57 protein-coding genes and 1 tRNA gene (1 of these 58 only partly in view) are annotated in these 55,458 nt (G+C 66.8%); 20 read left to right on the top strand and 38 right to left on the bottom strand.

Annotation, left to right across the window (positions count from 1 at the left end; genetic code table 11):
• From C457_RS14115 to C457_RS14125, 3 genes are all read right to left on the bottom strand, one after another.
• The coding region (locus tag C457_RS14115; RefSeq protein ID WP_008095633.1) for a hypothetical protein at nt 1–1,250 on the bottom strand (1,250 nt) is incomplete at its 3' end.
• 1 nt (nt 1,251) lies between these two features.
• Complete coding sequence (gene pstC, locus C457_RS14120) at nt 1,252–2,211, bottom strand: phosphate ABC transporter permease subunit PstC (RefSeq protein ID WP_008095634.1); 960 nt, start codon at nt 2,209–2,211, stop codon at nt 1,252–1,254.
• A 63-nt stretch (nt 2,212–2,274) separates the two neighbouring features.
• Entirely contained in the window at nt 2,275–3,312 is a 1,038-nt protein-coding gene (locus C457_RS14125; RefSeq protein WP_008095635.1) for a PstS family phosphate ABC transporter substrate-binding protein, read from the bottom strand.
• A 346-nt stretch (nt 3,313–3,658) separates the two neighbouring features.
• Between C457_RS14125 and C457_RS14130 the strand changes: the two genes are divergently transcribed.
• Nucleotides 3,659–4,660, top strand: coding sequence for a phosphate uptake regulator PhoU (locus C457_RS14130; protein ID WP_008095637.1), 1,002 nt, complete (start codon nt 3,659–3,661; stop codon nt 4,658–4,660).
• A gap of 153 nt (nt 4,661–4,813) precedes the next feature.
• Here C457_RS14130 and C457_RS14135 read toward each other — a convergent pair whose 3' ends face one another.
• Nucleotides 4,814–5,191, bottom strand: a complete 378-nt coding sequence (locus C457_RS14135; RefSeq protein ID WP_008095639.1) for a 30S ribosomal protein S8e — start codon at nt 5,189–5,191, stop codon at nt 4,814–4,816.
• 129 nt (nt 5,192–5,320) lie between these two features.
• Here C457_RS14135 and C457_RS14140 point away from each other — a divergent pair, with 129 nt between their 5' ends.
• A complete protein-coding gene (locus tag C457_RS14140) occupies nt 5,321–5,767 on the top strand; it encodes a DUF2240 family protein (RefSeq protein WP_004975365.1) in 447 nt (148 codons plus the stop codon).
• Between the two features lie 80 nt (nt 5,768–5,847).
• Nucleotides 5,848–6,243 (top strand): hypothetical protein, encoded by a 396-nt coding sequence (locus tag C457_RS14145; RefSeq protein WP_008095642.1) that lies wholly within the window; start codon nt 5,848–5,850, stop codon nt 6,241–6,243.
• A gap of 23 nt (nt 6,244–6,266) precedes the next feature.
• Here C457_RS14145 and C457_RS14150 read toward each other — a convergent pair whose 3' ends face one another.
• On the bottom strand, nt 6,267–6,926 hold the full coding sequence (locus C457_RS14150) for an HAD family hydrolase (RefSeq protein ID WP_004975368.1): 660 nt from the start codon (nt 6,924–6,926) through the stop codon (nt 6,267–6,269).
• Nucleotides 6,927–7,076: 150 nt separating this feature from the next.
• On the opposite strand from C457_RS14150, the gene C457_RS14155 reads away from it, so the two are divergent.
• Nucleotides 7,077–8,351: a DNA double-strand break repair nuclease NurA gene (locus C457_RS14155; protein ID WP_008095643.1), complete on the top strand. Its 1,275-nt coding sequence runs from the start codon at nt 7,077–7,079 to the stop codon at nt 8,349–8,351.
• A gap of 42 nt (nt 8,352–8,393) precedes the next feature.
• Here C457_RS14155 and C457_RS14160 read toward each other — a convergent pair whose 3' ends face one another.
• Complete coding sequence (locus tag C457_RS14160) at nt 8,394–8,807, bottom strand: DUF7113 family protein (RefSeq protein ID WP_008095645.1); 414 nt, start codon at nt 8,805–8,807, stop codon at nt 8,394–8,396.
• Between the two features lie 134 nt (nt 8,808–8,941).
• Between C457_RS14160 and C457_RS14165 the strand changes: the two genes are divergently transcribed.
• The 3 genes from C457_RS14165 (at nt 8,942) to C457_RS14175 (ending at nt 12,276) form a co-directional block, all read left to right on the top strand.
• Nucleotides 8,942–10,903 carry an ATP-binding protein gene (locus C457_RS14165; protein ID WP_049913610.1) on the top strand — a complete coding sequence of 654 codons (1,962 nt, stop codon included), beginning with the start codon at nt 8,942–8,944 and terminating at the stop codon, nt 10,901–10,903.
• 105 nt (nt 10,904–11,008) lie between these two features.
• Complete coding sequence (locus C457_RS14170) at nt 11,009–11,443, top strand: universal stress protein (protein ID WP_008095648.1); 435 nt, start codon at nt 11,009–11,011, stop codon at nt 11,441–11,443.
• 161 nt (nt 11,444–11,604) lie between these two features.
• The gene (locus tag C457_RS14175) at nt 11,605–12,276 is read left to right on the top strand and encodes a nitroreductase family protein (protein ID WP_008095651.1); all 672 of its coding nucleotides are present in this window, start codon (nt 11,605–11,607) and stop codon (nt 12,274–12,276) included.
• 94 nt (nt 12,277–12,370) lie between these two features.
• On the opposite strand, the gene C457_RS14180 is transcribed toward C457_RS14175, so the two are convergent.
• On the bottom strand, nt 12,371–13,492 hold the full coding sequence (locus C457_RS14180; protein WP_008095653.1) for a KaiC domain-containing protein: 1,122 nt from the start codon (nt 13,490–13,492) through the stop codon (nt 12,371–12,373).
• Nucleotides 13,493–13,666: 174 nt separating this feature from the next.
• Between C457_RS14180 and C457_RS14185 the strand changes: the two genes are divergently transcribed.
• Complete coding sequence (locus C457_RS14185) at nt 13,667–14,488, top strand: NAD(+)/NADH kinase (RefSeq protein ID WP_008095656.1); 822 nt, start codon at nt 13,667–13,669, stop codon at nt 14,486–14,488.
• An 18-nt stretch (nt 14,489–14,506) separates the two neighbouring features.
• On the opposite strand, the gene C457_RS14190 is transcribed toward C457_RS14185, so the two are convergent.
• Both C457_RS14190 and carB read right to left on the bottom strand, forming a co-directional pair.
• The gene (locus tag C457_RS14190) at nt 14,507–15,259 is read right to left on the bottom strand and encodes an SDR family oxidoreductase (RefSeq protein WP_008095661.1); all 753 of its coding nucleotides are present in this window, start codon (nt 15,257–15,259) and stop codon (nt 14,507–14,509) included.
• Nucleotides 15,260–15,404: 145 nt separating this feature from the next.
• Nucleotides 15,405–18,653 (bottom strand): carbamoyl-phosphate synthase large subunit, encoded by a 3,249-nt coding sequence (carB, locus tag C457_RS14195; protein ID WP_008095662.1) that lies wholly within the window; start codon nt 18,651–18,653, stop codon nt 15,405–15,407.
• A gap of 144 nt (nt 18,654–18,797) precedes the next feature.
• Here carB and C457_RS14200 point away from each other — a divergent pair, with 144 nt between their 5' ends.
• Nucleotides 18,798–19,820: a S66 family peptidase gene (locus C457_RS14200; protein ID WP_008095663.1), complete on the top strand. Its 1,023-nt coding sequence runs from the start codon at nt 18,798–18,800 to the stop codon at nt 19,818–19,820.
• A 23-nt stretch (nt 19,821–19,843) separates the two neighbouring features.
• Here C457_RS14200 and C457_RS14205 read toward each other — a convergent pair whose 3' ends face one another.
• From C457_RS14205 to C457_RS14215, 3 genes are all read right to left on the bottom strand, one after another.
• Nucleotides 19,844–20,374, bottom strand: a complete 531-nt coding sequence (locus tag C457_RS14205; RefSeq protein ID WP_008095664.1) for a DUF5815 family protein — start codon at nt 20,372–20,374, stop codon at nt 19,844–19,846.
• Nucleotides 20,375–20,530: 156 nt separating this feature from the next.
• A complete protein-coding gene (locus C457_RS14210) occupies nt 20,531–20,782 on the bottom strand; it encodes a hypothetical protein (protein WP_008095666.1) in 252 nt (83 codons plus the stop codon).
• 163 nt (nt 20,783–20,945) lie between these two features.
• Nucleotides 20,946–21,167 (bottom strand): hypothetical protein, encoded by a 222-nt coding sequence (locus C457_RS14215; RefSeq protein ID WP_008095667.1) that lies wholly within the window; start codon nt 21,165–21,167, stop codon nt 20,946–20,948.
• A 169-nt stretch (nt 21,168–21,336) separates the two neighbouring features.
• On the opposite strand from C457_RS14215, the gene C457_RS14220 reads away from it, so the two are divergent.
• Nucleotides 21,337–22,560: a GNAT family N-acetyltransferase gene (locus tag C457_RS14220; protein ID WP_008095670.1), complete on the top strand. Its 1,224-nt coding sequence runs from the start codon at nt 21,337–21,339 to the stop codon at nt 22,558–22,560.
• A 76-nt stretch (nt 22,561–22,636) separates the two neighbouring features.
• On the top strand, nt 22,637–23,659 hold the full coding sequence (locus tag C457_RS14225; protein WP_008095672.1) for a sodium:calcium antiporter: 1,023 nt from the start codon (nt 22,637–22,639) through the stop codon (nt 23,657–23,659).
• A 42-nt stretch (nt 23,660–23,701) separates the two neighbouring features.
• Here the strand turns inward: C457_RS14225 and C457_RS14230 are convergent, their stop codons facing one another.
• The 5 genes from C457_RS14230 to C457_RS14245 all read right to left on the bottom strand — a co-directional run bounded on the left by C457_RS14230 (nt 23,702) and on the right by C457_RS14245 (nt 27,248).
• Nucleotides 23,702–25,384: a DUF3604 domain-containing protein gene (locus C457_RS14230; protein ID WP_008095674.1), complete on the bottom strand. Its 1,683-nt coding sequence runs from the start codon at nt 25,382–25,384 to the stop codon at nt 23,702–23,704.
• Between the two features lie 183 nt (nt 25,385–25,567).
• Entirely contained in the window at nt 25,568–25,696 is a 129-nt protein-coding gene (locus C457_RS21065; RefSeq protein WP_004042243.1) for a hypothetical protein, read from the bottom strand.
• 182 nt (nt 25,697–25,878) lie between these two features.
• A complete protein-coding gene (locus C457_RS14235; protein ID WP_004975400.1) occupies nt 25,879–26,067 on the bottom strand; it encodes a hypothetical protein in 189 nt (62 codons plus the stop codon).
• Between the two features lie 326 nt (nt 26,068–26,393).
• Nucleotides 26,394–26,467: transfer RNA gene (locus tag C457_RS14240), tRNA-Ile, on the bottom strand.
• Nucleotides 26,468–26,672: 205 nt separating this feature from the next.
• Entirely contained in the window at nt 26,673–27,248 is a 576-nt protein-coding gene (locus C457_RS14245) for an FxsA family protein (RefSeq protein ID WP_008095681.1), read from the bottom strand.
• A gap of 170 nt (nt 27,249–27,418) precedes the next feature.
• On the opposite strand from C457_RS14245, the gene C457_RS14250 reads away from it, so the two are divergent.
• Nucleotides 27,419–29,077: a DUF255 domain-containing protein gene (locus tag C457_RS14250; protein ID WP_008095682.1), complete on the top strand. Its 1,659-nt coding sequence runs from the start codon at nt 27,419–27,421 to the stop codon at nt 29,075–29,077.
• A 74-nt stretch (nt 29,078–29,151) separates the two neighbouring features.
• The gene (locus tag C457_RS14255) at nt 29,152–29,955 is read left to right on the top strand and encodes a TrmB family transcriptional regulator (RefSeq protein WP_008095684.1); all 804 of its coding nucleotides are present in this window, start codon (nt 29,152–29,154) and stop codon (nt 29,953–29,955) included.
• Nucleotides 29,956–29,999: 44 nt separating this feature from the next.
• Here C457_RS14255 and mptA read toward each other — a convergent pair whose 3' ends face one another.
• From mptA to C457_RS14285, 6 genes are all read right to left on the bottom strand, one after another.
• Nucleotides 30,000–30,926: a GTP cyclohydrolase MptA gene (gene mptA, locus C457_RS14260; RefSeq protein ID WP_008095685.1), complete on the bottom strand. Its 927-nt coding sequence runs from the start codon at nt 30,924–30,926 to the stop codon at nt 30,000–30,002.
• Between the two features lie 81 nt (nt 30,927–31,007).
• Nucleotides 31,008–31,403 carry a DUF7124 domain-containing protein gene (locus C457_RS14265; RefSeq protein WP_004975410.1) on the bottom strand — a complete coding sequence of 132 codons (396 nt, stop codon included), beginning with the start codon at nt 31,401–31,403 and terminating at the stop codon, nt 31,008–31,010.
• 153 nt (nt 31,404–31,556) lie between these two features.
• A complete protein-coding gene (locus tag C457_RS20445; RefSeq protein ID WP_013035539.1) occupies nt 31,557–31,796 on the bottom strand; it encodes a hypothetical protein in 240 nt (79 codons plus the stop codon).
• Between the two features lie 243 nt (nt 31,797–32,039).
• Complete coding sequence (locus C457_RS14275) at nt 32,040–33,281, bottom strand: NAD(P)/FAD-dependent oxidoreductase (RefSeq protein WP_008095689.1); 1,242 nt, start codon at nt 33,279–33,281, stop codon at nt 32,040–32,042.
• A 107-nt stretch (nt 33,282–33,388) separates the two neighbouring features.
• Nucleotides 33,389–33,775 (bottom strand): hypothetical protein, encoded by a 387-nt coding sequence (locus tag C457_RS14280; RefSeq protein ID WP_008095691.1) that lies wholly within the window; start codon nt 33,773–33,775, stop codon nt 33,389–33,391.
• An 88-nt stretch (nt 33,776–33,863) separates the two neighbouring features.
• On the bottom strand, nt 33,864–34,772 hold the full coding sequence (locus C457_RS14285; protein WP_008095694.1) for a winged helix-turn-helix domain-containing protein: 909 nt from the start codon (nt 34,770–34,772) through the stop codon (nt 33,864–33,866).
• Nucleotides 34,773–34,909: 137 nt separating this feature from the next.
• Here C457_RS14285 and C457_RS14290 point away from each other — a divergent pair, with 137 nt between their 5' ends.
• Complete coding sequence (locus tag C457_RS14290; protein WP_008095696.1) at nt 34,910–35,551, top strand: DUF6149 family protein; 642 nt, start codon at nt 34,910–34,912, stop codon at nt 35,549–35,551.
• A gap of 27 nt (nt 35,552–35,578) precedes the next feature.
• Here C457_RS14290 and C457_RS14295 read toward each other — a convergent pair whose 3' ends face one another.
• The 3 genes from C457_RS14295 to C457_RS14305 all read right to left on the bottom strand — a co-directional run bounded on the left by C457_RS14295 (nt 35,579) and on the right by C457_RS14305 (nt 39,192).
• The gene (locus C457_RS14295; protein ID WP_008095697.1) at nt 35,579–37,063 is read right to left on the bottom strand and encodes an MATE family efflux transporter; all 1,485 of its coding nucleotides are present in this window, start codon (nt 37,061–37,063) and stop codon (nt 35,579–35,581) included.
• Nucleotides 37,060–37,719 carry a TetR/AcrR family transcriptional regulator gene (locus C457_RS14300; RefSeq protein ID WP_004975423.1) on the bottom strand — a complete coding sequence of 220 codons (660 nt, stop codon included), beginning with the start codon at nt 37,717–37,719 and terminating at the stop codon, nt 37,060–37,062. Before C457_RS14300 ends, C457_RS14295 begins: the two co-directional genes overlap by 4 nt.
• A gap of 159 nt (nt 37,720–37,878) precedes the next feature.
• A complete protein-coding gene (locus C457_RS14305; protein WP_008095698.1) occupies nt 37,879–39,192 on the bottom strand; it encodes an NAD(P)/FAD-dependent oxidoreductase in 1,314 nt (437 codons plus the stop codon).
• A 96-nt stretch (nt 39,193–39,288) separates the two neighbouring features.
• Between C457_RS14305 and C457_RS14310 the strand changes: the two genes are divergently transcribed.
• From C457_RS14310 to C457_RS14320, 3 genes are all read left to right on the top strand, one after another.
• Entirely contained in the window at nt 39,289–41,067 is a 1,779-nt protein-coding gene (locus tag C457_RS14310) for a histidine kinase N-terminal 7TM domain-containing protein (protein WP_008095699.1), read from the top strand.
• 66 nt (nt 41,068–41,133) lie between these two features.
• Nucleotides 41,134–42,015 (top strand): homoserine kinase, encoded by an 882-nt coding sequence (locus C457_RS14315; RefSeq protein ID WP_008095700.1) that lies wholly within the window; start codon nt 41,134–41,136, stop codon nt 42,013–42,015.
• A 132-nt stretch (nt 42,016–42,147) separates the two neighbouring features.
• Nucleotides 42,148–42,639, top strand: coding sequence for a universal stress protein (locus C457_RS14320; protein WP_008095701.1), 492 nt, complete (start codon nt 42,148–42,150; stop codon nt 42,637–42,639).
• A gap of 76 nt (nt 42,640–42,715) precedes the next feature.
• Here the strand turns inward: C457_RS14320 and pdxS are convergent, their stop codons facing one another.
• Nucleotides 42,716–43,624 carry a pyridoxal 5'-phosphate synthase lyase subunit PdxS gene (gene pdxS, locus C457_RS14325; protein ID WP_008095702.1) on the bottom strand — a complete coding sequence of 303 codons (909 nt, stop codon included), beginning with the start codon at nt 43,622–43,624 and terminating at the stop codon, nt 42,716–42,718.
• 149 nt (nt 43,625–43,773) lie between these two features.
• Here pdxS and C457_RS14330 point away from each other — a divergent pair, with 149 nt between their 5' ends.
• A complete protein-coding gene (locus tag C457_RS14330; protein ID WP_008095703.1) occupies nt 43,774–44,493 on the top strand; it encodes a DUF1405 domain-containing protein in 720 nt (239 codons plus the stop codon).
• Nucleotides 44,494–44,562: 69 nt separating this feature from the next.
• The gene (locus C457_RS14335) at nt 44,563–45,618 is read left to right on the top strand and encodes a hypothetical protein (RefSeq protein ID WP_008095704.1); all 1,056 of its coding nucleotides are present in this window, start codon (nt 44,563–44,565) and stop codon (nt 45,616–45,618) included.
• A 53-nt stretch (nt 45,619–45,671) separates the two neighbouring features.
• Here the strand turns inward: C457_RS14335 and C457_RS14340 are convergent, their stop codons facing one another.
• Nucleotides 45,672–45,920, bottom strand: coding sequence for a DUF4242 domain-containing protein (locus tag C457_RS14340; RefSeq protein WP_147298781.1), 249 nt, complete (start codon nt 45,918–45,920; stop codon nt 45,672–45,674).
• A gap of 220 nt (nt 45,921–46,140) precedes the next feature.
• A complete protein-coding gene (locus C457_RS14345) occupies nt 46,141–47,067 on the bottom strand; it encodes an HFX_2341 family transcriptional regulator (protein ID WP_004975440.1) in 927 nt (308 codons plus the stop codon).
• 247 nt (nt 47,068–47,314) lie between these two features.
• On the opposite strand from C457_RS14345, the gene C457_RS14350 reads away from it, so the two are divergent.
• On the top strand, nt 47,315–48,019 hold the full coding sequence (locus C457_RS14350) for a hypothetical protein (protein ID WP_161611450.1): 705 nt from the start codon (nt 47,315–47,317) through the stop codon (nt 48,017–48,019).
• Between the two features lie 16 nt (nt 48,020–48,035).
• On the opposite strand, the gene C457_RS14355 is transcribed toward C457_RS14350, so the two are convergent.
• The 9 genes from C457_RS14355 to C457_RS14395 all read right to left on the bottom strand — a co-directional run.
• Nucleotides 48,036–48,515, bottom strand: coding sequence for a hypothetical protein (locus C457_RS14355; protein WP_152420025.1), 480 nt, complete (start codon nt 48,513–48,515; stop codon nt 48,036–48,038).
• Between the two features lie 177 nt (nt 48,516–48,692).
• Nucleotides 48,693–49,922 (bottom strand): RNA-guided endonuclease InsQ/TnpB family protein, encoded by a 1,230-nt coding sequence (locus tag C457_RS14360; RefSeq protein ID WP_008095712.1) that lies wholly within the window; start codon nt 49,920–49,922, stop codon nt 48,693–48,695.
• Nucleotides 49,923–50,087: 165 nt separating this feature from the next.
• Nucleotides 50,088–51,212, bottom strand: a complete 1,125-nt coding sequence (locus C457_RS14365; protein ID WP_008095716.1) for a putative sulfate/molybdate transporter — start codon at nt 51,210–51,212, stop codon at nt 50,088–50,090.
• Nucleotides 51,213–51,330: 118 nt separating this feature from the next.
• Nucleotides 51,331–51,714: a hypothetical protein gene (locus C457_RS14370; protein WP_004042221.1), complete on the bottom strand. Its 384-nt coding sequence runs from the start codon at nt 51,712–51,714 to the stop codon at nt 51,331–51,333.
• A gap of 75 nt (nt 51,715–51,789) precedes the next feature.
• Nucleotides 51,790–52,356 (bottom strand): cysteine hydrolase family protein, encoded by a 567-nt coding sequence (locus tag C457_RS14375; RefSeq protein WP_008095719.1) that lies wholly within the window; start codon nt 52,354–52,356, stop codon nt 51,790–51,792.
• 28 nt (nt 52,357–52,384) lie between these two features.
• Nucleotides 52,385–53,182, bottom strand: coding sequence for a YqcI/YcgG family protein (locus C457_RS14380; protein ID WP_008095721.1), 798 nt, complete (start codon nt 53,180–53,182; stop codon nt 52,385–52,387).
• Nucleotides 53,183–53,298: 116 nt separating this feature from the next.
• Nucleotides 53,299–53,796, bottom strand: coding sequence for a GNAT family N-acetyltransferase (locus C457_RS14385; RefSeq protein ID WP_008095723.1), 498 nt, complete (start codon nt 53,794–53,796; stop codon nt 53,299–53,301).
• Between the two features lie 108 nt (nt 53,797–53,904).
• Nucleotides 53,905–54,189 (bottom strand): amphi-Trp domain-containing protein, encoded by a 285-nt coding sequence (locus C457_RS14390; protein WP_004975456.1) that lies wholly within the window; start codon nt 54,187–54,189, stop codon nt 53,905–53,907.
• Nucleotides 54,190–54,266: 77 nt separating this feature from the next.
• Nucleotides 54,267–55,458: the 3' portion of a sodium:solute symporter family protein gene (locus tag C457_RS14395; RefSeq protein ID WP_008095724.1), read on the bottom strand. The gene runs 308 nt beyond the window's last position; only the last 1,192 of its 1,500 coding nucleotides appear in the window; its start codon lies off the right edge, out of view — the gene reads right to left on this strand; its stop codon occupies nt 54,267–54,269.

Consider the following 55,458-nt stretch of genomic DNA (forward strand, 5'->3'; position numbering starts at 1 on the left):
ATCGCCTCGCGCGAGGAGATGATGACGATGGGCAGGATGAGGAGCGCGAGCGTCGCGCCGCCGATGAGGACCGTCCCCGTCGGCTGGCCGAGGTAGGTGACGAACACGCCGAGTCCGAGCAGGCCGTAGACGACCGAGGGGACGCCGGCGAGGTTCGAGATGTTCACGTCGATGAATCGGGTGAAGGCGTTGTCCGGGGCGTACTCCTCGAGGTACACCGCCGCGCCGACGCCGAGCGGGAACGAGAGGGCGGCGACCGTCGCCATCAGCAGGATGGAGCCGCCGATGGCCGGGTAGAGGCCGGCGTTCTCCGCGGTCCCGCTGTGGGCGCTCGTGAGGAACTGCCAGTCGACCCACGACTGCGGGCCGGCGAAGCCGAGCGCGTCGACCGCGACCGCGCCGACGAGCGACCCGCCGATGATGACGCCCGCGAGCAGCAGGCCGATTCGCTCCTGTTCGCGGGTGACCGCCGCGCCGCCGGCGTAGGCCAGCGTCGGGACGAACGCGACCGACGTGACGACGGCGGCGGCGTTGGCGTCGACGCCGAGCGTCGGACCGACGACGGCCGCGAGACCGGTCAGGACGAGCGCGGACGCGCCCGCGGCGAGGCCCGCGGTGGTGTCCTCACGGATGCGGGCGACGTACTGACCGACGACGACCGCGGCCACGCCGCCAAGGACGAGCGTCAGAATCATCCAGTCGGCGGGGACCACGGGGAGTTGACGGACGATTTCGGGGATGCTGTGGAAGTACCCCGGCACGCCGACGAGCGAGAGAATAAACGCGGCACCGGTCGCGGCGACGCGGAGGGTAAAGGGAATCTGCTGTTCGTACTTGGTCAGGACGACCGTGAGCGCCGCCGGAACGAGGAGGCCGACGACGTACGACAGGCCGGTCAGCGGCGGGACGATGTCGACGAAGACGATGGCGACGCCGCCACTGAACAGCAGGAACACCCCGAGCATCCCGATGACCATCCCGCCGAGCTTGAGCGCCGGGACGTTCCGGCGGGCGAGAGAGCCGCCGACGACCGCCGTGGGGACGACGAGCGTCAGGAAGAAGGTGAGATGCCAGCCGAGGTCGGCGGTGAGCGGGCGAATCGCGTCGTTGGCGACGTAGATGAGGAGGATGGCGAGCGTGACGATGCCGAACATCGTCGCGCCCAACAACAGGTACCGGAAGACGGTTCCGGTGGTTCGGCTGACCTGTCCGAACCCGTCTGCGTAACTCGATTCGGTGTCGGTCGACATCTCAGTATGCCTCCCGGTAGCGTCGCGAGACGTAGTCGCTGATGACGTTCATGATGAGTGTGATGACGAAGAGCACGAGGCCGATGGCGAACAGGCTGCGGTAGGCCAGCCCGCCGCCGGTGATGTCACCGGTGAGAAGCTGGACCATCGCAGCGGTCATGGGCAGCGCGCCTTCGAGGTACGACGCGGGGTTGAGCGGGTTGAGGAACTTCGCCTGCGCGCCCGCAGCGACGGTGACGGCCATCGTCTCGCCGATGGCGCGCGAGAGCGCGAGGATGAAAGAAGAGAAGATACCGGAGAGGGCGGCGGGGACGACGATGCCGGTCGACACGTCGAACTTCGTCGCGCCCATGCCGTAGCCCGCCTGTCGGAGTTCGTCGGGGACGGCGGACATCGCGTCCTCGCTGATGGAGGCGACCATCGGGATGATCATGATGCCGACGACGATGCTCGCAGAGAGCATGTTGAACGTCCCGATGCCGGGGAAGACGACTTCCAGTGCCGGCGTGATGTAGATGAGCGCGAAGAAGCCGTAGACGACGGTCGGGACGCCGGCGAGGATTTCCAGCGCGGGTTTGAGAATCGAGCGCGCCTGTGCGCTCGCGTACTCGCTGAGGTAGATGGCGGTGGCGACGCCGAGCGGGAGCGCGATGACGGCCGACCCGATGGTGACCATCAGGGTCGCCGACACGAGCGCCAGCACGCCGAACTCTTGGCTGTGTATCTGCCAGGTGGTTCCGGTGAGGAAGTCGACGATAGACGCCGTCTCTCCCGCTACTCCCATCAGCGGGGCTGTCAGCGTGAAGAACTTGGCCGCCTCCGTGATGAGGAGCCCGACGATACTGAGGGTCGTCACGACGGACAACGCCGCGCACAGGAAGAAGAACGACCGCGTCAGTAGCTCACGCGGGGAGTTCTCCGTGTTCCGCGTGAGGTCGGTTTCGAGGTCATCTGTGCTCATTGGTTGGATTGAATCGTGGTGTATGAAAAAGCGCTTCGTTAGCTGATTCTGTCGGGGAAGCGGCTAGTTGGCTTCCTCGATGGCCGCGTTGAGCGTGTCGAGCATCTCCTGTTGCTCGTCTTCGCCGAGCGGGACGTAGCCGACCTCGTTGGCGACGATTTCACGGCTGGTGGAGTTCTCCATCCAGTAGCGGGCGAACTCCGCGACGTGGTCCTCCGCGAGCGACTCGCGGGCGGGGTAGGTAAACAGCGGGCGGGAAAGCGGGTTGTACTCGCCGGACAGCGCCGTGTCGAGCGACGGCTCGACGAACTCGCCGGCGTCGTTCTCGATGGGGACGGCCTGCACGGCGTCGGTGCTCTCGCTGTAGTACGCGAAGCCCATGTAGCCGATGGCGTACTCGGAGCCCTGGACGCCCTGGATGATGGTGCGGTCCTGCTCGGTCGCGGAGTAGTCCTGTCGGTGGCCCGGTCCTTCCTCGCCGATGATGGCCTCGATGAAGTAGTCGTACGTGCCGGAGGCGTCGGTGGGGCCGTAAATCTGAATCTCCTCGTCGGGCCACTCGGAGTTCACGTCGGACCACGTCGTCGGGGTCGACTCGGCCGAGAAGATGGTCCGGAGCTGTTCGACGGTGAGTCCGTCGCCGAGGAAGTCGTTGTCGTTGTTGACGATGACCGTCAGCGCGTCGGTGGCGACTTTGAGTTCGACGGGGGTCACGTCGTTGTCCTCACACTGCGTCTCTTCTTCGCCCTTGATGGGGCGCGAGGCGTTGTTGAAGTCGGTCTGACCCGTACAGAAGTAGTTCGCGAAGCCGCCACCGGAGCCGGTGGACTGGAGGTTGATATTGACCTCGGAGTGCTCGGTCTGGAAGCGCTCGCTCATTGCGGTCGCGAGCGGGAACACCGTCGAGGAGCCGGCGATATCGATGGTTCCCGAGAGCTCGTTGCTCCCGTCACCCGACGAGTCCTCACCCTCAGAGTCGCCGCCGGAGCCACCGCCGTCGGTGTTGTTCTCCGTACACCCGGCGAGTCCAGCGAGACCGGCCGCGCCCGAGGCAATCAGGAACTTACGCCGCGAAAGACCACTGTCCGAGTTACGCGTCATCGATTTTGACGAGCCGATTTTGGCGTAAATACCCTGCTATGACAACTATATAGTGATACGTTCCGGTATGTCCACAACGATTGATAACGTGTGACAAGAACGGGGCGTAATCGACGAAAGCAGCCGATTGTTCCATTCGTAGCCGTCTCGTGCGCGAACTTTCGCCGACGTGTCAGAAAACACGGGGACGCGGGCCGGCGGGAGCGGCGCAAAAACAACTACTGAGGGAGCGGTGTTTCGAGCTCGAATCGGCACGGGTCACGTTCGGTAGCGCTCATCACATAAAATGCGCCACCGATATATAGAGATAGACAGTTTTATTGTGTATTGAGAACCACCCACGGACATGGTCGAAACCCGAAAGGTGCAGGTGACGGGCGGTTCCACCTATACCGTCTCGATTCCCAAAGATTGGGCGACGGACAACGGCGTCTCGGCGGGGAGCGAAGTCGAGTTCTACCCGGAGGGGGACTCGCTGTTCTTGACCCCTCGCTCGGAGGAAGAACGCACCGAGGGCACCCTCGACATCGCGACCCTCGAAGGAGACGAACTCACCCGCGCCGTCATGACGATGTACGTAAGCGGGTTCGACATCATCGCGCTGGAGAGTTCGCGCATCACGACCGACCAACGCCGGACCATCCGCGAGGCGACCCAGAGCCTCGTCGGCCTCGAAGTGCTCGAAGAGACGCGCGACCGGGTCGTCATCCGCGACCTGCTCGACTCCTCCGAGCTCTCCATCCACAACGCGGTCACTCGGATGCGGCTCATCTCGCTTTCGATGCTCGAAGACGCCATCGCGGCCATCGCCGAGCAGGACGACGACATGGCCCGCGACGTCATCCAGCGCGACGACGACGTCGACCGCCTCTGGATGGTCGTCTCCCGAATCTTCCGGGCGACGCTCCGGACTCCGAAGGCCGCAGAAGAACTCGGCCTGCCCCGCGAAATCTGCTTCGACTACCAGTCCGCCGCCCGGCAACTGGAGCGCATCGGCGACCACGCGACCAAAATCGCCCACCTCTCATTGAACTTCGAAGAGCCCGTCGACGGCGAAATCGTCGAGGCGATTCAGGAACTGTTCGAGGAGACGAAGGCCGTCGTCAACGGCGGTATGGACGCGCTGTTCGCCGAGGAGAGCGACGAGGCGAGCCGCCTCGCCAACGAGTCCCGCGAGGCCGTCCAGGCCATCGACGCGAGCGCCCGCGGCATCGACGAACTCCTCCGCGGCCTCGACCCGGCCCGCGCGCAACTGCTCGGCCTCATCGTCGACTCCGTCTCCCGGAGCGCCGACTACGGTGGTAACATCGCCGAGACGGCGCTTCAGAAGGCCGCGCCGACGCCCTGACCGGCCACGAGCGGCCAGCCGCGACGCCGCTTTTATCGCTCACTTCTTGTTCCGGATTCGACTTCGACCGAACCACGCCCGCGAGCGACGGCCGCGGGGCTCACGGGGTAAAACAGTCGAGCCGCGCCGAAACGACGACGCGGGGAGAGAGACTTACTCTTCGTCGACGACGACGGCGTTGACCTGCCCGTCCTGACCGGGGCGGGAGGTGACGCGGGCGCGGCCGGCGCTCGTGTCGATGATGGAGCCCTTCGTGATGATGTTCCGGCGGGCGTAGTTGACGTTCGACGGGTTGTCGAAGACGCCTTCGATGTCGGCCTGCGTCACGTCGGAGCCGTCGGCGACCTGCGCGACGTTCGTCGAGAGGGCGCGGACCTTCTCGTTGTTACCGCGGGAGTCGATGATCTGGAACCGGGGCTCGCCGACCGTCGTGGCGGCGGGTTCGCGGCCCAGCTGGTAGCGCTTCTTGTTTCGGGACGGCTTGCGCCGACCGCCGGTCCGCTTCCGCTTGGAGCGTCCTTGGTCCTTCATACGGGGTAAAAACCTCGGTGACTACTTGAATCGCTCGAATCGGTGCTCGGCGGAGACGGGTGACACCACGTCTCTCGGGCGCGATGGCAACGCAAACCGTTTAGTTCGCCCGCGCCCGCCGTCGAACCGATGAGTCTCGACGTCACCGTCGCCGTCCCCTTCCGGCAACACGGCTCGACCCGCCTCGGCGAGGGCGAGTTCGTCGTCGCCCTGTCGCTCGACCGCGACTGGTTCTCCCCGGACCAGGCGAAGCGCCTCATCGACCTCGCCGCGGGCCGCGGCCTCGTCGAGCGCGACGACGGCGAGGTCGTCGCGACGTTCGACCCCGCCGAGGTACGGATACCCGAGGAGTTCGAACCCGACGCCTCCGTCCTCCGCGAGCAGTCGGCGTTCGAGCAGATTCTCGACGCCTGCGTCGCCGCCGGCATCGAAAAACAGGCCGCCGTCGCCGGCATCAACGAGCGACAGTCCCGCCTCGGCGTCACCGCCGAGGCCGCCGCGGTCCTCTTCGCACGCGCAAACGAGGTGAACGTGGACGACGCGGCCGAGAAAGCAAAGCGGTCGCTGGCCGAGTAGCGTCCTCCCGTCTTTTCGCTTCGCCCCTCCGCCCGCCAGCGAAGCGACACCCCGAAACCGTCCGGGCGCGAACGGCCGGCATGGTCGTCGATTCGCTCTCCGACGGGACACGCATCGCCCAACTGCTCGCCTCGGAGGTAACGGGCCACGAAGACGCCTTTTCCGTTCTCTCCGTCGTCGACGCCGACCCCGACGTGGAACCGACCGACGACGGCGCGCTCGCCTACGCGGTCGCCGCCGGCGACGAGCGCGTCGCCGAGGTGTACGTCCAGCCCGACCGCGCCCGCGTCGAGTTCCTCGCCCACCCCGACGTGACCGCCGAGGCCGCCTCCGAGGAGGGGCTTCGCGTCCGCCCGAAGGCGGTCCGCCCGCCGCGGACGCTCGTGTTCGTCGAGGACGGCGCGCAGGTGAAGTGGACGCTCCCGGCGTTCCGCGCGCTGGTCGCGGCGCTCGAAGCCGAGGGCCGAGACCAATAAAATCCGCCCGCCGCGCGACCGACTCAGAGGTCCGCGACGAGTTCCGGAAGCGCCGTCGGCAGGTCGTCGTGGTGGATGTGTGCGACCGCCCGCGGGTCGGGGTCGTCACAGCCTTCGCCGAGCACCTGCACCGGGAGCAGCCCTGCGTCGTGCGCGCCGGCGATGTCGTGGTGGACGCTGTCGCCGACGTAGACGGTCTCTTCGGGCTCGGTTCCGAGCTCGTCGAGCAGGGCATCGAACGCCCGCCGGTCCGGCTTTCCGGCGGGGAGCGCGCCCGTCACGAGCGCCGTGTCGAAGTGGTCGCGCCAACCGAGTTTGTCGATTTTCGCCTCTTGGGCCACGACCGGCCCGTTGGTGAGGAGGCCGACGCGGTAGGTCGTCCGCAGGCCGGCGAGCATCGCCTCGACGCCCTCGACGGGGACGACCGCGTCGGTGATTCGCTCTCTGTACGCCGTTGCGACGTGCTCCGGGTCGACGGTGGAGTCGTGCTCGTCGAGGAGGGTCTCGAAGATGGGCGCGCGGGTCTCGCGCGTGAGGTTCTCTTGGTGTGCCCGGAGATACGCCTCTCGGGTCAACGGGGGCGCGCCCGCCGCCGCCGCCGCCTCCGAGAGAATCGTCTCGCGGTCCCGCGTCGGAACCGCGAGTGTGTAGTCGAGGTCGAACCCGACCGCGCTGACAGACATTCTCGGCGAAGCGTTGGCAACGGAGCGATATGAGCGTGCCGGGACCTGTCGAGGGGGCGACCCGTCGCGCGTCGGCTCGCCGCGGGCCAGTCCGGACGACGCCTCACCGGCGACGACAACCACTATACCCGTCGGCGACGACGCCGAGATATGACCCTCGACCCCGTCCACGTGGACGACATCGCGTCCATGGCGAGTTCCATCGCGGACTCGGTCGACGACGCCGACTACGACGACCTCGCGCGGACGGTCTGGGAATCGTGGCTCGACCCCCTCGAATCGCCCGATGGGGGACTTCCCATCGTCGAACCGCTCGGGGAACAGCGCCTCCACGCCGCCGCCATCGACGACGTCGCGCTCACGGAGTCGCCGTTTCCGACCGTCCACGGCCTCGACTCGGGGACCATCAACCCGACGACGTTCAAAAACGGGCTCGTCCTCGACGTGGCCCACGCCGCGATGGCCGCCGAGCCGTCGGACCTCGACCTCCACCGACACCGCTCTATCGTCATGGCGGCGCACACCCACGACCCGGTCCAGTTTTTCGACACCGACGAGTGGCTCCGGTCCGACGAGGGCTACGGCCGCCGGCGCGTGCTGAGCGTCCCGCGGGTCAACCGCTACGCCGAGGGCGTCGTCCACGCGCTCGCGCTCTACCTCGCCGAGAGCGCCCACGCGCTCGAACACGCCGACGCCGTCTCCGACCTGCTCATCCTCGACGGACCGGTGTACCCGAAGGAACTCCTGAACTGGCGCGACCGCGACGCCGAACTGAAGGACCTCGCGCGCGACGCGAAGCCGAAGGCCGTCGTCGAGAACTACATCCGACTCGTCGAGCGCTTCGTCGAGCGGGACGTGCCCCTCGCCGGCTTCGTGAAGAATCCCGGCGCGAAACACGTCGTCCGCACGGTCAGAAAACAGCTCGACGGGAACGACGCCGGCAGGCGGCCGTGGGTCGACGACGCCGCCTTCTTCGTCAACCTGCTCGAACGCCGGGAGGGCCCCGACGGCGACGAGCGCCGCACCGAGGAGCTCACGTTCACGAGTTGGTTCGTCTCGCGCGGCGGCTCGGACCGCCAACTGAGCGCCGAGGGCGAGGCGTTCGGCATCGAGCGAACGCTCGACCCCGAGGCGTACACGGTGACGTTCTTCGTGCTGTACGACCCCCGAACCGACGTGTGCTACCGGGTCGAAGCGCCCTACGCGTTCACGAAGGACTCCGAGCGCCGCGCCGACCTGATGCACCACGTCGTCCGCGACGTGGCCGCCACGCGCGGGCCGCCGCTGGCGGTCGAGAAGGCCGACGAACTCGCGCGGGTGAGCGTCGGCGAGAAGGCCGCGCTCAGACGAAAGCTCTCGGAGAAACTCGACTCTGACCAGATGAAGAGCTACGACAATATCCGCTGGGTCGACGCCGACGAGTAAGAGTAGCGCGACCGAGGAGCGCGCCTCGGCGGTCGACCGCCCTCAGAGCGACGCGTCGCCCTCGGGAGAGCCTTCGTCGGCGGAGCGGTCCGCCGCGTCCGGCTGTTCGTCCTCCGGCGTCCCTTCCTCTTCGGGCCTGACGACCTCGACTCGTACGTCGTCGGCCGAGACGCCGACCCGCGCGAACTGCGTCTTGACGTGTTCTTTCGCGGCCGACAGCGCCTGCTCGCGGGTGTCGAAGCCGCGGGGGAGCGGCGTGTCGAAGGCGACCCGAATCGTCCGGCCGTCGATTTCGGTCTCCGACCCGCCGCTTTCGACCTCGTAGAACTCGTCGCAGACCCAGACGTAGGGCGCGTCCTCGTCCGGCGCGCCGCGGTAGGTCGGCGCTTGCTCCCCCCGTTCGAATATCGTACCGGTGAGTGCCGTGCCGCCGCCGTGACCGCGGACCAATAACATAGCCGGGCTAGGTGCGCGACACGGAAAAGTCGTACGCGACGCCCGAGAGCGCGTCATCCGGGACCGTTCGACAGGGGAACCGCGCGCCGTCGCCGACGCGTGGCTTTTTACTCGCCGCCCGCAAGCGTTGGAACATGACCGATTTGGGGGACTTCAGCGACTTCGCCGGCGACGACCCCGACGACTCGTCCGACGCGGACCGAGACAGGCCGGCCGCTGACGCCGCCGGAAACGGGCGCTCGGAGCGTTCCGAGGCCGCCGCGGGAGCCGAAACTGCGGCCGCCGCGAGCGCCGCCGGCGGTGATGGCGTCGAAACCGACTCCGGCGAGCGCGACGACGCCGGCTCGACTGACATGGGCGGCGTGACCGACGAGGCCGACGACCTGCAGTTCGACGACTACGACGCCAACCCCGTCGGCGACGAGCGGGGCGTCGGCGCGATTGCGGTCTCGCAGGGCCTGCGCGTGTCGGAGGACCCCGAGCGGACGGCGCTCCGGGCGTTCGTGACCGCGGGGAACCGCGAGCGCGTCCGCCTCGGGAAGTACCTCGTCGTCCCCTATCCCGACGACGAACTGCTGTTCTGTCGCATCGTCGGCTTGGAGTACGCCCAGGAGTTCCAGGCCGACGACGCGACCGAGATTCACGCCCGCCGGGCGATGCGCCGCCCCGCCGACGAGTTCGAGGAGCGCGATTTCAAGTTCATGGCCGAACTCGAACCCATCGCCGTCCTCTTTTCGGACCGCGGCGACCTCAAACGGCGGATGGTCGACCGCGTACCGAAACCGCAGGCGACGGTCGGCGAGGCCACCGACGCGACCCAGATTAAGACCGGCCTGAAGATTCCCGAGGAGGGCGTCTTCCTCGGCCACCTCTCCGTCGGCGGCGAGAAGGTCCGAACCGCGGCCCGACCGCCGACCATCGACTACCGCCTGAACGACGACTACACCGACGGCGACCCGCTCGTGTTCCGCCACACGCTGGTCGCCGGCGGCACCGGGTCGGGGAAGACCCACGCCTCGAAGAACATCCTGCGGCAGTACCTCTCGGCTGAACGGAGCTACGAGATGGACGACGGCCGTCAGGTCCAGACCGCGGTCGTCCAGTTCGACCCGCAGGACGAGTACGCCCAGATGCACGACGACAACCCAGACATGGACGACGAGACGGCCCGGCGCTACGAGCGCGAGGGCGTCGCCCACGGCGGCCACGACGACACCCTCGCGCTCGTCCCCAAGATGGCCGGGTCGTCGTACCCCGGCGCGAACCACCGCGCCGAGCAGTTGGAGTTCACCATCCCCTTCTCGATGGCGCGGGACCTCCCGTGGCTCGTCGCCGGCAGCAGCCTCAACGACAACCAGTACCCGGCGCTCACCGAACTCCTGAACCGCTTCTTCCGGAACTACGGCGATTCGGGGACGTACAAGCAGTTCCTCCAGTTCCTCGACGACCCGGCGCTGAAAGAGGAACTCCACGAGTCGGGGCGAGTCCACGAGGCCACCTTCGACGCGGTGAAACGCCGGGTCCGCGGCGTGCCGAGCGGGGTCTTCGACCAGGACGCCCGGCCCATAACCGAACTCGACCACGAACTCGTCCGCCCCGGCGGGCTGACGGTCGTGCCGACCTACCACCTCTCGTCGAGTCGGGCGAAGGAGCTGTTCGTCCTCGCGGTGTCGGCGCTGCTCATCGACGACAAACTCTCGAACGACCCGTCGAGCGACCGCATCAAGGAGACGCCGGTCGTCCTCGGGATGGACGAGGCGCACAACTTCCTCACCGACGCCGACACCGTACAGGCGCGGAAGGTCATCCAGAAGTTCACCGAGGCGGCCAAGCAGGGCCGAAAGGAGCGACTCGGCCTGTTTCTCATCACGCAGGACCCACAGGACATCGCCGACCCGGTGTTCAAGCAGGTGAACACGAAGGTCGTGCTCAACCTCGGTGACGAGGACGCCATCAAGAGCGTCAACATCCCGCCGAACCTCGAAGACAAGGTGCCGTACATGGAGAAAGGGCAGATGGTCGTCTACTCGCCCGATAACTCCGAGCCCGTCGAGCTGACGGGGCTTTCGACCTGCGTGACGCGACACGGCGACTGAGCACCCGGAACGTCCCGCGCCGTCCGTCGCAGACGACCGAGTCGCGGTTGTCCCGGCCCGCGCCCGCCGGGCGGATTTTTAGCCCGCGGCCGAGTAGGCCGCGACATGGCCGAACACGTGCTCGTTCCGACCGACGGGTCGCCGCAGTCAGTCGCCGCGGTCCGTTTCGCTGCCACGGAGTGGCCCGACGCGGAACTCACGCTTTTGAATGTCATCAACCCCGCCGACGCCGACTATCGTGAGCGGGCACTCAGCGGCTCCGAAGAGTGGTTTCAAGCGGAGAAACGAAAGTCGAGAGAGACGTTCGCCGAGGTGAAAGCCGAGGTGGGGCTCGTCGACACCGACAGGTCGGTCACCGACCGCATCGAGGTCGGCAGCCCGCAGAAAGTCATCGTCGAGGTTCTGGACGGCGACGACGCCGGCTACGACCACGTCGTGATGGGGAGCCACGGCCGAACCGGCGTCTCGCGCATCCTGCTCGGAAGCGTCGCCGAGGAGGTCCTCCGGCGGTCGCCGGTGCCGGTGACTATCGTCAGGTGAGTCGCGGCGAGCGGACGGCACCACAGAACCGTGTCTCCGACCTCGCGGTGACACGGGCGTCACCCAGTAGCGTGCTGATACGAGTACTGCGAGCACACCGGAATCGGCCGGTTCGACCGGATTGCAACGCCCTATTTTGGTGCCGCCCTTGGCGGGCATCAATGGAATTCACAGAGGTCGTAACGACTCGCCGTTCAGTCCACGAGTACGCCGACGAGTCGCTCGACGACGAGACTCTCCGGACGATATTCGAAAACGCCGTACAGGCCCCGTCGAGCTACAACCTCCAACCGTGGGAGTTCGTCGTACTGCGCGAAGACGAGACACAGCAGACGCTCCGCGAGGCGGCGTACGACCAAGAACACGTCACCGGTGCCGCCGCGTCGGTCATCGTGCTCGGTAACAAGGACCCCGAGGCCCACGCCGAGACCGTCACCGACGACATGCTGGAGAAGGGCTACCTGCCGAGCGAGGAGGTCCGCGACGGTATCCTCGAAAACATCGCCGACATGGCGGACCTCCCCGAACAGGAGCGCCGCGTCTGGACCGTCCGCTCGACGTCGCTGGTCGCCATGTCGCTCATGTACGCCGCGTGGGACGAGGGCGTGGCCACCTGCCCCATCGGCGGGTTCGACGCTGACGCCGTCCTCGACGCGTTCGACATCGACGGCGAGCGGTACGAGCCCGTGATGCTTCTCACGATGGGCATCCCCGTCGACGACGCCGACGAGCTGCGGGCGGAACGCAAGTACCGCCGCCCAGTCGACGAGGTCGTCCACTTCGAGCGCTTCGAGTCCGAACAGTCCGCCGAACCGGCGCCCGCCGACGACTGAGGCGGCTGCAACAGGGGGGTCGCGCTTAGCCCTCTCACGGGAACCCGTACGGTCGTGCACAGAACCTCCGTGAGCCGAGAGGCGAAACGCAGGCTCAGAAAATATTCGCCTGCTGGTAGACGCTGATACCCTCGTTCGTGAGTTCGTAGGGCTTGGTCTCGCGGGAGTGGTTGGCATCGCGTATCTTCTGAATCTCGATTGCGAGCCGCGTCTCGCGGAAGTCGTCGTTTCGGACGTACTGGAGAACGAACACGGCGTCAGAGAGGTACTCGACGATACCGTGTCTGGAGACGTAGGGGTTGGACTGGTCCGCCTCGGAGGTGAGCATCGTCGTCACGCCCGCGTCCTTCAGCGACCGCGTGAAGTTGAACACCTCGCTGCGGCGCTTCGAGGGGTGGTCGTACATCATCTCCAAAAGCGAGACGGAGTCGAGGACGAGCCGGTCGGCACCGAACTCCTCGACCAGCCGCGGGAGGTCGTTTCGGATGCTCGACAGGCTGTTCGCCATCTCCACGGGGTCGAGGTCCACGACGGCCAGTCGGCCCTCGGCCTCGTGTTTCGAGAACTCCCACCCCTTCTCGTCGGCGGTGTCGAGGATGCGCTCGCGACTCTCTTCGAGCGTGATGTAGACGCCGCTGTCGCCGTCTTCGAGCGCCTTCCGGAGGAACTGCAGGCCGAACGTCGTCTTGCCGGTCCCGGCGCTCCCGATAGTGACCATGAGCGACCGCTCCGGGACGCCGCCGAGAATCATGTCGTCGAGGCCTTCGATGCCGATGTCGATGCGGTCGATGTCGGAATCGAGTTCCTCGTCGTCGAACGCCGGCGGCTCCGACTCCCCCGGATCCGGGCCGAATCCGAACTCGTCGTCGGACTGCGCGCCGCCGAGGCCGCCGCCCGCGTCGGGCATCGGCGCGTTCTCGAACGCCGTGGCGAAGTCGGTCGAAAACGGGTCGTCATCGCCGTCGAAGCGGTCGTCGTCACCGTCGAAGGGGGCGCGGTCATCGAACGACAGAGGCTCTCCGACGCCGCCGGCCCCGCTCTCGGGGCTGTCTTCCGACGGCTCGTACGCGGGGTCCGCGACCGCATCGCTCTCGGGAGACCCGTCGGTCTCACCGTCGTCGCGCTGCTCGCGTTCGTCCGGGTCCGCGTCGTCTGCGTCGGTCTCACCGTCGGCGCCCTCGCGGAGTGCCCGCTCGAACCAGTCGTCGTCACTCACGGGAGCCACCACCGAACGACAGCGCGGCCGGCGTCCGTGCCTGCCATCACCTCAAGGTAGGCAGGCGTCGTGATGAACGTTTCCCGTGCGCGGAGCTACCGCGCGGCGTCGAGCGGAGACGGGGCCGGGCGACGTGACGGTGGGCTTTTGCCGGGGGACGCCAAACCGCGGGGCATGAAGGTCGGCATCGTCGCACAGAAGGGCAACAGCCGGGCCGCGTACCTCGCGGCGGACGCGAGCGAGGCGCTCGCCGAGGTCGACGCCGAGGCGGTCGTCGACGCGGCGACCGCCGAGGAGTTGGGCGTCGAGGGCGCCCCCGTCGAGTCGCTCGACGACTGCGACCTCGTGGTGAGCATCGGCGGCGACGGAACGTTTCTCTACGCCGCCCGCGGTGCCGACGGCGTCCCCATCCTCGGCGTCAACCTCGGCGAGGTCGGCTTCCTGAACGCGGTCTCGCCCGACGACGCCATCGACGAGGTGTTGGCCGAGGTCGCCGCGTTCCGCGAGGGGAGCCAGTCGATTCGGGAGGTCCCCCGAATCGTCGCCAGCGGTGACGGCTGGGAGATGGACCCGTCGATGAACGAGGTCGTCGTCCACGGCCCGCGCCGGGGGCACGGCGGCGGCGCGGACTTGGAAGTCCGCGTGAACGGCTCCGTGTACTCCGGCGGCCACGCCGACGGCGTGCTCGTCACGACGCCCGCGGGGAGCTCCGCCTACAACCTCAGCGAGGGCGGCCCGCTCGTCCACCCCGGCGTCGAGGGGCTCGTCGTCACCGAGATGGCGGCCGACGAGGGGATGCCGCCACTCGTCGTCCCGCTGGACGCGGCCGTGACCGTCAGCGTCACCGACGCGGCGTCGGCGGTCGTCGTCGGCGACGGGCGGACCCGGCGAACGGTGTCGCCGCCGACGGAGATACGTATCGAGCGGTCCGACTCGCCGGTTCGACTCGCCGGTCCGACCTCCGACTTCTTCGAAGCGCTCGGAAAACTCGACTGAGCGCGCCGCCGCGGTCGGCTACTCCGCGAGTTCTCGTTCGCCCTCGTCGCCCGACGCCTCGGCGCGGGGGAGCGGCGTCCAGTCGATGTCGACCACGTTATCCGGCCGGCCGCGGAGCCCTGGCCGGGAGACGACCTCGAACGTCCGGTTTTCGGTCTCGCGGGTGAAAAGCGAGTGCGCGAGGACGTTCGCCACGTCCGCGCGCGGGACGCTCCCGCAGACCGAGTCGCCGCCCTCGCCGACGACCACGTCGGCGGTCGCGGGGGCGTCGGTGAGCGCGCCGGGCCTGATAATCGTGTGGTCGAGCGGCGCGTCTCGAAGCCGCGTCTCGCTTCGTTCCTTCGCCGAGAGGACGCCCGACGCGGTGAGAATCGCGCGGAGCGACAGCGGGAGTCCGCCCTTCGAGTCGCCGACACCGATAGAAGACACGAGAACGAACCGCTGCGCGCCGGAGGCGGTCGCGGCGTCCACGAGGTTCTCGACGCCCGCGCCGTCGACGAGGTCGCCGCGGATTGCGTCGAGTCCCGCCGAGACGCCGACCGCGGAGACGACGGCGTCGGCGTCGAGGACCGCCCGCCGGGCGTCGTCGGGGTCGAGGAGGTCGCCGACGACGACCTCGTCCGCGCCGCGCGCTCGGAGGTCGGATTCGGCGTCGGCGTCGCGGGTCAGCGCCCTGACGACGAGGGGAGTGTCCGCCAACGCGTCGAGGACGTGTCGGCCCGTCCGACCCGTCGCACCGGCGAGGAGGACGCGACCGCGATTGCGTGCCATACCCGCGCATGGGTGCGGGGCTCAATAACCTTCGGGAACGCGTCAAAAGTCCGGGGTGGCGGCGGTCGCCGGCCCGAGGAGAGAAGAACCGAGTCGGTGGGAAATCGAGGAATCGAGTCGGGGGGTTCGCGCGCCGACCGGTCGTTTACTGACCCCAGTTGGCGACGACGCGCGGGCGCTCGCCGACCGGGAGCACGTCGATGTCCTCGTCGGCCGCGCCGCGCGCTTCGAGGGCCGCCTTCGCGGAGGCGTACGTCGAGAAGTAGCTGACCTCCTCTTCGACGCAGTCGATGAGCGTCTCGCGGTCGCGGGAGACGACGAAGTCGAAGTTGTCCTCGCGGAGCATCGTGAGGAAGTCGTCGACGTCCTCGGGCGTGAGCACCTCGTAGTACTCGCCGAAGGCGTCGAGCAGTTCCTGTCCGGCCTCGCTGTCGGCGTCGGGGAACTCGGGGTCCGCGAGGTCGACGTAGATGGTTCCGTCGGCCGGAATCGGGTCGTTGGCGGCCGACTGGGCCTTCTCGTAGGCCTTCCCGAACGAGGTCGCGGTTCCCATGACCTCACCCGTGGACTTCATCTCCGGGCCGAGACGCGGGTCCGAACCCGGCAGGCGGTCGAACGGGAGGACGACCTCCTTGACCGACACCTGCTCGGGAATCTGCTCGCTCACGTCGAGGTCGGCGAGCGAGTTGCCGGCCATGACCTTCGCCGCGAGCTTGGCGATTGGGACGCCCGTGGCCTTCGAGACGAACGGGACGGTGCGCGAGGACCGCGGGTTGGCTTCGAGGACGTACACGTCGTTCGAGCCCTCCTCGTTCTGCTTGACCGCGAGCTGGACGTTCATCAGGCCGACCGTGTCGAGGGCGCTGGCGATGTCCTCCGTAACCTCGCGGACGCGGGCCATCGTCCCGTCGTCGAGCGAGCGCGGCGGAATCATACAGGCGGAGTCGCCGGAGTGGACGCCGGCGGCCTCGACGTGCTCCATCACGCCGCCGATGAGAACGTTCTCGCCGTCGGAGACGGCGTCAACGTCGAGTTCGACGCCGTCGGCGAGGAACTCGTCGATGAGGATGGGCTTGTCGGGGGAGACGCGAACGGCCTCCTCGATGTACTCCTTGAGCTCCGCGTCGGAGTGGACGATTTCCATCGCGCGGCCGCCGAGGACGTACGACGGGCGAACGAGCACGGGGTAGCCGAGGTCGTTGGCGAGGTCGAGCGCCTCTTCCTCGCTGGTCGCGGAGCCGCCTTCGGGCTGGAGGATACCGAGGTCGTCCATCAGGCGGTTGAAGCGGTCGCGGTCCTCGGCGAGGTCCATCGCGTCGATGGTCGTGCCGAGAATCTCGCAGTCGACGCCGCGGCGGTCGAGTTCGGATTCGAGCGGGTGGCCGATGTTGACCGAGGTCTGCCCGCCGAACTGGAGCATGACGCCGTCGGCGTCGATGGCCTCGATGACGTCGGCGACCTCTTCGGCCGTGATGGGCTCGAAGAAGAGGCCGTCGGAGGTGTCGTAGTCGGTCGACACCGTCTCGGGGTTGTTGTTGACGACGTGCGCGTCGATGCCCATGTCGCGGAGCGCCTGCACCGCGTGGACCGAACAGTAGTCGAACTCGACGCCCTGTCCGATGCGGATGGGACCGCCGCCGACGACGACGACGCTCTCCATGTCGCGGTCGACGCGGAGTTCGTTACCGGCCGAGTCGCCCTCGAAGGGCCCGCGGAAGAACTCGGGCTTGCGCGCGGAGTAGTAGTACGGCGTCTGCGCGGCGAACTCGCCGGCGCAGGTGTCGACCTGCTTGTAGGTGCGGCCGGGGACGTCCTGTTCGACCTCGCCGACGCTCGTACCGGTCGCCGCGGCGATGCTGGCGTTGGTGTGGCCGGCGGAGGCGGCGGCGGCGAAGTCGCCCTCGGAGGCGGCTTCGACCGCCTCGACGACGCGGCCGAAGCGCTCGACGTACCACTCGTGGATGTCGGTCAGTTCGACCACGTCCTCCGTGGTGTAGCCGCGCTCGAACGCCTCGAAGATGGCGTACGGGCGGTCGGGGGTCGGCGTTTCGAGGTACTCGGCTTCGAGTTCCTCGTCGGAGACCTCGTCCCAGTCGGCGGCGGGGTCGTACTCGGACGAACGGAGCGCTTTCAGAAGCGACTCCTCGAAGGTGCGTCCGATGGACATCGCCTCGCCGGTGGACTTCATGGCCGTCGAGAGCTCGAAGTCCACGTCGGTGAACTTGTCCTTGGGCCACCGCGGAACCTTCGTGACCACGTAGTCGATTGCGGGCTCGAAGGCGGCGGTGGTCTCGCCGGTGATTTCGTTCGTAATCTCGTGGAGGCGCTTGCCGAGGGCGACCTTCGCGGTGACGCGGGCGATGGGGTAGCCGGTCGCCTTCGAGGCGAGCGCGGAGGAGCGCGAGACGCGCGGGTTCACCTCGACGACGCGGTACTCGCCGCCGGGGGTGCCGTCGTCGTGCCACGCGAACTGGATGTTACAGCCGCCCTGAATGCCGAGTTCGCGGATGACTCCGAGCGCGGCGTCGCGCATCTCCTGGTGGCCCTCGTCGGGGATGACCTGCGAGGGCGTGACGACGGTGGACTCGCCGGTGTGAATCCCCATCGGGTCGATGTTCTCCATGTTGCAGATGATGATACACGAGTCGTCGGCGTCGCGCATCACCTCGTATTCGAGTTCGACCCACCCGGAGATGGACTCCGTGATGAGCACCTCGCTGTTGCGCGAGAGGCGAAGTCCCTTGCGGACGCGGGAGACGAGTTCGTCCATCTCGTGGACGACGCCGGAGCCGGAGCCGCCGAGCGTGTACGTCGTCCGCGAGATGACCGGCAGGCCGCCGACGGCGTCGACGGAGGCTTCGACGCGCTCTTCGAGGGCCTCCTCGGTGATGTTCTCGACCGCCTCGTCTTCCTCCAGCGAGATGGTCGTCGACTTCGGGACGGGCTGACCGATTTTCTCCATGCGCTGGCGGAAGAGGTCGCGGTCCTCCGTCGCGTAGATGGTGTCGAGCGGCGTGCCCATGATGTCCACGTCGAACTCCTCGAGGACGCCTTCCTCTGCGAGTTCGGCCGTGACGTTGAGTCCGGTCTGACCGCCCAGTCCGGCGATGACGCCGTCGGGGCGCTCGCGTTCGATAATCTCGGAGATGGCCTCGGTCGTGATGGGTTCGATGTAGACCTTGTCGGCCATCTCGGGGTCGGTCATGATGGTCGCGGGGTTCGAGTTGACGAGGACAACTCGCGCGCCTTCCTCTCGGAGCGCGCGGCAGGCCTGCGCGCCGGAGTAGTCGAATTCCGCCGCCTGTCCAATCTGGATTGGGCCGCTTCCGATGAGCAAAATCGTCCGGTCCTCTGTACCTTGCTGAGGTCCGGCCGAGGTGTCCTCGTCAGTCATCGTCGGAATCCAATCCGCACATCGTAATAAGTCCGGCGAAAAATTACGAGGTCCGAAACTCGATTGCGAATTTCGAAAATGTTGCCGAACGCCGCTGTCGCGCCCGGGGAAGGCTTTTGACGGGTATCCGAGTACCGGCTACGCATGCCCGCGGTATTCACGACGCCGCCGCCGCTCGACTCCGGGAGCCGGGTCGCGGTCGTCGCGCCGTCGCGCCCCATCGACGAATCACACTTGGACCGCGCGTGCGCGCGTCTCCGCGACGTGTTCTCGCTCGACCCCGTCGTCTTCGAGTCCGCCCGCCGCGACTGGGAGTGGCTCCGGGACAACCCGGCGGCGCGCGCGGAGGACGTGATGGAGGCCTTCGAGGACCCGTCGATACGCGGCGTCATCGCCGTCACCGGCGGCGACGACCAGCTTCGAATCCTCCCGCACCTCGACCCGGCGCGGCTGACCGCGTCGCCGACGCGCTTCTTCGGCTTCAGCGACAACGACAATCTCCGGCTGTTCCTCTGGACCCACGGCGTCGTGAGCTACGGCGCGACGCTCCACCCCACGCTCACCGTCGACCCCGAGCTACACCCGTACGTCGAGCGATACCTCCGCCGGGCGTTCTTCGAGCGCTCCATCGGCGTCGTCGAACCCGCGCCGGAGTGGACCGACGACTGGTTCGACTTCGACACCGAAGACCCGCGCGAGTGGCACGACAACCCGGGTCGGACGTGGCGGGGCGACGAACGCGTGACCGGGCGACTCTGGGGTGGCAACTTCAGCGTCCTGAAGTGGCATCTCCAGACCGACCGCTACCTCCCAGACCCCGAGGAACTCGACGGGGCGGTGCTCGCGCTCGAAACCTCGGAGGACGTGCCGCTCCCCCGGGAGGTCCGGTACACCCTGCGGTCGATGGGCGAACGCGGCCTGTTAGAGCGGTTCGACGGGCTCGTGATGGGTCGGCCGCGGACGTACTCGCCCGGACTTGAGTGGGAACCGCCGGCCGACTACGGCGCGCAACTCCGCGCGGAGGTGCTGTCGGTCCTCGACGCGTACAACCCCGACGCGACGGCGGTGTTCGACGTGGAGTTCGGCCACGCCGACCCGACGGTTCCGCTTCCGCTCGGCGCGAAGGCGACCCTCGACCCGACGGTGGAGCGACTTCGAGTCGACTGAAAAGCGGGCGCTCGGCCCGCACGCTACATGTACGGTTCGGGGTCGAGGTCGCGCTGGGCGCGGTACTGGTCGACGAACTCGCTCACGTCGAACTGGAGCATCTTCGACTCGAACTCAGAGACGACTTCGTCGTCGTCGGCGTGGCTGACGGCGTGTTCCATGAGTTCCACGACGAGTTCGACGATTATCTCGTGGAGCCGTCGAGAGTCGAAGTCGGTCACCCAGACGATGCCCGCGCCGAGTTCGCCGTCCTCGGACACGTCTTCGGAGACGACGGCCTCGGGGAACTCCTCGAGGACGATGCCCATGAGGTGGGCCGTCCCGAACTCGGGCATGTCGTCGCTCGTGGTCTCGATGGTCTCCTGGAGAATTTCGACGAGGAACTCCGGGAGAAATCGGTCGGGCGGGTGGACGTCCATGACGACGGCGTGGCTGTCCCCGCACGGACAGTCGAACTCCCGTTTGCCCAAGTCGAGTTCCCGGACGCGCTTCGTCTCGCCGCAGGGGAGGTCCAAGACGGCCCCGCGGCCGCCGGGAACGCTCGGTTCAGACATACCCGTGGGTTGCGGTTCTCTCCGTTTAAACGTCGCGTTCTTCGGAATCGTCGCGAGAGAAAAACGAGACGCCGACCGTCAGTTGCGGTCGGTCAGTCCGTCGTACTGTCGCAAAAAACGGCGGTGACCCGGGCCGAAACGCCCGGCGGCGTCCCCTCAGCGGCGGCCCGAGACGTAGACGATGGGGCCGACAATGAGGAGCGCAATCCCGAGGAACAGGTAGTGAGCCTTGCCCAGCGACACCGGGGTCAGAAGGAAGATGAGCCCGAACACCGTGGTGTTGATACCGAGGATCTGCCGGGACTTCAGCGGCAGCGTTCCAACCGTCGACAGGATGAACACGAGCAACAGCGCCTGCCCGATGTTGTAGTCGAGCAGGAAGGTGTCTACGAGCTGAAGGGGAAGCATTCTTGTTTTCTCGGTCGGTTCGAATCGACTATCAAAGTTCCGTTATTCTCGTTGGAAACCGGCGGTCGGACCCCCCGATATTGGGGCGACCGGGCTGCCGGGGCGATTCCCCCGGGGTCTGCACCGCTGTCGGCACGGAGCGGCGTCCGGTGGTCGGCGCGCGCTACTCGGACGGGCCGGTGATGTCGAGCGGCCGAATCCACCCGTACCAGACGACGAAGACCATGCCCGCGTAGCCGAGGACGAACACGACCATTCCGAGGTCGTTGTAGCCCGCCTCGCCGAGGAAGCGGCGTGCCACGCCCGGGAGGACGATGCCGAGCGTCACGACGGCCGCGAGGAGGAGGTTCCCCCGCGATACCAACGACTGCTTCGTCTCGCTCATGTGCAGGGCTCGGGACCGAGACGACGTGAATCGCACGGTTCGGGAAGCGGCCCACGACGGAAGCTTTCGTCGCGCCATCGGTCTCCGCCGTCGGTGTTATCGTATCGTAATCGACCGCCTGCGAGCCCGCGTACCGAAAACATATACCGTCCCCCGACGCACCGCGGGCATGCACCTCCGTTCCCTCCCCGAGGAGCACCGCGAGACCTACCGCGAGTTCCTCAACTACGCCTTCCGCCCCGAGAACGGCCCCGATTGGTCGGACGAGCGACTTCCCGACCCGGAGAGCTACCACCCACGAGGGTTCTACGACGCGCCGCCCGACACGCCCGTCGAAGACCTCGACGCGGCCGACCTGCGGACGGTGTGTGCCTTCTACGACTTCACGGCTCGCGTCCGCGGCGAGTGGCACCCGCTGCCCGGTATCTCGGCGGTCGCGTCGCCGCCGCCGGCGCGCCGGCGGGGCCACGTCGGCGCGATGCTCGACGACCTCCTCGCGGAGTTCCGCGACACCGGTCGGTCCCTCTCGGCGCTCTGGCCGTTCGAGTACGCCTTCTACCGCCGGTTCGGCTGGGCGACGGCGAACAACTACGCGAAGACGACGGTGCCGCCGGACGAACTCGCGGCGGTCGCCGCCGACCCGGCCGGGGAGTTCGTCCGCCTCGACGCCGACGACTGGGCGCGAGTCGAGGACGTGTACGCGGCCGCGGCGACCGAAGACCTCGCAGTGGACCGAAGCGAGGGCTGGATTCGCCACCGGCTGTTCCGCGGTTGGGACGGCGACCCGTTCGCCTACGGCTGGGAACGGGACGGCGACCTCCGCGGCTACGTCGTCTACGACGTGAGCGGCGACCGGGAGTCGCGGACGCTGTCCGTGGGCGAACTCGTCGCCGTCGACGCCGAGGCCCGCGCACAGCTGTTTCGGTTCCTGCGGGACCACGACTCGCAGGTCGACGAGGTCGTTCTCTCGTCGGAACGCGAATCGACCCGGCTCATCGACGGCCTGACCGACCCGCGGGCGGCGACAGTCGAAATCAAGCCCGGCCCGATGGTCCGCATCGTGGACGTACCGGCCGCCCTCGAAGCCGTCTCGTTCCCCGGTGACGCCGCCTGCGACCTCGTCCTCGCGGTCCGCGACGACCGCTGCGACTGGAACGAGGGGTCGTTCCGGGTCGCCGTCGGCGACGGCGCGGCGAGCGTCGAATCAGTCGGTGGCGACGCCGACCCGGACGCGACCGTCGAAATCGGGGCGCTCTCGCAACTCCTCGTCGGCGCGCGGAGCGTCGAGGCACTCGCCCGCACCGACCGCCTCTCGGTCGCCGGGGAGGAGACGGCCGGTGCCCTCGCCTCGGTGTTCACGGAGCGGGACCCGTACCTGCGCGAGGGGTTCTGAGCGAGCGGGTCGAGCCGAAATCAGCCGACGCAGCCAGTCGGGTCGGTTTTTTCCCACCGGCCGCCGAAGTGCGGGCGTGGCATCAGTTCCGGTTCTCGTCGCGTTCACAGCCGCCGGCGCGATTCTCGCGTGGAAGGGCGGCGGCATGCTCGTGCAGGCCTCGGACCGTTTGGGCGCGTACTACGGGCTCCCCGCCATCGTGCAGGGAGCCATCATCGCCGCCGTGGGGTCGAGTTTTCCCGAGCTATCGAGCATCGTCATCGCCACGGTCCGGTACCAGTCGTTCGACATCGGCGTCGGCGCGGTCGTCGGGTCGGCCGTCTACAACATCCTTATCATCCCGTCCGTGTCGGCGATGGTCGGCAAGGGCGGACGGCTCGCTTCGAACCGCGACCTCGTCTACAAGGAAGCGCAGTTCTACCTGCTTTCTATCGCCGTTCTCGTGCTCACCTTCTCGCTCGCGGTCATCTACCGACCCGTCACCGACACCGCGAGCCTCGACGGGTTCGTGAGTCCCGCGCTCGCGCTCATCCCGCTCGCGCTGTACGGCCTGTACCTGTTCATGCAGTACCACGACACGCTGGAGCACCGCGCCGGACTCACCGCCGTCGTCAACGACGTGAACCCGAGACGCGAGTGGGTCGCCCTCGTGGCGTCGCTCGCGGTCATCCTCCTCGGGGCCGAACTACTCGTCCGCGCGGCCGTCGGCCTCGGCGACGTCTTCGGCACGTCGCCGTTCCTCTGGGGGCTGACGGTCGTCGCCGCCGGCACGAGCCTCCCCGACACGTTCGTCAGCGTCTCGGCCGCCCGGCAGGGCAACGCGCCGATGAGCCTCGCCAACGTCTTCGGGAGCAACGTGTTCGCGCTCCTCGTCGCGCTCCCGGTCGGCATCCTCGTCGCAGGGGGCGCGGTCATCGCCTTCGAGGAGGTCGTTCCGATGATGAGCTTCCTCACGGGCGCGTCGGTCGTCTTCTTCGCCGTCCTCCGGACCGAGATGGCGCTGACGCGCGGCGAGTCGTACCTCCTCCTCGGAACCTACGCGCTGTTCATCGCGTGGCTGGTCGCAGAAAGCCTCGGCGTGACGAGGTTCCTCGCCTGAGAGGTCGCCCGGCGGCGAGCGGGGTCGCTGCGGCCGCCTCTCTCAGTCCGGCGGTTCGACCCAGACCGGACCCACCCACGCGGTCCCGGGAAACTCGCAGTCCCGCGGGACCTGGGTGACTCGGAGATAGTACGCGTCGGCCGCCGAGCGCCGGTCGTCGTCCCAGACCGTCCCCTCGACCGGGTCGCCGTCGGTCCACGAGACAGACGTCGTGTACGCCGAAAGCGGCGCGTCGGGGTCCGAGGTAATCGCCTGTGACCGCCACGTCTCGCCGTTTTTGACGATTTCGACGCGTTCGAGCGGGGCGGTCCCCGCGACCTCGACTTCGACCTCGCGGGGTTCGTCGCGGGTGTCGAGGCGGAGCGAACTGTCGTTCTCGCCGGGTTCGACGCCGCCGACTGAGAGGGACGCGAGGATGCGGTGCGGCTGGGTCGTCCCGTAGACGCGGCGACTCCGGAGGCTCTCGAACACCGCCTCGCGGGTGAGTTCGGGCGCTCGGAACGCCGAGAGACCGCCTGGATAGCTCCGCTCGTTCCAGACGCGCCAGATGCTCGACCAGCCGACGCCGTCTTCGACCCACTCGCGAACGGAGGGGAGGTGCGGGTCGGCGTGGATGAGCGAGTGGCCGGGGTGCGGGCCGTGGTAGTCTGCGCCCGCGACGAGGCCGACCCGGTAGCCCATCGACAGCGCGTCGCGGACGAAGTGGCCCGGCTCGTCGGTCTCGCCGCGACCCATCGCCAGTGGAAACGGGTTCCCCTCGTCGCCCGGCAGTTCGCCGGACCCCCACTGCGAGTACACCTCGACGAGCGGCGCGAGTTCGTCGTCGTACTCGACAGCCGAGAAGTCGAAGGGATACATGCGCTCCGTCGGGTGGTGCGGAATCGTCACGACCCGCGAGTCGCGGGTCGACTCGAACTCGCGGAGGCGGCTCCAAAGCTTCTCGTAGGTGTCCGTCGTCCCGCCGCGGGAGTCGAGAAGGACGGCGTCGTCGGCGTCCTCGAAGTAGACGTTGACGTGGCCGCCGCAGTTGGGTTGTTTCGTCCACTCGTAGCCGACGAGCGTCACGAACTCGTCGGGGTCGTAGAACCGGTCGGCGACGCGGCGCGACCGGTCGAAGTACCACCCGTGCATGAGGGCGCGCTGGAGCGACGGCGGGATGAAAAACCCCATCGTGTCGTGGTCGGTGTAGGCGACGACGTCGAGGGCCATCGCGTCGCGCCCGAACCGATACCCCTTCTTCAGGCTCCCCGTCCCGTCCGAGAGCCGCGAGTGCAGGTGAATATCGCCCCAGTAGACGCGCTCGTCGGGGGAGTCGGTGGAGACGGAAACAGGGTTCGAGACGTACCGCTCATCGAACCCGGGGCGCGAGAAGGTCAGGTAGTGGACGCCGGGTGTCTCGAAGGAGACGGCGTCGGCGAGTCTGACGTAGCCCTCGTCGTCGCCGGCGAGGGAGACGCGGTCTGGATACGTCGCAGTATCGTCGGTCGCAGACACCCGCAGGTCGCCGTCGTACGCGCCGTGAAGCCGTTCGTACTCGTCCCACACCTGTACCGTGAGGTCGAGGGACTCGCCGACCGCGACGGTCGATGGCAGGACCGCGTGGACGCGGTCGAGCGACCCGGTTCGACTGCGCAACAGGTCGCGGACTGACGGCCGCCGCTCGGCGAAGACGCGCACCGTCTCCGCGAACTTCCCGAGGGTTCCGGTGGGTTCGGCGTCGAACACGCGAGAGACTACGGACGCGTCGCTAAAGAAGGACGAGGCCGACGGGCGCGACGGCGAACCCGCTCGCGGGTACTATCGCTCAGAAAACGGAAAACGGACTCGCCGCAAACAGGGCAAGTTGCGGCGAGCGGGGTTGATGATGACCGCACGCGCGGTCAGGGGTCGAAGGTGGTCCGAATCCTGTCAGTCGCCGGGCGTGTTACCGCGCTGGTACCGTCCGACCATCTTCCACATCGCCGCGTCGAGGTCCTCGCCGTCGGCGGCGGACTCAATCTGGCGGTACAGGTGTTCGGAGACGTCGATGGTTGGCATCACCAACACGTATGGCGTGTACGGGTTTAATACTACTGGGATACAGAACTGAGTAAATTTGTTCGGATGGGTCGCTCGTCGGACCACGAAATCGAGAGACAGCGCAGTCCCTCGAACGAACGAGACGGTGATAGTCGAGAGAAACTCGGATTCGAAGACCTGACGGAAGTTCGAGTAGTCGGCTACTGCCGCGCCTGGCGGAGCGACGCGCCGTCGAAGCGCTTCAACGCGAGCTCGCCCGCCTCCAGCGGGTCGACGGGCGTGTCGTGTTCGTCGTCCATGTGTTCCATCACGAGAACGCCGACGCCCTCGCGGGAGTCGGCCGTGGAGGTGTGGCCGCACCCGTACAGACAGGTGAGTTCGTATTCCATGTTATTCGGTACCACAATCTATTGCGTGATATAGCTTTCTCAGAATTCGTCCGTTCGACCAGCTATGTGCTGATAAATGCGGACAAATCTGTGTGAATTGGTGCATATTTGTGAGAGATGCTCGGGGATTTGAGTCAGACATTAGTAGTTCTCTGTGTCGGGACAGTCGTGCTCGGTCGGGGCGGTCGAGTGTTCGCCGCTGATTCGTCCCGACGACACGAACGATAGACCGAGCGTTCTCTCGGTCGGTAGTATCCGCAGAAGTTGGGTGGCCGGGGAGTTTGAGCCCCTAACTCGCATCGGCAACGAATCGTTGCCAACGGGAGTGGGCCAACGCGGATTTGAACCGCGGGCCTCCCGGTTATCAGCCGAGCGCTCAACCTGACTGAGCTATTGGCCCAGGTAAGCGCATTCACTCGTTGTGCGCTGTTGATTTTAAGACTTTCTTTTCGGAGGCGCGTTGGTGCGTGTTAGTGAATGTCGGCGTCGTCGGTCGATTACACCGCTTCAGACGCTGGGCGTGAAGTCGAATATCGGAAGGCTTCGCGCGGCTACGCGCCGGAAACCCGAACAAGAGAGACGACGCGGGACCGGAGGAAGACGCGCTACTTGGAGTCGTTGCCGTCGCCGTCGAAGCGGTACGAGTCGGGGTCGGCGTCGTAGACGCCGTCACCGCCGCTACTGTTGCCGCTTCCGCCGGAACCGCTCCCGCCGCTCGGGCCGGGCGATCCACCGGGACCGCCGGGTCCGAAGTCGCCCTGCGGGAAGCCGGTCGTCCAGACGTTGCCGGTGACGAAGCCGTCGGCGCGCTTGTCGAGGTACGGCTTGACGACGAAGCGCTTGAGCACCTCGCGGATGGGGTACCGGGTCACCGGGATGGCGAGCAGGAAGCCGATGGTGTCGGTGACGAGCCCCGGCGTGAGGAGGAACGCGCCCGCGGCGATGAGGAGGCCGCCGTCCATGACCTCGTTCGTCGGGAGGTCGCCCCCGGCGAACTTCGACTGGAGGCTTCTGAGGGTGTGTCGCCCCTCGGCGCGGACGATGAGCATCCCGACGAGCCCGGTCAGGACGACGAGCGCGACCGTCGGCACGAGGTTGATGTACTGCGCGACGACCACGAGTAGCAACGCGTCGGAGAGGGGGATGAGGAGCAAGAGCGCCATCAGCGTGCGCGTTCGCATGGGCGACACTACCGGGCCGCGGCCCATAGCCCTTTTGTCCCGCCCGCGACGCGCCGGTCTCCCGAACCCGTCCGCGGCGACCGTCGAGGATGCGCGCGACCCGCCGACTGCGACCGGCCGCGCCACGAGGGCTCGAAGCGCTTACCCGCGTCCACCGCGGATGGGTGGACATGACCGACGAGACGCGCGTCGAATGGCGAGAGTGGGGCCCCGACGCGTTCGCCGAGGCGCGAGCGGCGGACAAGCCCGTCCTGCTTTCGCTGTCGGCGACGTGGTGCGAGGACTGTCACGAGATGGACGCCGAGACGTACGCTGAGCCGCGCATCGCCGCGAACCTCAACGACGGCTTCGTCCCGATTCGGGTGAACGTGGACCGCCAGCCGCGCATCCGCGAGCGGTACAACATGGGCGGCTTCCCCTCGACCGTCTTCCTCGCGCCCGACGGCCACCCCATCACGGGCGCGACGTTCATCGGCCCCGACGGCATGCGGCAGGTCGTCGACCGCGTGCGCGAGGTGTGGGAGAAGAAGGGCGCGGACGCCGGACGGCTCCCGCGGGCGCTCAGGGGCGACCTCCCCCCCGCGGGCGAGGTCTCGCCTCGAATCGAGTCGCACCTCGCCGGCCAGTTGGAAGTCGCCTTCGACGAGGCCCACGGCGGGTGGGGCGACGCCGCGAAGTTCCCGCTCCCGCGGACCGTCGGGTTCGCGCTGAAGCGCGACCGAAGCCGGGCGCTCCGGTCGCTCGACGCGATTCGCGACGGCCTATTCGACCCCGTCGAAGGCGGCTTCTTCCGCTACGCCGACGACGCCGCGTGGTCGAAGCCGAACCGCGAGAAGACGCTCGAATCGAACGCCGCGCTCCTGCGGGCGTTCGCCAACGGCTACCGCTACACCGGCGAGGACGCCTACCTCGACCCGGCCGCGGGGACCGCCGAGTTCCTCGTCGACTCGCTGTGGACGGGGACCGGCTTCGCGGGGAGCATGGGTCCCGCCGCGGGGACGGACTACTACCTCCTCGGAAAGGAGGGCCGCGACAACGCGCCCGGCCCGCGGACCGACCTCACCGTCTACGCCGGCGGCAACGCCCTCGCCGCGGACGCGCTGTTGGTGCTGGCTGGCCTCACCGACGACGAGCGGGCCCGCGAGTTCGGCTCCCGCGCGCTCGACAGACTCGCCGAGGACCTCGTCGACGACGGCGTCGTGACTCACTTCCGGTCCGGCGGCGACGCGGGCGAGAAGCTCCTGCTCGAAGACCAGGCGCGCGTGGTCGCCGCGGCCTGCCGCGCCCGACAGGTGCTCGGCGACGAGTCGGTCGCGGGCGACCCGCTCCTCGCGTTCGCCGCCGATGCCGCCGACGCCGCCATCGACGAACTGTTCGACGAGGGCTCGTTCCTCGACGGTCCCGCGAGCGGCGAGGCGCTCCTGTCGTCGCCGCTCCGCCCGCTCGACGGGAACGTGGAGATGGCGAACGCGCTGCTCGACCTCGCGGCGCTCACGGGAGACGAACGCTACCGCGAGGTGGCACAGGAGACCATCGGCGCGTTCGCGGGCGCGTGGGACCGTATCGGCGTACAAATCGCCGCCTACGGGACCGCGGCGGCGCGTCTGCTCCGCGACCCGCTCGTCGTGGAACTCAACGACGGCGCCGGTTCCGACCTCCACCGGGCGGCGCTCCGCGTCGCCGACCACGAGGCGCTCGTGGTTCCCGAGGCCGACGCCGACGGCCTCGCCGACGGGACCGCGCGCGTCAGCGCCGGCGAGACGACGGTGGAGGCAACCACTCCCGAGGAGTTGATGCAGGCGGTGTCCTCAGTCACGCCCGACGCCTGACCGCAACCGACGGCAACCGCGAGCGGGTGTAAACATCCGGTTTGTTTATCAGGGAGAAACGAGACGGACGGTGCATGACCAGTCTGCGAGACCTCGGGTTGTCCGAGTACGAGGCCCGAGCCTACCGCGCGCTTCTGCGGACGGGCGCGACGACGGCCAAGGAGCTATCGCGCGCCAGCGACGTCCCCATGGGCCGCGTCTACGACGTGCTGAACAGTCTCGAACAGTATCACCTCATCCGGAGTCAGGCGGCCAGCCGGCCGAAGAAGTACGTCGCCGTCGAGCCCGACACGGCGCTCGACCGCCTGCTCGAATCGAAGCGTCAGGAGCTGGCCGAGAAGGCCGAGCAGTACGAGAACGTCGTCGCCGAGCTGACTGACGAACTCGACGCCGCGGAGCCCGTCCACGACCAGTTCTGGACGGCCGCGGTCGGCGCGGACGAGACCATCGACCTGCTCGTCGAGCGACTCGCGGCGGCCGACCACTCGCTCGTGATGGTCGCCGGAACGCCCTCGCCGCAGTTCGACCTCGACGCCGTCGGCGACCTCGTCGTCGACGAACTGGAGGCCGCGCTCGACCGCGGCGTGGAGGTCTCGATGCTCATGTCGCCGGACCTCGTCGACAGCCTGCCCGAGAGCGTCGGCCAGAGCTACATGAACCGGCTGTCGAGCGCGCAGAACTTCCACGTGCGAACTGCCGAGAACGTCACGGGCGTGTTCAATCTCATCGACGACGTGGAGGTCTGCATCGAGGTCCCGAACCCCCTCGACCCCGGGCAGGCGTTCGCCATGATAGACCTGAAAGACCCCGAGTTCGCCGCCGACCTCCGAGAGACGTTCGACCCGCGCTGGGAGGAAGCGGCACCGCTCCCACTGTAGGGATTCGGAGAGAGAAAGCGGTTGTGTCCGGGTGCGGAGACCGTTCAGGCGTCGAGTTCGTCGCGGAGCTGTCCCAGCGTCACCTCGCGCTCGGCGTGCGCGTTGTGCTGGTGAATCGACTCGTCGTTCGACTGTTTCATGTGGACCACCGCGTCGTCGCCGAGGTGGTCGAGTGCGTCGACGGACATCTCGGCCATCGAGCGGACGCAGTCCTCGACGAACTTCGCGTTCGCGTGGGCGTGGTAGGTCATGTGGTCCTCGTCGGGGCGCTTGGCGAGGTTGTAGATGCGCGCCGACATCGAGTCGCGGGCGATGTCGATGAGGTCCATGAGGTCGACCTCGGGCGAGCCCTGCGTCTCGACGGTGAGCGTGGCGTGGCCGCGCTGGGAGTGGCCCGGCTGGGGGACCTTGTCGAGGAACTCCTCGATGGTGTCGTCGTCGACCGAGAGGTCCTGCAACACGTCGCGGGCGCGGGAGGCGGACATGCCCTGCGAGCAGGGACAGACGGTCATGCCGACCACTTCCGCACCGATTTCCTCGCGGGTGCCCTCCTCGGTCGCGGTGGCGCTGGCGATGATCTGTGCGGTGCTCTGGGTGGAGAGTCCGCTGGCGGGGGTGTCCTCGCGGACGACGAGTTCGGCGGTCATGCTGACCTCGGCGGTCGTCGTGTACTCGTGCTTCGCGAGGAGGCGCTCGGCGGCGTCGCCGCACATGTCTTCGACGCGGTAGGCCGGCTCGGAGACGGCGGCTTCGAGGACCTCGTCGATGACCTGCATATTTCGGCTCATGTCGATGCCCTTGCGGCCGCCGGGGAGGTCGACGAAGACCTCGAACTCAGCCATCAAGACGAGGGGTCGCTTCCCGTCGCGGGCGATCTTGACGAGCTTCTCGACGCCTGTGACGCCGACCTGGCTCAGCCCGACGGTCACGTCCGGCTGGGAGGCCTGTACGTCAGGCAACTGGTGACTCATCGAAGAATAAAAAGTGCCGTTGCTGATTAGTGCTTTCGATAGGGGAACAGAATCGCGGGCGAACGCCCCGCTGTGCTCCGACTACGGCCAGTCGTCGCGCCCCTCGTCCTCGAAGGGGTCCGCGGGGGCGTCGTCGTCGCCGGCGAGCACCCACTCGGCGGCCTCGGCGGCGTCCTCGACGGGGAGGTACTCCCAGCCGGTCTCCTCGGCCACCGCGCGGTCCTCGTCGGACGTGCCGACGAAGACGTGCCGGTCGGTGTCGAACTGGCGCATCACGTTTTCGAGGCTCTCTTTGACGCCGCGCGGTCCGGAGAAGAAGTCCTGCCGGATGCGCTCTTTTCGGGTGAAGTTCGTCACGACGTACGTCGGCTTCTCGCTCACCACGCCGATGTACTTCGTCCACGTCCGGGCGTCCGAAAACGCCGCGTTCGGGTCGCCGAGCTGCTTGAGCGCGGAGAGTTCGAACGCGAGCGTCATCGTTCCTTGGCCGCCACCTGTTGCCATACCCGGCGATAGGCGGCGACGCGTGGAAAACGACTTCGGTCCCGGCCGTCCGCGAGCGGGAGGCCGTCGGCTCGGGGGCGACCGAGTCGGGCGGAGAACGCGAGCGACGGGACGGGCGCAGCGAGATTACTGAACGCGGACGTAGTCGGTGAACACCACGATGTCGCCCCGCGAGAGCCGCGAGGTGGTCGTGTCGATGTCGAGCCGGCCGGCGGGACTGGCGCTCGCGAGCGCGTGCTGGGTCCGCTCGCTCAACTCGTCGAAGTGATGGACCCGAGCGCCCGGCGGCACGTCGGTAACGGGTGCGACGGTCGGCGGCGCGGTGACTGCTGGGGAAGACGGCGACTGTCCGTCTTTTGATGACATGTGGTAACACACACCATGGGTGGGGATAAATGTTTGGCCGGCGAGACGACTGGCGGGGCGCGTAACGACGGGCGAAAGAGAGCCAAGAACGAGGGGGCGGGGCGCGTAACGACGGGCGAAAGAGAGCCAAGAACGAGGGGGCGAACCGCGAACGCAGGCGAGCGCCCGGCGGGCCGAAGCCGCGCCGGGCGGCCGCGCGCAGACGCGGCTGGCCGGGTGAAAACAGCGGGAGCGGGTCCCGAGTTACTGTTCGGCCGCCGCGCCTTCGAGGTCGTCGAGCTGGAAGTCCTGCTTCACGAGGATTTCCTTCTGCCCGCTGACGTCGACCTGCTCGCGCATGAGCTTCTTGTACTTCGTCTGCGGCGAGAGGTCGCCGATGAGGACGCCGCCGACGATTTTGCCGTCCTTGATGGCGAGACGCCGCCACTCGGTGTCGGAGTACTTGGCCTCGACGTGGTCGTCGCCGAGCGTCGGGTGGCCGAACGAGAGGAACGGGAAGTCGAAGTGGGTGATGGAGTACGACGAGACCCAGCGGAACTCCTCGGAGCCGTAATCGACCATGTTCTTGGCCGCGATGGTGCCCTGCTCTTTGGCGGAGCCCCACGCGCCGTTCTGGGCGCGGTCGCCGAGGATGAGGTCGTGGAACTCGGTGATGTCACCGGCCGCGAAGATGTCATCGTGGTTCGTCCGCATGAACTCGTCCGTGTAGATGCCGTTGTCGTACTCGATGTCGGTGCCACCGAGAATCTCCGTGTTGAAGTTCAGGCCGATGGCGATGCCGACGAAGTCGGCGTCGTAGCGGTCGCCGTTGGGGTCGACGGCGGTCGTGACGCGGTCGTCGTCGTCGACCTCGAAGTGGTCGACGCCGGAGTCGAAGACGGGTTCGACGTTGCGCTCGCGGAGCGCCTCGTGGATGATTTCCGCGCCTTCCTCGGAGAGCGCGTAGCGCCACCACGCCTTGCCGCGCATGAGGTACTTGCCCTCGACCTCCTGGGCGGCGGTGATGGCCGCGAGGTCGATGCCGAGCAGGCCCGCGCCGATGACGACGGAGTTGTCCGCGCCCTCGATGTGCTCTTTGATGTCGCGGGCGTCTTGGAACGTCCAGAAGTGGTGGATACCCTCCGCGTCGGAGTTCTCGACGGGGAGCTGGGTCGGCGTGCCACCGATGGCGAGAAGCAGTTTGTCGTAGTCGTACTCGGTGCCGTCGTGGGCGGTGACGGTGTGGCCCTCGGGGTCGATGTCCGTGACGAGCGTGTTGAGTTCGAGGTCCACGTCGCGGTCGTCGTACCACGACTCGTCGTGGATGGAGATGGGTGCCTCGGGCAGTTTGCCCTTGGCGAATTCCTTGATGAGAATGCGGTTGTACAGCGGTTCGCCCTCGTCCGTGATGATGGTGATGTCGGCGTCGGGTTCCTCTTCGCGGAGTGTCTCAGCCGCTGAGGCCCCGGCGATACCGTCGCCGACGATCACGTACGATTGGCTCATGACCCGACGTTTGTATTCGGGGTTAATGTGGATTGCTATCTCCCTCATGATTGTTTTGCAGCCGGAAATCGGGACGAGATGGGGAGACGGGAGCCGAATCGCGGCTGTTACTGCGTCTCACCGAACCGCTCGGTGAAGTCGCCGTCGGCGGCGGCCGGGCACTCCGAGGGTGCCGACTCCGCGTCGTCGTCGCCGCGAGCGAACGCGGCGCGAACAAAGCCGCGGACGCGGGCGGGAACGCCGCTGGTGGCGGCGATGCGGACGACTCCACGAACGCCAGCGACGCCGGCGGCGAAACCGAGCGGCCAGCCCAAGAACAGCACCACGAGACCGAGACCGGGCGCGAGCGGGGCGACGAGCGTCGCGACCGCGGTGGCCGCGACGACGCCGAGGACCGCCGCGACCGCGACGAGCGCCGTCTCTGAGAGCGTTCTGAACCGGATCGGGACTATCTCTCGTACGTCGCCGCGGCCGAAGTGGATATCGTCAAACATGGTCGTTCTCCTCGTTTGGAGAGACGACCGCCGACACCAAAAGGGTAATCTGAATTACATTTCTGTAAGCGGGCTTACCGTAGCGCGCTTATGCAATCTTCTCGACAGCTTCGACCGCAGAGTCGACGACCGAGAGTTCGTCGTCGAGGTCGACGACGAGCGCCTCGTCTCCGTGTTCGATGCGGACGCGGACGCGCCACGGGTCCTCCGAGACGACGGTGAGTGCCTCGTCGCCGACGACCCACGGGAACCGCCAGAAGGGAGTTCCGCACACGTCCTGTCCCCGCGAGGAAAGGAAGCCGAGGACGGTCGACTCGTCGAGCAGGACCAGCCCGACGGGCGAGACGGCCTCGTAGGCGCACTGGCCGCAGCGGTGGGTCACGACCACGTCGAGGTCGAACGGGTCGGCGTCGCGGGACAGCGAGGTGCTCGTCGTCCCGCCGCACTCGGGGCAGACGCCGTCGGCGGCGAGGCAGTGGAGGTGTCGCACGCGCTGGTCGAACGCCGATAGGAGCGCCTCCGTGGTGCGCCCTTCGAGGCCGCCGGGTGGGAACTCCTCGTGGGCGTGGGTCCGCGCGCAGTCGGCGCAGGAGATTGTGAGTTTCTCGTCGCCGTAGTCGGCTTCGAGCGGGCCGTCGCAGGCGACACAGGAGCCGGGTGCCGAAAAGGCGGGGAGGACGGGGTCCTCGTTGAACGTCCCCGCGAGCACGGCGCGGACGACCTTCTCGCCGGCGTGGCGGAAGTCGTAGCCGTCGTCGGTCTTGCGGACGAACTGGCCGCGGAGCTTTCCGAGGTGGTAGTTGAATCGCGCGCTGTCGTCGACGCCGACCCGTCGGCGGAGTTCGGAGAAGGGAACGGGTCGGTCGGGTGACTCCCAGAGCGCTTCGAGGATGGTGAGTCGGGTCTCGTCGGCGACGATGCCGAACGCTTCGGCCGGCGAGATGCAGTCGTCGCACTCGAGGACCGAGTCCTCGCGGACGGATGCGGAGTCGCTCATACCCCTCACATGCGGGCGAACCGCATTAAATCACCTCGTAAAATTTCGTTCGGGAACTCGCGGGTCGCGTCGCCCGCGTGAGTCAGGCGGGGTCGCGTCCGTCTCGCGCGGGACGCCCGCGAAGCGCCCCCGGAGACGTGGTCTTTACGTGTATCCGACCCGAAGCGGACGACGGAATGAAGATTCGCCAGAACATCCGCCACTTCGCGACGAAGAAGGCCCTCACCATGCCGGTCATCGGCGACATCGCCACCGAGAAGATGGTCGACCTCCACGTCCGTATCTTCGGCGAGCGCGCGGACTCCGACCGCAGAGTGGAGCGAGAGGCCCACATGGCGGCGTTCTTCGAGTGCACCTTCGACACCTATCTCGCGGCGCTCGACGCCGGCTTCCCCGAGGCCGAGGCCCGCGAGATAACCCACGTCCAGGCCAACTTCGACTTCTACAACCACGGCTGGACGGAGATGATGGAGATTCCGGTCGACGAAATCGAAGCCCACTACGAACGCTACGAGGAGTTCTTCGAGCGCCACGGCATCGACATCGCGAACCCCCTCGGCGACTTCCGCACCATCGACATCCCGGACGCGCCCGCGACGCTCGGCAAGCTCGACGACCCGAACCACCCCCACGCGGAGGGCGGCTTCGCCGACGACGTGTACGTCGAGGACGACTCGGGCGAAGTCGAGGTCGGCGGGGCCGACGAACCCGAGGACGTGGACGTGTCGGCCGCGCCGGGGATGCAGGACGTCGACGGCACCGACGAGAAGACCGCTTAAGAGACGTCGCGCGGAGTCGGGTCGGTTCTAATCGTCGGACGGCACGCGGGGGCCGACGTCGACGACGCTGTGTTTCCACGTCCCGCGGGTGAACCACGCGAACGCGAGCAGCGCCACCCCGACGTTCGAGAAGGCGATGCCGTACCAGACGCCGGTCGGGCCCATAGAGAAGAACTCCACGAGCACGAACGCCGCCGGGATGCGCAGCACCCACAGCGAGATGAGCGAGAACACCATCGCCGTCCGGGTGGACCCGCTCCCGCGGAACCCGCCGTTGACGACGTTGAACGCCCCGAGGAACAGGAACGTCGGGCCGATGATGCGCAGGTAGTCCACGCCGATGGCGATGACCGCCTCCTCGCCGGGGATGAACACCGCAACGATGGGTTCGGCGAACAGGTAGGCGGCGGCGGAGACGAACACCAGCGCGGTGACGATGATGCCGACGCCCCAGAACACCGCGCGCTCGGCGCGCTCGGCCTGGTCAGCGCCGAGGTTCTGGCCGACGACGGTCGAGGTACCCTGCGCGAGGCCGATGGCCGGCAGGAACACGAGGGAGTTGAGGCGGTTGCCGATACCGAACGCGGCGACCGCGGTCTCGGTGCTGGCCCCGCCGGCGTTGACGGCGGCGTAGGCGACGAGCGCCGTGAGGGCGGTCACGCCGAGCGCGCGGGTCGACTGTTCGATGCTCGACGGCGCGCCGATGCGGACGATGCGCTCGACCATCTCGCGCTCCGGAATCAGGTCGCGCGGCGAGAGGCTGATACCGACCCGCCCAGAGAGCAGGAGCCAGAAGCCGACGAGCGCGCCGACGCCGCGTGAGAACACCGTGGCGATGGCCGCACCCTGCACGCCGAAGCCGGTGAATCCGGTCGCGGCGAAAAGCGACTGTCCGAGGCCTTCGAGACCGACGAGGCCGAATATCGGGTTCGCGTTGAACCCGAGGATGAGGAACGGGTCGAGGAAGACGTTGATGACGACGCCGAGGCCCATCAGGTACATCGGCGTCTTGGTGTCGCCCCACCCGCGGAGCAGCGCCTGGAAGATGAAGAAGCCGAACATGAACGCGACGCCGAGGAAGATGGTGCGCGTGTAGTCGACCGCCAACTGGTGGACTTCGGTGCCGGGCGTCGTCCCGATGAGCGGGAGCAGTATCGGCGTCAACAGATAGCCGATGACCGCGAACCCGGCCGAAAGCAGGATGACGAACCCGAGGGTCTGCCCGGCGGCGTGGTCGACCTCGTCGTGGTTACCCGCGCCCTTGTTCTGGGCGACGAGGACCGTCCCGGCGACGGTGAACCCGCCGCCGAACGAGATCATGAGGAAGACGAGCGGCCACGAAAAGGACAGCGCCGAGACGGCCTCGGAGCCAACGCGGCCGACCCAGAAGGTGTCGGCGAGGTTGTACGCCACCTGCATAATCTGCGAGAAGACGAGCGGCAGCGACAGCACCAACATCGGCTTGACGAGGTCGCCGTCGACGAGGTTGACGTCCTTCGCCTTCGCGCTCATTCGTCACCTTCCTCGCGCACGAGGTTCTCGACGACGAACTCGTCGAGCGCGGCGCGGACTTCGGTGGGCGCGTCGAAGGCGGACTGGCTCGCCGTCTCGGTTCCCGAGGGGTCGGTCACGGCGACGCGCTGGAGGCGCGCGCCGTCGAGCGCCGCGAAGAGGAGCGACGCGGTTCGGTCCGCGTCGACCTCGCGGAAGTGGCCTTCCTCGACGCCCTCGCGGATGATGTCGGCGAGGCGGCGGCGGATAATCGCCTCGTTGCGGGCGACCTGCTCGCGGTAGGCCTCGACGTAGGGGGCCTGCGTCCGCAGTTCGTTGAGGGCGAGCCCGAAGCGGTCGTAGTCGCCGTCGTCGTCGCCGTCGGGGACCATCTTATCCAGGAGGACCCGGAGGCGGGTCTCGGGGGCGTCGCCCTCGGTCGCGGCGACCCGCTCCTCGAAGCGGTCGAACAGGTAGCCGAGGAACGCGACGAGCAGCTCCTGTTTGGTCCCGTAGTGGTAGTGGAGGAGGGACTTGCTTTTTCCGGCCTCGTCGGCGATTCGTTGCATCGTCAGGTCCGCGTAGCCGTGGGCGCACAGCGCCCGGTAGGTCGCGGCCATCAGTTCTTCGTGGACCTCGTCGGGGACCGACTGGTCCGGCGTTTCGTCTGCACTCACTAACTGACTAGTCAGTCAGCTACTTAAAAAGAAGTTACGAACGAGAAACAAGTTGCCGGTAAGTGTGCGACGGCGCGCCACGAGAGAAATCGGCACGCTGTGGGGCGGCATCCCGCGGGAAGGTCGGAAAACTCCGAGAGCGTCGGCGTTACGGTCGCGCTACAGGCGACGGTCGATACGGTCTGCGACCTCGTAGCCGGCGACGATACCGCCGTTGAGCGACCGCTCTGGGTACTGCGCTTCCGACGCCATCCCCGCGTAGTAGACCCCCTCGGCGACCTCCTCGCCGAGGTCGTACGGCACCACGAGGTCGAGGTAGCCCCGCTCGTACACCGGTCCTGCCCGCGGGTTGCGAGCAATGCGGAACTCCTCGACCGCCGACCGGTCGAAGTCGGGGAACATGTCTTCTATCTCGTCGAACCACGCGTCTTCGACCTCCTCGTCGCTCATCTGCCAGAGCGCTTCGTGCGGCCCCTGCACGTAGCTCGCGACGTACAGCAGGTGGTCGCCGCCGTAGCGCTCTTTCGGCACGAAGTTCGTGTGCTCGATGAGCGACCCGAACGGCGCGTCGTGGGCGATGTTGAGCCAGTAGGTGTCCATCAGCGACTCCGACATGGTCGCCAGTCCGCAGACCGCCCCTTGGAAGTCGATGTCGCAGGGGAAGCCCGTGAGGTCTTCGAGCACGTTCGGCATCGTCGCCACGACGACCGACTCGACCTCGTGGGTCTCGGTCCCGTCGTCGGTGTCGACGGTCAGCGTCGAGACCGCCTCGCCGTCGGTGTCGAGTTCCGTCACGCGCGCGCCGGTCTCGATGTGCTCGCGGCCGACCGCAGAGACGAGCGCGTCGATGAAGGGCGCGAAGCCGCCGTCGAAGTAGCCGAGTTTCTCCCCGCGCAGCAGGTCGCGCTCGCCGCGGAAGCGGACGCGCCCGAGGAACCACGACGCCGACACGTCGTGTTTGCGCTCGCCGAACTTGCCGTCGAGAAGCGGGTCGACGAAGTTGTCGTAGACGCCGCGGGTCGTGTGCTCGACGACGAACTCCTCGATGGGGGTGTGTTCGTACTCGGCGAGTTCCTCGTAGGCGTCGAAGTCGGGGACGCCTCCGCGAACGTCGACGCCGAGGGTGAGCATGCCGAGACGGAACTTGTCGTAGAGGCTCATGTGGGGGTAGGCGGCGATTTGCCACGCGGTGTCGAGCGGGTGGACGACGCCATCGACGTAGTAGGCGTTCTTGCCGATGCGCCACTCAAGGTCGTCTTCGAGGCCGAGTTCCCCGGCGAGTTCGACGATGGTCTCTTCGGACTTCGAGAGGTGGTGGTAGAACTTCTCGATGTCGTCGCCGTCCGTCTCGTAGGTTGCGGCGAGGCCGCCGAGAGAGTCGGCCGCCTCGAAGACTCGAACGTCGTGACCCCGGTTCTGGAGTCGGTACGCCGCGGCGAGGCCCGCGATGCCGCCGCCGACGATGCCTATCATGCCCCGACGTTCGGCGTCGGGTGGAAAGTCCTTTCTGATTGGCCGGGTCCGCCGCCGACGGTGGGAGTTTTAACCCCTGTCGACAGAAAGCCGGGCATGCACGGCGCTCCGTACTGGCAAGCGACGCCGTACACGATTCCCATCGGAATCGGCGCGGCCCTCTTCGTCGCGCTCGGCGCGTACCTCTTTCGCCGCCGGACGGAGCGTCGCCTCGTCCCCGGCGCGACCCTCGGTGCCCTCCTGCTGTTCGCGTCCGGGCTCTGGATGGGGACGTACGCGCTCGAACTCTCCCTGACCGACTTCTCGACGAAGGTCCTCTTGAACCAACTCGGCTACTTCGGCATCGCGCCGCTCCCGCTCCTGTGGTTCGCGTACGTGATGCGCCACGCGGGCGTGAAACTGGAGTCCCGAGTCGCGTGGGCGGCGCTCGGGTCCGTGCCAGTCGCCGTCGTCGCGCTCGTGCTGACGAACTCGTGGCACGGCCTCATCTGGACCGACCTTTGGCTCGACGCCGACCACGGCTACGTCGTTCTCGTCAACGAACACGGCGTCGCCTTCGCCGGCTTCATCGTCTACGCCTACGCCCTCATCCTGTTCGGGTGCGCCACCCTCGGCCGGACGCTCCTGCGGTCCGACGGCATCTACCGGAAGCAGACGCTCGCCCTCCTCGGCGGCGGACTGGTCCCGACCGTGGGCGGCGTCGTCTACGTCGCCGGCCTGAGCCCCGTTCCAGGTCTCAACATCCCCGTGCTGGCCTTCTCGGTCACCTCGGGGGCGGTCGCCTGGAGCGTCTTCCGACACCGACTGTTCACGCTCGTCCCCGTCGCGTGGGAGTCGGCCGTCGAGTCGATGCACGACGCCGCGCTCGTCCTCGACGGCGACGGGCGCGTCATCGACGTCAACCCCGCTGGCGAGCAGTTCCTCTCGCTTCCCCTCTCGGACGCCTACGGACGGTCGGTCGTGCGCGTCCTCCCCGCGGAAATCGTCGACGCGCTCGACGGCGTTCCGCAGTCCGACGCGGAGACGGAGACGACGGTCCCGACGGACGACGGCGAGCGCGCCCTCCTCGTAGAGACGACGCCGCTGGGCGACGAGGCGAACATGACGGGGACGCTCGTCCTCCTCCGCGACGTGACAGAACGGGTCGAACGCGAGCGACGGCTCGAACGCCAAAACGAGCGGCTCGACGAGTTCGCGTCGGTCGTCTCTCACGACCTGCGGAATCCGCTCACCGTCGCCCGCGGCTACCTCGAACTCGCAGCCGAGACCGGCGACGAGGAGTACTTCGAGCGAATCGAGGACGCCCACGACCGGATGGAGAACATCATCGAGGACCTGCTCACGCTGGCCCGCGAGGGCGAGACGCTCACCGACGTGACGCCGGTCGCGCTGCGAACGGTCGCACAGGAGGCGTGGGACGGCACGGTCGTCGGCGACGCGGCCCTCGACGTTCGGGCCGACCGGACTATCGCCGCCGACCGGGGACGACTCCGCCAGCTGTTCGAGAACCTGTTTCGGAACGCCGTGGAACACGGTTCCACGGGCAACCAGACTACGTCTGGTGATGCTGTCGAGCACGGGAGCGAAGACGACGACGCGCTCACCGTCGCCGTCGGCGCACTCGACGGCGGCTTCTACGTCGAAGACGACGGGCCGGGCATTCCGGAGTCCGAGCGAGCGGACGTGTTCGAGCGGGGGTACACGACCCACGAGAACGGGACCGGCTTCGGCCTGCCCATCGTCAAGACGATTGCGGACGCCCACGGTTGGTCCGTCAGCCTCGGCGAGTCGGACGCCGGCGGGGCGCGGTTCGAGTTCACCGGCGTCGAGACCGACCCCGAGCCCGCGAACGCGGAGCAGTCGACGAGCGACTGAGCGCGCGACGAGGGGTCGGTTGCGACGTTCGCCACATTTTTATCTGCGATAAGGCAACAGCGGGGCATGGTTACGGTCCGCGCACCCGCCACGAGCGCCAACCTCGGAAGTGGGTTCGATGTCTTCGGCGTGGCTCTCGACCGCCCCGCCGACATCGTTCACGTCGAACGGGCGGACCGGACGACAATCGAAGTGACCGGCGTCGGCAGTCAGTACATCCCGACCGACCCCGACCGGAACGTCGTCGGCGCGGTCGCGGAGGCGCTCGACGCCCCCGCGCACATCCGCATCGACAAGGGCGTCCGCCCGTCGTCCGGACTCGGCTCGTCGGCGGCGAGCTCGGCCGCCGCCGCCGTCGCGCTGAACGAGCTGTACGACCGCGGGCTCTCCCGCGAGGAGCTCGTCCCCGTCGCCGCCGAGGGCGAGGCCGTCGTCTCCGGCGAGGCCCACGCCGACAACGTCGCGCCCGCGCTCCTCGGCGGCTTCACCGTCGCGACCGACGAGGGCGTCACGACCGTCGACGCCGACATCCCGCTCGTCGCCTGCCTCCCCGAAATCGCCGTCTCGACCCGCGACGCCCGACGAGTCGTCCCGAGCGACGCCAGCATCGAGGACATGGTCCACACGGTCGGCCGGGCGGCGACCCTCGCGGTCGGGATGTGCCGCCGCGACCCCGACCTCGTCGGCGCGGGGATGGACGACCGCGTTGTCACGCCCGCGCGAGCAGAACTCATCAACGGCTACCACGGGGTCCGCGAGGCCGCCCTCGACGCGGGCGCGTCCGGCGTCACCGTCTCCGGTGCCGGTCCCTCGGTCCTCGGCGTCTGCCAAGCGGCCGACCGCACCCGCGTCGCCGGCGCGATGCTCGAAGCGTTCGACGAGGCAGACGTGGACGCCCGCGCCTACAAGACACGGGTCGGTCGCGGGGCAGAAGTATTCGAACTCTGAGTGGTACAGAGAGAACCACTCGCACGCACGATTCTCGTCTCTTCCCGCGTCTGAGCTACTGCAACGCGTTGACGCGGTCGTTGGTAACACGATTCCGAGAAGACTTTTCTCACTATCACGATATATTCGACCATGGAACGAGCACTCGTCGTCGTCTCCCCCGAAGAACGGTCGCACCGAATCCTCCGCGAGGCCGGCGAACTGGCCGCCGGCAGCGGTGCGGAACTCGTCGTCCTCACGGTTCTCCCGGACGAGGAGTTCGAACGGACCCGCTCGGCGCTCGCCAGCGTCGGCTCCTCGGACGTCGTCTACGGCATCGACCAGGCCATCGAGTCGGCCACCCGTCGCGCCAAGCGCGTCGCCCGCGAGGCGTTCGAGGGACTGGACCTCGATTATCGCATCGTCGCCGACATCGGCCCCGAGGCCGACACCATCCTCGAAACGGCCCGCTGGGAGGGCTGCGACCACCTCTTCATCTCCGGTCGCCGCCGCTCGCCCGCCGGCAAGCTCATCTCCCGGGACCTGACGCAGTCGGTCATGCTCAACTTCGACGGCCCGGTCACCGTCCTCCTCGGCGAGGAGTCGTCGGACGACGCCAAGGGGAAGTCGGGACTCCTCGCCTGAAGCGGGCGGCGCGCCGAGTCGGAAGAAAAATCGAATCGAAAACCAAGACGGCCGGTCGTCGGCGGGTGTCGCCGCGTTAGACGCCGCGGCCCTGCAGCTTGTCCTCGTCGGCCATGCCGACGTTCGCCTCGCCTTTCATGCCCTTGCCGATGCCCGACGCGATGTCGGCGAGTGTGTCGGGGTCGTCCCAGTTGTTGACGGCCTCGACGATGGCCTCACCCATCTGTTCCGGGTCCTCCGCGCCGAAGATGCCGGAGCCCACGAAGATGCCGTCGCACTCGTGGTACATCATGAGCGCGGCGTCGGCGGGCGTGGCGATGCCGCCGGCCGCGAAGTTGACGACCGGCAGGCGACCCATCTCGGCCGTCTCGTGGACGAGTTCGGCGGGCGCTTCGTGCTCGCGGGCCCACTTCTCGCGCTCGTCGAAGTTGAGACCGGTCAGCGTCCGAATCTGGTGTTTGATGGTGCGCTGGTGCGTGACGGCCTGGTTCACGTCGCCCGTGCCGGCCTCGCCCTTGGTTCGAATCATCGCCGCGCCCTCGTTGATGCGGCGGAGCGCCTCGGGGAGGTTGCGCGCGCCGCAGACGAACGGCGAGGTGAACTCGCGCTTGTCGATGTGGTAGTCGTTGTCCGCCGGGGTGAGCACCTCGCTCTCGTCTATCATGTCGACGCCGATGGACTCGAGAATCTGCGCCTCGGTGTAGTGGCCGATGCGGGCCTTGCCCATCACCGGGATGGAGACGGCGTCGATAATCTCCTTGACCGTCTCGGGGTCGGCCATCCGGGAGACTCCGCCGCGCTTGCGGATGTCCGCCGGGACGGCTTCGAGCGCCATAACGGCGACTGCGCCGGCTTCCTCCGCGATTTTCGCTTGCTCTGCGTCGACGACGTCCATGATGACGCCGCCCTTCTGCATCTGGGCGAACCCGCGCTTGACGAGTTCGGTCCCGCGCCGAAGCTCCTCCAGGTCGGTCTCCTCTGGCATATCCGTCGCTTGCGACTGGGTTTACTTAAGCGGTCGCTTCCATCCGTCAACCGTTCGCATTCCGCACAGGATGTGTTTCTGGGCCGCCAACACCGGCCGCAGTCACCGAGACCGGCATCACTTTTGCATCCCCCCGCTTCGGCGTGGGTATGGACGCGGCGACCCGACTGCGCCGACTGCTCGACGACGACGACCTGCCGGCGGGAACCGACCTCCCGCGGTGGCTCGCACCCCTGCCGGAGTGGCTGGAGAACTTCGGCCTCAACATCGCGTGGCTCGTGGTCGTCATCAACCTCGTCGGGACCGCCTTCGGCTTCTGGTACTACGGCTACCAGTTTAGCATCGAACCGACCGCGATGTGGCCGCTCGTCCCCGACAGCCCCGTCGCCACGCTGTTCATCGCGCTGTCGCTCGCGCTCTGGAAACTCGGGCGGTCCAACGAGTACGTCAACGCCCTCGCCTTCTTCGGCTGTCTCAAACTCGGGCTGTGGACGCCGTACGTCCTCCTCGTGTTCAAAAGCGACTTCTCGTACCTCCACTGGGCGATGTACAACTTCCTCTTCTGGAGTCACCTCGCCATGGTCGTCGAGGCCTTCCTCATCCAGCGGTACGCCGAGTTCCCGTCTCTCGCCGTCCTCGTCGCGGTCGGCTGGTACGGCCTCAACGACCTCGTGGACTACTTCGTTCCCATCGTGGGCACGCCCCACCACACGCTCATCCCGGCCGAACCAATCGTCGACGGCGTCGTGCAGCACGTTTCGCCCGCCCACGAGTACGCCGCGGCGGGCGCGGTCCTCCTGACGGTCGCGGCGACGTTCCTCGCGCTCGCGACGCGGGTCGCGAAACTCGAACGGGGCGGCATCGACTGACCGAGAACCGACGGCGCGTCGGCCGACCCGGACGTAGCCTTTTGTCCCGCCGCCCCTAACGGGCGAGCCATGCGCCTCTTCGACCACGTGGCCGACCTGCCGCTGACCGTCGAGTCCGTCTCCCGCGACCGCTTCGAGAGCGACACGTCGAGCGGCTTCCTCCGCAAGACGACGGTGTTCTCGCTCGCCGGCGACGGCGCGGTCGGCCGCGGCGAGGACGTGACCTACGACACGGAGGACCACGACGCCCTCGCCGACGCCCCCGAGGACGCCTTCGACCTCGCCGGAAGCTACGACTCGTTCGCCGACTTCTCCGCGGCGCTCGACGGAGTCGACCTGTTTCCGACGAAGGAGCCCGAGCGCGAGACGGCCGAACACTACCGGCGCTGGGCGCTCGAATCCGCCGGGCTCGACCTCGCGCTCCGGCAGGCCGGCACCGACCTCGCGTCCGCCGTCGACCGCGAGCGTACCCCGCTTCGCTTCGTCGTGAGCACCCGCCTCGGCGACCCGCCGTCGGCCGACCGCGTCGAGATGCTCCTCGACCGCGACCCCGACTGCGAGTTCAAACTCGACCCGACAACTGACTGGCACGATGAGCTTGTGTCGTCGCTCGCCGCCCACGACTGTGTTCGCATCCTCGACCTCAAGGGTCAGTACGAGGGGACCGACGTGGACCAAGCGCCCGACCCGGAACTCTACGAGCGCATCCTGTCGGGCTTCCCCGACGCGGTCGTCGAGGACCCGGCGTTCACCGACGAGACGCGACCGCTGTTCGACGGGCACGAGGGCCGCGTCTCGTGGGACGCGCCGATTACCGGCGTCGCATCCGTCGAGAGCCTGCCGTTCGAGCCGTCGTGGCTGAATATCAAACCCTCGCGGTTCGGCACGGTCGAGTCGCTGTTCGACACCATCGAGTACGCCCACGAACGTGGAATGTCGCTGTACGGCGGCGGCCAGTTCGAACTCGACGTGGGGCGGGACCACATCCAACTGCTCGCGTCGGTGTTCTACCCCGACGGTCCGAACGACGTGGCTCCCGGCGAGTACAACCTTCCCGAGCCGCCGGCGGGACTGCCGACGAGCCCGCTCGAACCGGGCGACGACCCGTCGGGGCTGGAGTTCTAAGAACCGAAACCCGGCCGTTCCAGAGAGACGCGTCGAGGGGTGCGCTGGCCGCGTTACTCGCCTTGCTGTACTTCGAATATCTCGTCGGCGACGAGGCCGTGGGCCTCTTCGTGGACTTTCGCCCCCGCCTCCTTGTTCGGTGCCTCGAAGAGACAGAAGACCGCGCCGTCCTTCTCGTCGACCCAGTAGTGCTTGTAGTTCACCCCGTACTTGCCCTGCGTCTCGATGTCGGCGCGGTGGGCCTCAGCGACGTCTTTCGCACTTCCCTCTACGTTCCGGTGTACGTCCATGTATAGCGGCATGGTTGCTAGTATATAGCACGCCAGCGCTGATAATCGTTCTTCACTATTTACCAGAATGTACTGACACAAGTATCAGACGCCAACTTAGTCGAGTATTCCCCGGTTCGAACCACGCGAAGTGTAATCAGATAATCGTCAGATGCGCGACGCCGTGACGAACGCCGCATCCGTGCGGTCCGGGCTGAATCGGTTCTCTCCCGTAGCCCGCTTCACCGACGGCTCACTCGTCGCTGTCGGCGTGGGCACGGACCCACAACTGGCCGATTCGGGAGAGGCGCGTCCGGTAGGACTTCCCGCGTTCTTCCTGTTCGATGTAGCCCTTGCCGCCGGGGCCGAGGCGGTCGACGTTGTAGATGACCTTCGACCGGAAGGAGTCGGTGTACTCCTCGTTCATCTCGCGGGCGAGCGCCTCCGCGAGTTCGGAGACCGAGCCGAACTCGCCGTGTTCGCCGAGTTTGAACAGGATGACCTCCTCGAACGGCTTGACGTTAGAGAAGGAGGCCACCGGGAGTTCGACGATGTGGCGGCCGTCTATCTGCTTCGCACCGATGGTCGTCCCGCGCTCGTCGAACTCCGACAGCAGGTCGGAGGTGGCGTCGAGGCGCTCGCGGATGCGGTCGGCGTCGATTTCGCCCGATTCGAGGAGGTCCGAAAGGAGCGCGCGCTCGGTCCGTAACTCCTCTGCGAGTTCGGTTTCGAGGTACTTCTCGGGGGCCGTGTAGTAGGTGTGGATGCGCTCGCGGTCGGCCTGTCGCTCGACCATGATGGAGTGGGCCGCGGTGGCGAACGCGAAGGAGACCGGCCGAGGCATCGCGCTCACGTTGACCCAGACCTCGCCGGGTTCGTCGTCGTCGCCGCGGAGTTCGTCGTCGGCGTCGAGTTCGGCGTTGATGAGGTCGTACGCCTGCTCGAACGCCGCGTCGTAGTCGTACACGTCGTCGACGATGACGCGCTCGGTCTCCGCGCCGAGGAGGTTCTCGAAGTCCTTGCCGAGTTTGCCCGAAAGGTTCCGCGAGTACTCGACGTTCGCCTCGCTCCCGACGGCCCCTTCGAGGAGGATGACGCGGTCCACGTCCAACTGATCGCGGATGAGCGGCGCGATGAGTCGGTCGTAGTCGAAGCCGACGGGAACGATGTGCGTCTGCATACGTGGTACGTGGGTACGGTGCTTATAAAAAACACCAGTTACCGTATCATTGAACCACACATCGAGGATGTGCGTCCCTCCGCCGTCTCGGATTTCGTGAGAAACGACGGGGGTGTGGGACATAGTAGTTTCGGGGGGTTGAGGAACAGGATTCAGATGAGTAGATAACGAAACCGGGGACGCCGGGAAAGGGAATAGTACAGGGACAGAATCGTTCTGGAATGTATTTTTAATCTAAGGAATTGTGATGACAAACATACGAAAGATGGACAGTCAACAATACCGCCACATTCTGTACTACTCCCCATCACACATTGAGCAACTCTTTGTCGACAGGATTGGCGAAGAGACAGAGGTTGTAGAGGAAACAGAGACGAGATTCTCCCAGAGGTTGGTAGCTGGCCTGAATGTGCTGATAAATGGGAGCGTCGAAGGAAAGCACCAGACGCGAAAAAGCGTCATGAGATCAGTCAATCAAAGCGAGGAACACATACAGACTAAAAAGGTCGTCAATGATTTACTTCGAGATGAAAACATTCCTCGAATCAAGGATATAAATTTGGATGACGTCTCCCCTCTCTATCGGTTTTCTTGTGAATGCCAAACTTTACCCATTGAGGAAGACGAGTTTACCGACTCAAAATTACTGGAGGTGGTTGGGAAAGAAGGTAATATCACATTCAGGGGTGTTACTTCTTTAGAAAACTGGAGTTCGCTCAGTGACACGCTCATGTCTGTCAGAAACGAAATTCCGTATCCATTGAAAGGAATTGTCCAACTACGCGATGTGAACGAGCAGATGGTACGGGAAGTTGAGGACGGTTGGGAACTCGAACAGGCAGATTGTGATGTGAATTTCGTATTCATCTGCCAGTCAGACCAAGATGAGGTCCAGAAGTGGTGGAACAGAAGAGACTTGTTGGGGGAGTATCACGAAAAGAAATCCAATTGAGAATCTGATTTGGCAACTACATTGGTGCAGGACCGGGAATTTTGACTTCATCAAGCCCGTCGTCGATGTCGACGTGAGGATAGAGTTGTTTGACCGCGTGATTGAACCATACCCTCACATCAGACTGCATATACGCTTCTGCGAAGGCGTTGTTTCGCTCGAAGGATTCATCTCCTGACTGGTTCACAGCGGCCTGCAGATTGATTATATGACCATAGAAAGCAACGATTGCCTCTACTTCTTCATCAGAGAGTATCGTGAGGTCGTCAGCATTGTTTTCGTAGATGGTCTTTCGTAAGAACTGGCCTTCTGGACCGAATGTTCCAGCGAGATAGGGACGAACAGTCATCATCTCAGCCCATATCGCTCGACGAAGGTTATCACGTTTCTTTCGCTTATTCCAACTCTCCCATACAATGTTAGCAGTAGCACCGAGGGTTGCGCCTATCAACGTGGCTGTGGCGAGAACTAACGTACTCCACTGGAGAGTAATCATTGATTTATGGACATTTGACGGGTTTGAAAAGACTTGGAAGTCTTTGGCGTCAATACGACATTTCCGTACTACCCTGAAACAATGCGCGTCTGCATACGTGGTACGTGGGCGGGGTTGGTTGTAAGCTACCACGTCCTCCAAGACGTGTCATTCAGCGTGGGATCCCGTTCTAACTGCTCATGCAGTAGGCGAATACTCACCGTTCACGTTCAGCATCCCGCTGTTCAAGCGCACGCCTACGGGTGCGCCTCCACGGCCAGACTTTTGCTGGTCACGGAGATACTTCAGACCGATATTCTTCGCTGCGTTGTAATCCGCGTGAACATCGTAGCCGCATTTCAGACAACTGAACTCGTCCTGACCCCTCTTGCGTGGACGATTATCCTTGTGGGTAAACCCACACTTCGAGCAACGCTGACTCGTGTACGCCGGATTGATCTGTTTTACCACAAGCCCCTCCGACTCGGCCTTGTACGTAACATACTCGAACAAACGGTGGAACACCCACTTGTGAACTGCCTTCGTGTGCGGTAGGCGTTCCCGGAGTCCTTTGAGTTGCTCGAACACGATGTGCGTACACTCGTTCTCCAGAGCAACCTCTACGAGTTCGTTTGAGATAGTATGGAGCACCTGCTCGAAGCGCCTGGTTTGCTTTCGACCGACTCGCTGGACATTCTCGTGTGCCCATCGAGTCCCAGTCTGTTGAAACGAACTACGACGCTTCTCGTACTCTCGGTGCCAGTGGTTGAGTTCGCCGCCGCTCCAGAATTGGCCAGTTGAGGTGGTTGCGATGTTTGTGATACCGAGGTCAACACCAAGGACGGAGACGTGCTTGGCATCGGCTGTGTCGGTGTCATCGTTCTCCACGGCGGGCTTTGTCCGCACATGAAGGTAGAAACAGTCCTCAACCTCATCGTAATGGAGTGTAGCTCCTTTTACGTCGTAGTCGTCGTTGAACAAGTACTCCGAGTGTGGCGTGTCACGCTTTTCGTCGGGTAGGAGGAACTCTGCGGTCACTCGCCCATCGATAGTGGCGAGTGTGGCGTGGTCGTTGTTCACGGTGAAGGTTCGGGCGTCGTAGCTAGCGAACCGTGATGTGAAGTGTGGCTTCGAGGCATTCTTGTCTGCCTTCCAGCGTTCAACGATGCCTTTGACGGCTTCGGCGGCGCGGTTTCGTGCGGCTTGCACGAGGTTGGACGGGAGCGGCGAATCGTCTCGAACGTCGTAGTAGGTAAGGTCGTGAAGTTTCTGTTTACTGGTGATCTTCCAGTCAGGTTCCCACGCTACGTCTACAACGTAGTTAGCGGCGTCAAGGAAGTGGTCGATTGTCTGGTGGAGAAGATCAGCGGCACTCTCGCCCACATCGAGTTTGATGGGTACGGTTCGAGTGCTTGAGTCGTCCACCATCTGTATTTCATATGTAGACGAATGTATTTATATTAGTTCGGATTTCGTGAGGATATCGACCTGCTATCGAGGATAGTTTGTGTAGTGGGTTGCCAGCTTTCTCCCGCGCCTAAGTTGTGGGATCTGCCTTGCAGTCATAATGAATCCGACCAACTGACCCGACTGTCACTCCCCGTCCCACACCGCTCGGCCCCACCGCTCCCACACCAGCCACGCCGCAACCCCACCGACGAACGCGACACCCAGATTCACGACGACGCCCACGAGGCCGATAGCGACCACGAGGGCGTAGCCGTCCGCGCGGGTCAGGCTGGTCAGGCTCGTCCGCGCCAGTTGCAGGCCGATAATCGCCAAGACAACGCCGAGCATGGCGACGGGGTAGGCGGCGACCACGTCCACGGCGAACAGGGCGACGAGGACGTAGCCGACGCCGAGAATCACGTTCGCGCCGGCGGTCCGCGCGCCGAAGGCGTACTTGCCGGCGACGCCGCCGCTGCCGTGGCACATCGGAAAGCCGCCGAGAGGGACCGCGAGGAGGTTCATCGCGCCCATGCTGGTGGCGAGTTCGTCGGCGGAGACGTCGCGGTCGAAGTAGTCCGCGAGCAGGACCGACGTGGCGAGCGCGGCGTTGCCGACGGTCATCGCCAACTGGGCGACTGCGGCCTCCGCGACGGAGAACGAGAGGTTGTCGAGCGAGAGCAGCCGGGCGTCGCCGACCGACGGGACCGCGAGCGACAGGTGTCCCACGTCGACGACGGCGACCGCGCCGCCGACCGCGAGGACGGCGAGGGCGCTCAGGTTCGAGCGCTTGGTGAGGAGGGCGACGGCGGCGACGGCGACCGCGAGGCCGGCGAGCGGGAGGTCGCCCGCGCCGAGTTCGAGCCCGGTCGACAGGAGGACGAGCGCGACGCCGAACTGGACGCCGCGGACGACCGGCGCGCCGATGTAGCGGCTTACGCGGTCGAGCGAGCGAGTCCGACCGATAGCGAGGAGAACGACGCCGAGGCCGAACCCGGCGAGGAGCGCCTCGCCGGTCGTAACCGTCTCGGCGAGGACGAGCGCGGCCAGCGCCTTCATCGGTTCGACCGACAGCGGGGCCGCGTAGTACAGCCCCCAGACGACTTGAAACACGCCGAACCAGACGAGCACGACGGCCAGCGAGAGGTCGGTCAGGCGGGCGACGGCGACGACGATAGGGAGGACCGTAACCGAATCTCCCACCGCGCCGGTGAACTCGTGCCACGAGAAGTCCACCGCGAGCTCGTCGCCGTACGGGAACGAAACACCCATCGGAGGGTGATTCCGCGCCGACGGGGAAATGTATTTGCGTAATCGTAAGCCGGAACCGTCATCGGTCAGCGAAACTGAAATAAGTTACGTCGATTCCCGCAGGCGTCGACCCCGACGCTCACTCGAACGTCGAGAGGTCGAAGTGGACGCCGCCGCGGAGGTAATCGATGCCCATGAACAGCATCACGGGGGCGAGCAGGAGCGCGGACAGCCCGCCGAAGTAGGGGTCGCCGCGGGCGTCGAGGACGGACGACAGGCCGTTGGCGAGCACGGCCAACCCGAAGCAGACGTAGCCCGCGCCCGCGACGACGTGCCACCGGAGCGTCGTCGACCCGAGAGCGACCGATTCGCGGATGCCGGCGACGACCAACAGCACGCCGGCGGCGGTAAACAGCGCGAACCGGGCGAACGAAACCGGGTGAGCGGGCGCGCCGAGAAGCACGAGGCCGACGGCGATGAGCAGGTCGAACACCCCGACGACGGCGAGAAATCGGCGGTCCATGTGCCACCGTCTCGGCGGGGATATGAAAATCTGACTACAGCTTCGTGGACGGCCGGCGGCGAACGCGACGACCACTCACCGCGTCGCCGACAGGTCGGCCGACTCGACGACGGTTGCGAACTCCCGGTTCAGGTGCGCCAGCGCGGTACGGTGCATCTCGTCGGCCGAAAAGCGCTCGCCGTCGTGGCCTTCTCGGTCGAACGTCGCGGTCGCGTCCGCGGGGAGGTACACGTCGAAGCCGAGGTTCTCGGCCATCCGCGTCGTCGTCGAGACGCAGTGGTCGGTCGTGAGACCGCAGACGACGAGCGTCGAGCGGTCGCGCTCGCGGAGCCACGCTTCGAGGTCGGTGCCGATGAAGCCGCTGTTGACGCGCTTCGTGAACACCGGTTCGCCGTCGTCGGGTTCGGCCTCGGGCTTCCACGCGAAGCCCTCGCCGTCGCGCCGGAGCGGCGAGTCGGGTTCGGTGGAGTCGTGGCGGACGTGGACGACCGGGCGGTCGGCCGCGCGCCACGCCGCGAGCAGGTCGGCGACGCGCGCTTCCATCTCCGGGTTGTTGCGGTCGCCCCACGCCGGGTCGTCGAAGCCGACCTGCATGTCGATACAGACGAGAACGGCGTCGTCGGGGAGGTCGGCGGCGGTCATCGGCCGGCCCTCGAATTAGCGGCCGTCATCAGTCGTCCGCCGGGGCCATCGGCACCTTCGGGTGCTCGCGCGTGATGCGAATCGGGCACTCGTCGGGCGCTTGCGACTCGTCGGAAGAGAACATGTACTGCGGCCACTCACGGTCGCCCTCGACGCCCCAGTCGCCGAGGTCGGCGTGGGGGCAGACCCCGTCGTACTCCTCGATGCGGTTCTGGATGACCTCGCGGGCCTTCTGGCCGGCCTCGGTGTCGGCGGTGATGCCGTCGAACAGCGCGCGCGGCTGGAAGGTGATTTCGAGGCCCCACGGGCAGTAGCGGCTGACGCGCTCGTCGTAGAACGGCGCGCGGGTCGTCGGGAACATCGGTTCGCCGCCGAAGGAGAACTCCCATTTCGGGTCGTCGGGGTCGGTCGGGATGTCCGCCGGCCACGGCTCGGGGTCGTTGACGTGGAGGAACTGGAGGACGTGCCAGAGGTGTTCGTGGTAGTCGGCCTCGGTGAGGTCCTCCGCCGGCGGCTTGAAGAACGCGACGAGCGAGCACGCCTCGGAGTAGTCCGGGTACACGTCGAGGTATTCGAGGAGCGTGTCGCGGAGCGCCAACAGCGCGTCCTTGTCTGTCATCGAATCCACGAAAGTGTAGAGGGCGTCGCCGTTGCGCTCGGACTCGATGCCGAAGTAACACGGGAACGGCGCGCCGTCGCGGTCGCCGAGCATCGTCTCGCGGAACGTCTCGTAGTGTTTTCTCGCCCAGTCGGGGAGGTCGCCGTCGTCGAGGCGGCGGCGGAGCACGTCCTGCTCCATGAGCACTTGGTGGCCCGACTCGTTCATGCGCGCCAATTGGATTCAGCGGCTTTGAGGGTTCGGGTTCGGGGGGCGAACACGACCCTCGAAACCGCGGGTGACGACCCTTGTCGCCATCCGCGAAGCCGCCGTCGTCTCCGCCCTCAGAGCGGGCGGTCGAGTTTCAGGTACCGCGTCTCGTATCCCATCGACTCGTAACACGACCGGGCGGCGTCGTTGTCGGCGTGGACGCTCAGCGCGGCCCGTTCGCACCCGCGGTCGCGGCCCCACTCGTGGGCCCGTTCGAGGAGTTCCGTGCCGACGCCCTCGCCCCGCGCCGCGGGCGCGACGTAGAGGTCTTTCACCTTGGCGACCGACCCGCGGGCGAACACCGGCGGGGAGTCGGCGTCCGCGACCGTGACGTAGCCCCGGAGCGACCGCTCGGCGGAGTCCGACTCCTCCGCGGCCGCGACGGCGACGAACGTCCGGGTGTTCTCGGCTTCCACCTGCTCGGACCGGTAGTCGAGCGCCTCGGCCCGCACGTCCACGTCCTCGGCCAGCGCGTCGTAGTCGTCGATGTCGCCCATCTCCTCGGCGAACGGGAGCCACAGGTCGTCAACCAGCGCGTCCACCTCGTCGGCCTGAAGCGGTCGAATCTGCATGAGTCACCGACGACTCGTGGGAATGTCAAAAGGGTAACTGTGTTGAGCGTTCGGGACGATTCGTCGCGCCGGCCACACTCGAATCGGGGCACGACCGGCGCGCCCGGCTCACTCGATTTCGAGGCCGCCGGCGTCGGCTCCGTCGTCCGCGCCCTCGTCCCACTCCAGTTCGAACTCGATGCTCAGTTCGTAGGGACCGCCAGCGGGGCCCTCGCGTTCCGCTTTCACCTCGAACGTCGGCGACGCGGGCGGCTCCATCGTGACAGTCTGGTCGCCGGACTTCAGCGTAATCGGCTCGCCCGCGTCGAGCTTGTCGGCGACGGTTCGGAGATACGACGCGATTTCCGCTCGCGCCTGTCGGTTCTCGGATTTGAAGAGCACTTCTTCGGGCATGGACCGTAGGTTACACCCGCAGGGGGTTAAGCTTCGTTGCGGTGACGAAAATCGATGGGGAGAGGTGCGCCGACGGGTCAGTCGGCCCGGAGGCCGTCGGTGAAGCGGGACTGGTTCTCCTCGGGCGCGGCAGCGGTCATCGCGGAGACGCCGACGGTCAGAAGCGCCGACAGCGCCATGCCCCAGAGGGCGTAGTCCCACGTGAGGTAGGTCGCGCCGAACAGCGTCATCGACCCGACCTCTACCGCGGGGACGAACACGTGGGCGAGGTAGAACGCCTGCGAGCCGAGGATGCCGGCGAACATACCCGTTCGGGTCGTCCTCGCCCAGTAGAGCGCGACGATGACCGGCAGGGCCATCTGGGCGAACCCGCCGAAGGCGGTGTCGCCGACCGAGACGAGCGTGCCGGGGCGGAACAGGCTGGCGACGAAGGTGAGCGTGGCGAACAGCGCGACGCCGATGCGGGCGAGCCACGCCTCGCGGGCTTCGCTCGCGTCGGGGTTGACGAAGGGGCGGTAGAGGTCGCGGGTGAAGTACGACGACCCGGAGAGGAGCATCGAGTCCGACGACGACATCATCGCGGCCATCGCGCCGGCGATGACGAGCGCGGCGAACCACACCGGCGTGTACTCGTTGAGGAGCACGGGGAGGACGTTCGCGCCCTCGGGCACGGAGATGCCGAGGCCGGCGGCCCACGTGCCGAGGATGAACGCGGGCACGAAAAGCAGGACGACGAGGACGGGCCACAGGGCGAACGAGCGCTTGAGGACGGCGCTCGACTTGGCGACGAAAAAGCGCTGGTTTATCTGTGGGAACATCGCCACGCCGAAGGCGATGGTGACGGCCGACGAGATGATGAACTGCGGCGAGTAGAGGCCGCCGCCGAGCGCGAGGAACTCGGGGTTGTTCGTCGCGAGGGCGTTCGAGAGCGCCGTGGGGCCGCCGGCCGCGGTGGCCACCCAGCCGACCGCGAGCCAGACGACGCCGAGCATGAACAGCCCTTGGAGGGTGTCGGTCCACGCGACGCCGCGGAGCCCCGCGATGACGACGTAGGCGATCATGAACACCGTGATACCGGCCGCGCCGGCCCAGTACGGGACTATCCCGTTCGTCAGACCGACGATGGCCTCGCCCGCGCCCATCTGCTGGAGCATCACGTACGGGAACAGCCAAAACAGGCTGATGCCGGCGACGACGGCACGCAGGCGGGTCGAGCCGAAGCGGTCGCCGAGCATCTCGCCGAGGGTGACGTAGCCGTGGGCGCGACCG

Origin of the sequence: Haloferax prahovense DSM 18310 (genome assembly GCF_000336815.1) — an archaeon.
Classification (GTDB): Archaea; Halobacteriota; Halobacteria; order Halobacteriales; family Haloferacaceae; genus Haloferax; species Haloferax prahovense.

Coding starts and splice junctions, on each gene's coding strand:
- C457_RS14150 (WP_004975368.1), bottom strand. CDS start 6,926: ATGTCTGTCAGCGCGGTCGGGTTCGACCTCGACTACACACTCGCGGTT.
- C457_RS14265 (WP_004975410.1), bottom strand. CDS start 31,403: ATGACGCTCGCGTTCGAACTCTCCGCGCTCAAGCAGCTCGGCGACCCG.
- C457_RS14285 (WP_008095694.1), bottom strand. CDS start 34,772: ATGAGCGACTCCGCATCCGTCCGCGAGGACTCGGTCCTCGAGTGCGAC.
- C457_RS14320 (WP_008095701.1), top strand. CDS start 42,148: ATGGAACGAGCACTCGTCGTCGTCTCCCCCGAAGAACGGTCGCACCGA.
- C457_RS14305 (WP_008095698.1), bottom strand. CDS start 39,192: ATGATAGGCATCGTCGGCGGCGGCATCGCGGGCCTCGCCGCGGCGTAC.
- carB (WP_008095662.1), bottom strand. CDS start 18,653: ATGACTGACGAGGACACCTCGGCCGGACCTCAGCAAGGTACAGAGGAC.
- pstC (WP_008095634.1), bottom strand. CDS start 2,211: ATGAGCACAGATGACCTCGAAACCGACCTCACGCGGAACACGGAGAAC.
- C457_RS20445 (WP_013035539.1), bottom strand. CDS start 31,796: ATGTCATCAAAAGACGGACAGTCGCCGTCTTCCCCAGCAGTCACCGCG.
- C457_RS14190 (WP_008095661.1), bottom strand. CDS start 15,259: ATGGCACGCAATCGCGGTCGCGTCCTCCTCGCCGGTGCGACGGGTCGG.
- C457_RS14255 (WP_008095684.1), top strand. CDS start 29,152: ATGACCAGTCTGCGAGACCTCGGGTTGTCCGAGTACGAGGCCCGAGCC.
- C457_RS14175 (WP_008095651.1), top strand. CDS start 11,605: ATGGAATTCACAGAGGTCGTAACGACTCGCCGTTCAGTCCACGAGTAC.
- C457_RS14125 (WP_008095635.1), bottom strand. CDS start 3,312: ATGACGCGTAACTCGGACAGTGGTCTTTCGCGGCGTAAGTTCCTGATT.
- C457_RS14350 (WP_161611450.1), top strand. CDS start 47,315: ATGACAAACATACGAAAGATGGACAGTCAACAATACCGCCACATTCTG.
- C457_RS14160 (WP_008095645.1), bottom strand. CDS start 8,807: ATGTTATTGGTCCGCGGTCACGGCGGCGGCACGGCACTCACCGGTACG.
- C457_RS14310 (WP_008095699.1), top strand. CDS start 39,289: ATGCACGGCGCTCCGTACTGGCAAGCGACGCCGTACACGATTCCCATC.
- C457_RS14220 (WP_008095670.1), top strand. CDS start 21,337: ATGCACCTCCGTTCCCTCCCCGAGGAGCACCGCGAGACCTACCGCGAG.
- C457_RS14205 (WP_008095664.1), bottom strand. CDS start 20,374: ATGTCTGAACCGAGCGTTCCCGGCGGCCGCGGGGCCGTCTTGGACCTC.
- mptA (WP_008095685.1), bottom strand. CDS start 30,926: ATGAGTCACCAGTTGCCTGACGTACAGGCCTCCCAGCCGGACGTGACC.
- C457_RS14380 (WP_008095721.1), bottom strand. CDS start 53,182: ATGAACGAGTCGGGCCACCAAGTGCTCATGGAGCAGGACGTGCTCCGC.
- C457_RS21065 (WP_004042243.1), bottom strand. CDS start 25,696: ATGCCAACCATCGACGTCTCCGAACACCTGTACCGCCAGATTGAGTCC.
- C457_RS14145 (WP_008095642.1), top strand. CDS start 5,848: ATGGTCGTCGATTCGCTCTCCGACGGGACACGCATCGCCCAACTGCTC.
- C457_RS14130 (WP_008095637.1), top strand. CDS start 3,659: ATGGTCGAAACCCGAAAGGTGCAGGTGACGGGCGGTTCCACCTATACC.
- C457_RS14365 (WP_008095716.1), bottom strand. CDS start 51,212: ATGGGTGTTTCGTTCCCGTACGGCGACGAGCTCGCGGTGGACTTCTCG.
- C457_RS14155 (WP_008095643.1), top strand. CDS start 7,077: ATGACCCTCGACCCCGTCCACGTGGACGACATCGCGTCCATGGCGAGT.
- C457_RS14215 (WP_008095667.1), bottom strand. CDS start 21,167: ATGAGCGAGACGAAGCAGTCGTTGGTATCGCGGGGGAACCTCCTCCTC.
- C457_RS14210 (WP_008095666.1), bottom strand. CDS start 20,782: ATGCTTCCCCTTCAGCTCGTAGACACCTTCCTGCTCGACTACAACATC.
- C457_RS14135 (WP_008095639.1), bottom strand. CDS start 5,191: ATGAAGGACCAAGGACGCTCCAAGCGGAAGCGGACCGGCGGTCGGCGC.
- C457_RS14245 (WP_008095681.1), bottom strand. CDS start 27,248: ATGCGAACGCGCACGCTGATGGCGCTCTTGCTCCTCATCCCCCTCTCC.
- C457_RS14390 (WP_004975456.1), bottom strand. CDS start 54,189: ATGCCCGAAGAAGTGCTCTTCAAATCCGAGAACCGACAGGCGCGAGCG.
- C457_RS14375 (WP_008095719.1), bottom strand. CDS start 52,356: ATGACCGCCGCCGACCTCCCCGACGACGCCGTTCTCGTCTGTATCGAC.
- pdxS (WP_008095702.1), bottom strand. CDS start 43,624: ATGCCAGAGGAGACCGACCTGGAGGAGCTTCGGCGCGGGACCGAACTC.
- C457_RS14335 (WP_008095704.1), top strand. CDS start 44,563: ATGCGCCTCTTCGACCACGTGGCCGACCTGCCGCTGACCGTCGAGTCC.
- C457_RS14140 (WP_004975365.1), top strand. CDS start 5,321: ATGAGTCTCGACGTCACCGTCGCCGTCCCCTTCCGGCAACACGGCTCG.
- C457_RS14385 (WP_008095723.1), bottom strand. CDS start 53,796: ATGCAGATTCGACCGCTTCAGGCCGACGAGGTGGACGCGCTGGTTGAC.
- C457_RS14170 (WP_008095648.1), top strand. CDS start 11,009: ATGGCCGAACACGTGCTCGTTCCGACCGACGGGTCGCCGCAGTCAGTC.
- C457_RS14370 (WP_004042221.1), bottom strand. CDS start 51,714: ATGGACCGCCGATTTCTCGCCGTCGTCGGGGTGTTCGACCTGCTCATC.
- C457_RS14185 (WP_008095656.1), top strand. CDS start 13,667: ATGAAGGTCGGCATCGTCGCACAGAAGGGCAACAGCCGGGCCGCGTAC.
- C457_RS14280 (WP_008095691.1), bottom strand. CDS start 33,775: ATGTTTGACGATATCCACTTCGGCCGCGGCGACGTACGAGAGATAGTC.
- C457_RS14360 (WP_008095712.1), bottom strand. CDS start 49,922: ATGGTGGACGACTCAAGCACTCGAACCGTACCCATCAAACTCGATGTG.
- C457_RS14165 (WP_049913610.1), top strand. CDS start 8,942: ATGACCGATTTGGGGGACTTCAGCGACTTCGCCGGCGACGACCCCGAC.
- C457_RS14295 (WP_008095697.1), bottom strand. CDS start 37,063: ATGAGCGCGAAGGCGAAGGACGTCAACCTCGTCGACGGCGACCTCGTC.
- C457_RS14330 (WP_008095703.1), top strand. CDS start 43,774: ATGGACGCGGCGACCCGACTGCGCCGACTGCTCGACGACGACGACCTG.
- C457_RS14200 (WP_008095663.1), top strand. CDS start 18,798: ATGCCCGCGGTATTCACGACGCCGCCGCCGCTCGACTCCGGGAGCCGG.
- C457_RS14235 (WP_004975400.1), bottom strand. CDS start 26,067: ATGGAATACGAACTCACCTGTCTGTACGGGTGCGGCCACACCTCCACG.
- C457_RS14340 (WP_147298781.1), bottom strand. CDS start 45,920: ATGCCGCTATACATGGACGTACACCGGAACGTAGAGGGAAGTGCGAAA.
- C457_RS14250 (WP_008095682.1), top strand. CDS start 27,419: ATGACCGACGAGACGCGCGTCGAATGGCGAGAGTGGGGCCCCGACGCG.
- C457_RS14355 (WP_152420025.1), bottom strand. CDS start 48,515: ATGATTACTCTCCAGTGGAGTACGTTAGTTCTCGCCACAGCCACGTTG.
- C457_RS14345 (WP_004975440.1), bottom strand. CDS start 47,067: ATGCAGACGCACATCGTTCCCGTCGGCTTCGACTACGACCGACTCATC.
- C457_RS14275 (WP_008095689.1), bottom strand. CDS start 33,281: ATGAGCCAATCGTACGTGATCGTCGGCGACGGTATCGCCGGGGCCTCA.
- C457_RS14315 (WP_008095700.1), top strand. CDS start 41,134: ATGGTTACGGTCCGCGCACCCGCCACGAGCGCCAACCTCGGAAGTGGG.